Source organism: Burkholderia sp. Bp9012 (assembly GCF_003853825.1).
GTDB lineage: Bacteria > Pseudomonadota > Gammaproteobacteria > Burkholderiales > Burkholderiaceae > Burkholderia > Burkholderia diffusa.
In genome coordinates, this window is the sequence record NZ_QTQA01000009.1 from 114,311 (window position 1) to 170,690 (window position 56,380).

General features: G+C 67.1%; 50 protein-coding genes, 1 other RNA gene and 1 pseudogene (2 of these 52 cut by a window edge). 24 read left to right on the forward strand and 28 right to left on the reverse strand.

The window, feature by feature from the left end:
- Positions 1–320, forward strand: partial view of a glutamate-5-semialdehyde dehydrogenase gene (locus DIE11_RS14375; protein ID WP_124624826.1) — the final stretch only. It extends 952 nt beyond the left edge of the window; the window shows 320 of its 1,272 coding nt (coding positions 953–1,272); the start codon falls outside the window, past its left edge; its stop codon occupies positions 318–320.
- Positions 321–337: 17 nt separating this feature from the next.
- Entirely contained in the window at positions 338–760 is a 423-nt protein-coding gene (locus DIE11_RS14380; RefSeq protein WP_108064730.1) for a CopD family protein, read from the forward strand.
- An 84-nt stretch (positions 761–844) separates the two neighbouring features.
- On the opposite strand, the gene DIE11_RS14385 is transcribed toward DIE11_RS14380, so the two are convergent.
- A complete protein-coding gene (locus tag DIE11_RS14385; RefSeq protein WP_059608236.1) occupies positions 845–1,693 on the reverse strand; it encodes a MurR/RpiR family transcriptional regulator in 849 nt (282 codons plus the stop codon).
- A gap of 293 nt (positions 1,694–1,986) precedes the next feature.
- Between DIE11_RS14385 and edd the strand changes: the two genes are divergently transcribed.
- The 4 genes from edd to DIE11_RS14415 all read left to right on the forward strand — a co-directional run bounded on the left by edd (position 1,987) and on the right by DIE11_RS14415 (position 6,631).
- The gene (edd, locus tag DIE11_RS14395) at positions 1,987–3,843 is read left to right on the forward strand and encodes a phosphogluconate dehydratase (RefSeq protein ID WP_124624829.1); all 1,857 of its coding nucleotides are present in this window, start codon (positions 1,987–1,989) and stop codon (positions 3,841–3,843) included.
- 19 nt (positions 3,844–3,862) lie between these two features.
- Complete coding sequence (eda, locus tag DIE11_RS14400; RefSeq protein ID WP_124624832.1) at positions 3,863–4,489, forward strand: bifunctional 4-hydroxy-2-oxoglutarate aldolase/2-dehydro-3-deoxy-phosphogluconate aldolase; 627 nt, start codon at positions 3,863–3,865, stop codon at positions 4,487–4,489.
- A 263-nt stretch (positions 4,490–4,752) separates the two neighbouring features.
- The gene (locus tag DIE11_RS14410; RefSeq protein WP_059535304.1) at positions 4,753–6,114 is read left to right on the forward strand and encodes a GntP family permease; all 1,362 of its coding nucleotides are present in this window, start codon (positions 4,753–4,755) and stop codon (positions 6,112–6,114) included.
- 13 nt (positions 6,115–6,127) lie between these two features.
- Complete coding sequence (locus tag DIE11_RS14415) at positions 6,128–6,631, forward strand: gluconokinase (protein ID WP_124624835.1); 504 nt, start codon at positions 6,128–6,130, stop codon at positions 6,629–6,631.
- Between the two features lie 83 nt (positions 6,632–6,714).
- Here the strand turns inward: DIE11_RS14415 and DIE11_RS14420 are convergent, their stop codons facing one another.
- Positions 6,715–7,362, reverse strand: a complete 648-nt coding sequence (locus DIE11_RS14420) for a TetR/AcrR family transcriptional regulator (protein WP_059608240.1) — start codon at positions 7,360–7,362, stop codon at positions 6,715–6,717.
- A gap of 264 nt (positions 7,363–7,626) precedes the next feature.
- Between DIE11_RS14420 and DIE11_RS14425 the strand changes: the two genes are divergently transcribed.
- Entirely contained in the window at positions 7,627–9,048 is a 1,422-nt protein-coding gene (locus DIE11_RS14425) for an FAD-binding oxidoreductase (RefSeq protein WP_124624838.1), read from the forward strand.
- A 77-nt stretch (positions 9,049–9,125) separates the two neighbouring features.
- On the opposite strand, the gene purB is transcribed toward DIE11_RS14425, so the two are convergent.
- Positions 9,126–10,514 (reverse strand): adenylosuccinate lyase, encoded by a 1,389-nt coding sequence (purB, locus tag DIE11_RS14430; RefSeq protein WP_124624841.1) that lies wholly within the window; start codon positions 10,512–10,514, stop codon positions 9,126–9,128.
- A gap of 265 nt (positions 10,515–10,779) precedes the next feature.
- On the opposite strand from purB, the gene DIE11_RS14435 reads away from it, so the two are divergent.
- From DIE11_RS14435 to DIE11_RS14460, 6 genes are all read left to right on the forward strand, one after another.
- Positions 10,780–11,733 carry a LysR substrate-binding domain-containing protein gene (locus DIE11_RS14435; RefSeq protein WP_124624844.1) on the forward strand — a complete coding sequence of 318 codons (954 nt, stop codon included), beginning with the start codon at positions 10,780–10,782 and terminating at the stop codon, positions 11,731–11,733.
- A 266-nt stretch (positions 11,734–11,999) separates the two neighbouring features.
- The gene (locus tag DIE11_RS14440) at positions 12,000–13,286 is read left to right on the forward strand and encodes a Glu/Leu/Phe/Val dehydrogenase (RefSeq protein WP_124624846.1); all 1,287 of its coding nucleotides are present in this window, start codon (positions 12,000–12,002) and stop codon (positions 13,284–13,286) included.
- Positions 13,287–13,537: 251 nt separating this feature from the next.
- Positions 13,538–14,431, forward strand: coding sequence for a glutamate/aspartate ABC transporter substrate-binding protein (locus DIE11_RS14445; protein ID WP_174910524.1), 894 nt, complete (start codon positions 13,538–13,540; stop codon positions 14,429–14,431).
- Positions 14,432–14,515: 84 nt separating this feature from the next.
- Positions 14,516–15,256, forward strand: a complete 741-nt coding sequence (locus DIE11_RS14450; protein ID WP_124624852.1) for an amino acid ABC transporter permease — start codon at positions 14,516–14,518, stop codon at positions 15,254–15,256.
- Positions 15,256–15,933, forward strand: a complete 678-nt coding sequence (gene gltK / locus DIE11_RS14455) for a glutamate/aspartate ABC transporter permease GltK (RefSeq protein WP_059684027.1) — start codon at positions 15,256–15,258, stop codon at positions 15,931–15,933. Before DIE11_RS14450 ends, gltK begins: the two co-directional genes overlap by 1 nt.
- Complete coding sequence (locus DIE11_RS14460; RefSeq protein WP_059608246.1) at positions 15,930–16,655, forward strand: amino acid ABC transporter ATP-binding protein; 726 nt, start codon at positions 15,930–15,932, stop codon at positions 16,653–16,655. Before gltK ends, DIE11_RS14460 begins: the two co-directional genes overlap by 4 nt.
- A 110-nt stretch (positions 16,656–16,765) precedes the next feature.
- Here the strand turns inward: DIE11_RS14460 and DIE11_RS14465 are convergent, their stop codons facing one another.
- Together DIE11_RS14465 and DIE11_RS14470 are read right to left on the reverse strand one after the other, a co-directional pair.
- Positions 16,766–22,000: an autotransporter outer membrane beta-barrel domain-containing protein gene (locus DIE11_RS14465; protein ID WP_124624855.1), complete on the reverse strand. Its 5,235-nt coding sequence runs from the start codon at positions 21,998–22,000 to the stop codon at positions 16,766–16,768.
- 594 nt (positions 22,001–22,594) lie between these two features.
- Positions 22,595–23,512, reverse strand: coding sequence for a class II glutamine amidotransferase (locus DIE11_RS14470; protein ID WP_124624858.1), 918 nt, complete (start codon positions 23,510–23,512; stop codon positions 22,595–22,597).
- A 201-nt stretch (positions 23,513–23,713) separates the two neighbouring features.
- Here DIE11_RS14470 and pyrC point away from each other — a divergent pair, with 201 nt between their 5' ends.
- From pyrC to rnpB, 3 genes are all read left to right on the forward strand, one after another.
- Complete coding sequence (gene pyrC, locus DIE11_RS14475) at positions 23,714–24,778, forward strand: dihydroorotase (protein WP_059681214.1); 1,065 nt, start codon at positions 23,714–23,716, stop codon at positions 24,776–24,778.
- Positions 24,775–25,653: a DUF3025 domain-containing protein gene (locus DIE11_RS14480; RefSeq protein ID WP_124624861.1), complete on the forward strand. Its 879-nt coding sequence runs from the start codon at positions 24,775–24,777 to the stop codon at positions 25,651–25,653. The genes pyrC and DIE11_RS14480 overlap by 4 nt, the downstream gene beginning before the upstream one ends.
- 12 nt (positions 25,654–25,665) lie before the next feature.
- Positions 25,666–26,077: RNase P RNA component class A (gene rnpB / locus DIE11_RS14485), an RNA gene on the forward strand.
- Between the two features lie 70 nt (positions 26,078–26,147).
- Here the strand turns inward: rnpB and DIE11_RS14490 are convergent.
- Together DIE11_RS14490 and DIE11_RS36865 are read right to left on the reverse strand one after the other, a co-directional pair.
- The gene (locus DIE11_RS14490) at positions 26,148–26,612 is read right to left on the reverse strand and encodes an OsmC family protein (RefSeq protein ID WP_081060216.1); all 465 of its coding nucleotides are present in this window, start codon (positions 26,610–26,612) and stop codon (positions 26,148–26,150) included.
- Positions 26,613–27,044: 432 nt separating this feature from the next.
- Positions 27,045–27,350 carry a DUF1090 family protein gene (locus DIE11_RS36865; RefSeq protein WP_059608251.1) on the reverse strand — a complete coding sequence of 102 codons (306 nt, stop codon included), beginning with the start codon at positions 27,348–27,350 and terminating at the stop codon, positions 27,045–27,047.
- 312 nt (positions 27,351–27,662) lie between these two features.
- Here DIE11_RS36865 and rplM point away from each other — a divergent pair, with 312 nt between their 5' ends.
- The 3 genes from rplM (at position 27,663) to erpA (ending at position 29,074) form a co-directional block, all read left to right on the forward strand.
- The gene (gene rplM, locus DIE11_RS14500; protein WP_009687896.1) at positions 27,663–28,091 is read left to right on the forward strand and encodes a 50S ribosomal protein L13; all 429 of its coding nucleotides are present in this window, start codon (positions 27,663–27,665) and stop codon (positions 28,089–28,091) included.
- A gap of 11 nt (positions 28,092–28,102) precedes the next feature.
- Positions 28,103–28,495: a 30S ribosomal protein S9 gene (gene rpsI, locus DIE11_RS14505; protein WP_011883283.1), complete on the forward strand. Its 393-nt coding sequence runs from the start codon at positions 28,103–28,105 to the stop codon at positions 28,493–28,495.
- A gap of 207 nt (positions 28,496–28,702) precedes the next feature.
- Complete coding sequence (gene erpA, locus DIE11_RS14510) at positions 28,703–29,074, forward strand: iron-sulfur cluster insertion protein ErpA (RefSeq protein WP_006751888.1); 372 nt, start codon at positions 28,703–28,705, stop codon at positions 29,072–29,074.
- 128 nt (positions 29,075–29,202) lie between these two features.
- On the opposite strand, the gene DIE11_RS14515 is transcribed toward erpA, so the two are convergent.
- Positions 29,203–30,351 carry an anhydro-N-acetylmuramic acid kinase gene (locus DIE11_RS14515; protein WP_059608252.1) on the reverse strand — a complete coding sequence of 383 codons (1,149 nt, stop codon included), beginning with the start codon at positions 30,349–30,351 and terminating at the stop codon, positions 29,203–29,205.
- Between the two features lie 142 nt (positions 30,352–30,493).
- Here DIE11_RS14515 and tyrS point away from each other — a divergent pair, with 142 nt between their 5' ends.
- Genes tyrS through DIE11_RS14530 form a run of 3 tightly spaced genes read left to right on the forward strand, consistent with a single transcriptional unit; the run spans position 30,494 to position 32,876 of the window.
- Positions 30,494–31,735, forward strand: coding sequence for a tyrosine--tRNA ligase (gene tyrS, locus DIE11_RS14520; RefSeq protein WP_059608253.1), 1,242 nt, complete (start codon positions 30,494–30,496; stop codon positions 31,733–31,735).
- On the forward strand, positions 31,732–32,190 hold the full coding sequence (gene dtd / locus DIE11_RS14525) for a D-aminoacyl-tRNA deacylase (RefSeq protein ID WP_006751891.1): 459 nt from the start codon (positions 31,732–31,734) through the stop codon (positions 32,188–32,190). Before tyrS ends, dtd begins: the two co-directional genes overlap by 4 nt.
- 23 nt (positions 32,191–32,213) lie before the next feature.
- Positions 32,214–32,876, forward strand: a complete 663-nt coding sequence (locus DIE11_RS14530) for a histidine phosphatase family protein (protein ID WP_059608254.1) — start codon at positions 32,214–32,216, stop codon at positions 32,874–32,876.
- A 5-nt stretch (positions 32,877–32,881) separates the two neighbouring features.
- On the opposite strand, the pseudogene DIE11_RS37535 reads toward DIE11_RS14530, so the two are convergent.
- The 10 genes and pseudogenes from DIE11_RS37535 to DIE11_RS14580 all read right to left on the reverse strand — a co-directional run.
- Positions 32,882–33,070, reverse strand: a pseudogene (locus DIE11_RS37535) (hypothetical protein); the annotation flags it as partial.
- A 51-nt stretch (positions 33,071–33,121) separates the two neighbouring features.
- The gene (locus tag DIE11_RS14535) at positions 33,122–34,075 is read right to left on the reverse strand and encodes an oxygenase MpaB family protein (RefSeq protein WP_124624863.1); all 954 of its coding nucleotides are present in this window, start codon (positions 34,073–34,075) and stop codon (positions 33,122–33,124) included.
- 24 nt (positions 34,076–34,099) lie between these two features.
- Positions 34,100–35,167: a Holliday junction branch migration DNA helicase RuvB gene (ruvB, locus tag DIE11_RS14540; RefSeq protein WP_059608256.1), complete on the reverse strand. Its 1,068-nt coding sequence runs from the start codon at positions 35,165–35,167 to the stop codon at positions 34,100–34,102.
- A gap of 108 nt (positions 35,168–35,275) precedes the next feature.
- Positions 35,276–35,857 carry a Holliday junction branch migration protein RuvA gene (ruvA, locus tag DIE11_RS14545; protein ID WP_059451998.1) on the reverse strand — a complete coding sequence of 194 codons (582 nt, stop codon included), beginning with the start codon at positions 35,855–35,857 and terminating at the stop codon, positions 35,276–35,278.
- A gap of 159 nt (positions 35,858–36,016) precedes the next feature.
- Positions 36,017–36,559 (reverse strand): crossover junction endodeoxyribonuclease RuvC, encoded by a 543-nt coding sequence (gene ruvC / locus DIE11_RS14550; protein WP_059465409.1) that lies wholly within the window; start codon positions 36,557–36,559, stop codon positions 36,017–36,019.
- 151 nt (positions 36,560–36,710) lie between these two features.
- Positions 36,711–38,276 (reverse strand): bifunctional phosphoribosylaminoimidazolecarboxamide formyltransferase/IMP cyclohydrolase, encoded by a 1,566-nt coding sequence (purH, locus tag DIE11_RS14555; protein ID WP_059608257.1) that lies wholly within the window; start codon positions 38,274–38,276, stop codon positions 36,711–36,713.
- A gap of 45 nt (positions 38,277–38,321) precedes the next feature.
- A complete protein-coding gene (locus tag DIE11_RS14560; RefSeq protein WP_006476892.1) occupies positions 38,322–38,555 on the reverse strand; it encodes a Fis family transcriptional regulator in 234 nt (77 codons plus the stop codon).
- Entirely contained in the window at positions 38,552–39,619 is a 1,068-nt protein-coding gene (gene dusB, locus DIE11_RS14565) for a tRNA dihydrouridine synthase DusB (protein ID WP_006497523.1), read from the reverse strand. Before dusB ends, DIE11_RS14560 begins: the two co-directional genes overlap by 4 nt.
- 147 nt (positions 39,620–39,766) lie before the next feature.
- Positions 39,767–40,954 carry a UbiH/UbiF/VisC/COQ6 family ubiquinone biosynthesis hydroxylase gene (locus tag DIE11_RS14575; RefSeq protein WP_124624865.1) on the reverse strand — a complete coding sequence of 396 codons (1,188 nt, stop codon included), beginning with the start codon at positions 40,952–40,954 and terminating at the stop codon, positions 39,767–39,769.
- A gap of 91 nt (positions 40,955–41,045) precedes the next feature.
- Positions 41,046–42,443, reverse strand: a complete 1,398-nt coding sequence (locus DIE11_RS14580) for an aminopeptidase P N-terminal domain-containing protein (RefSeq protein ID WP_124624868.1) — start codon at positions 42,441–42,443, stop codon at positions 41,046–41,048.
- A 187-nt stretch (positions 42,444–42,630) separates the two neighbouring features.
- Here DIE11_RS14580 and DIE11_RS14585 point away from each other — a divergent pair, with 187 nt between their 5' ends.
- Entirely contained in the window at positions 42,631–43,242 is a 612-nt protein-coding gene (locus DIE11_RS14585) for a glutathione S-transferase family protein (protein ID WP_059608346.1), read from the forward strand.
- Positions 43,243–43,336: 94 nt separating this feature from the next.
- On the opposite strand, the gene DIE11_RS14590 is transcribed toward DIE11_RS14585, so the two are convergent.
- The 4 genes from DIE11_RS14590 to DIE11_RS14605 all read right to left on the reverse strand — a co-directional run bounded on the left by DIE11_RS14590 (position 43,337) and on the right by DIE11_RS14605 (position 47,858).
- Complete coding sequence (locus DIE11_RS14590; protein ID WP_124624871.1) at positions 43,337–44,956, reverse strand: FMN-binding glutamate synthase family protein; 1,620 nt, start codon at positions 44,954–44,956, stop codon at positions 43,337–43,339.
- 120 nt (positions 44,957–45,076) lie between these two features.
- Positions 45,077–46,240 carry a tRNA 2-thiouridine(34) synthase MnmA gene (gene mnmA, locus DIE11_RS14595; RefSeq protein WP_124624875.1) on the reverse strand — a complete coding sequence of 388 codons (1,164 nt, stop codon included), beginning with the start codon at positions 46,238–46,240 and terminating at the stop codon, positions 45,077–45,079.
- A complete protein-coding gene (locus DIE11_RS14600) occupies positions 46,237–46,746 on the reverse strand; it encodes an NUDIX hydrolase (RefSeq protein ID WP_124624878.1) in 510 nt (169 codons plus the stop codon). Before DIE11_RS14600 ends, mnmA begins: the two co-directional genes overlap by 4 nt.
- A 191-nt stretch (positions 46,747–46,937) precedes the next feature.
- Positions 46,938–47,858, reverse strand: coding sequence for a LysR family transcriptional regulator (locus DIE11_RS14605; protein WP_124624880.1), 921 nt, complete (start codon positions 47,856–47,858; stop codon positions 46,938–46,940).
- 79 nt (positions 47,859–47,937) lie between these two features.
- Between DIE11_RS14605 and DIE11_RS14610 the strand changes: the two genes are divergently transcribed.
- Positions 47,938–48,861 carry a carbon-nitrogen hydrolase family protein gene (locus tag DIE11_RS14610; protein ID WP_059608264.1) on the forward strand — a complete coding sequence of 308 codons (924 nt, stop codon included), beginning with the start codon at positions 47,938–47,940 and terminating at the stop codon, positions 48,859–48,861.
- 52 nt (positions 48,862–48,913) lie between these two features.
- Here the strand turns inward: DIE11_RS14610 and DIE11_RS14615 are convergent, their stop codons facing one another.
- The 6 genes from DIE11_RS14615 to DIE11_RS14645 all read right to left on the reverse strand — a co-directional run.
- Complete coding sequence (locus DIE11_RS14615; protein ID WP_059535356.1) at positions 48,914–49,600, reverse strand: YafY family protein; 687 nt, start codon at positions 49,598–49,600, stop codon at positions 48,914–48,916.
- A gap of 73 nt (positions 49,601–49,673) precedes the next feature.
- Positions 49,674–50,090, reverse strand: coding sequence for a VOC family protein (locus DIE11_RS14620; protein ID WP_124624883.1), 417 nt, complete (start codon positions 50,088–50,090; stop codon positions 49,674–49,676).
- Between the two features lie 290 nt (positions 50,091–50,380).
- Complete coding sequence (locus DIE11_RS14625; protein ID WP_059608267.1) at positions 50,381–51,679, reverse strand: class I SAM-dependent RNA methyltransferase; 1,299 nt, start codon at positions 51,677–51,679, stop codon at positions 50,381–50,383.
- A 166-nt stretch (positions 51,680–51,845) separates the two neighbouring features.
- Positions 51,846–53,969 (reverse strand): site-specific recombinase, encoded by a 2,124-nt coding sequence (locus tag DIE11_RS14630; RefSeq protein WP_124624887.1) that lies wholly within the window; start codon positions 53,967–53,969, stop codon positions 51,846–51,848.
- Positions 53,970–54,474: 505 nt separating this feature from the next.
- Entirely contained in the window at positions 54,475–55,212 is a 738-nt protein-coding gene (locus tag DIE11_RS14640; RefSeq protein ID WP_124624893.1) for a membrane integrity-associated transporter subunit PqiC, read from the reverse strand.
- Positions 55,209–56,380: the 3' portion of an intermembrane transport protein PqiB gene (locus DIE11_RS14645; RefSeq protein WP_124624895.1), read on the reverse strand. It continues 448 nt past the right edge of the window; 1,172 of the gene's 1,620 nt are visible here — the last part of the coding sequence; the start codon falls outside the window, past its right edge — the gene reads right to left on this strand; its stop codon occupies positions 55,209–55,211. Before DIE11_RS14645 ends, DIE11_RS14640 begins: the two co-directional genes overlap by 4 nt.

Consider the following 56,380-nt stretch of genomic DNA (forward strand, 5'->3'; position numbering starts at 1 on the left):
AATATCTCGCGCCGGTGCTCGCGATCAAGGTCGTCGACGGCCTCGACGCGGCGATCGAGCACATCAACCATTACGGCTCGCACCACACCGATGCGATCGTCACCGAGGATCACGACCGCGCGATGCGCTTCCTGCGCGAAGTCGACTCGGCCAGCGTGATGGTCAATGCGTCGACGCGCTTCGCGGACGGCTTCGAATTCGGCCTCGGCGCGGAAATCGGCATCTCGAACGACAAGCTGCACGCACGCGGTCCCGTGGGTCTGGAAGGGCTCACGTCGCTGAAGTACGTCGTGCTCGGGCACGGCGAAGGCCGTCAGTAACGCGAGGCGCACAACCGATGGCAATGCTCTGGGTCAAGACGTTCCACATCGTTCTGATCGCCGCGTGGTTCGCGGGGTTGTTCTACCTGCCGCGCATCTATGTGAACCTGGCCATGGAGACCGATCCGGCCGCGGTGCGGCGCCTGCTGCTGATGGCGCGCAAGCTGTTCCGCTTCATGACGATGATCGCCGTGCCGGCGCTCGCGTGCGGGCTGTGGCTCTGGCTCGTGATCGGCATCGGCCAGGGGCAGGGCTGGATCCACGCGAAGGTGACGGTGGTGCTGCTGCTCGTCATCTACCACGCGTATTGCGGACACCTGCTGCGGGTGTTCGAGCGCGGAGAGAACAAGCGCACCGACAAGTGGTATCGCGTGTTCAACGAGCTGCCGGTGCTCGGCATGCTCGTGGCGGTCGCGCTGGTCGTGATCAAGCCGTTCTGAACTTTCCGGCGGCCGCATGCCGGCAGTCGATCGACGCGCAACGGCGCCCCTCGGGGCGCCGTTTTCATTTGCGCGTCGTATGCGTCATTCCTTCGTCGGGTCGTCGATCCGGCGGCGCGTGATCGCTTCCTTCGCGCGGCCGACGCGCTCCATGAGCGCGGGCCCGCGCGACAGCGCAACGCCGACCGCGAGGATGTCGCCGATCGCGAGATGCGACATCCGCGACGTCATCGGCGAGAACACGTCGGTTTCCTCGGCCACGTTCGACGCGAGGCTCACTGTCGCGAGCTTCGCGAGCGGCGAGTGGCTCTGCGTGATCGCGACGACCTTCGCGCCGCACGCGAGCGCTGAGCGCGCGGCATCGACGATATCGCGCGTGCGGCCGGTATTCGAGATCGCGACGACGACGTCGTGCGGCCCGAGCAGCGCCGACGACATCGAGAACGTGTGCGGGTCCGAATACGCGACGCTCGGCACGCCGAGCCGAAAGAACTTGTGCTGGATGTCCTGCGCGGCGATGCCCGAGCCGCCGGCGCCGTAGAACTCGATGCGCGACGCGTTCGACAGCAGGGCGATCGCGTCGGCGACGCTGCCGGCCGACAGGCTGTTGCGCACTTCGATCAGCGCGCCGATCGTGCGGTCGAACACCTTGCCGATGATGCCGGGCGCGGGCTCGTCGGGCTCGACGTCACGATAGACCGACGACACGCCCGGCGCGACGCTCTGCGCGAGCCGGATCTTGAATTCGCGAAAGCCGCTGCAGCCGAGCGCCTGGCAGAAGCGCGCGATGGTCGGCTGGCTGACGCCCGCGCGGGTCGACAGCTCGGTCATTGCGAGGTCGAGCACCTCGCGCGGCGCGGCGAGAATGTAGTCGGCGAGCTTGCGCTCGGACGGGCGCAGGTCGGCGCGGATCGCTTCAATGCGAGGCAGCATGGGACGGCGAATGAAAATCGGGTTCGGATGAGCGAGTGTATCGCAATCGAATTGTAGAAAATCTACATGAAAATGCTAGCTCCATTGTCAGCGATTTCCTGGGCGACAAATGCTCATGATTAGGGTTTTCACTAGGTAAAGCCTTGCTGGTGGCGGGAATGAGGGTTGCGCGCATGTCGATCTGCATTGCATGCTTGTAGTTTTTCTACTAGACTGGCTTCGTTCGTTCGACGCACTCGACCGTCCCCACGATTCCAACCGCCGGTGTCGTCCGGCATACAGGAGCGCCCAGCATGACGTCGCTGCACCCCACCCTGGCGAAAGTCACCGAACGCGTGATCGCCCGCAGCCAATCGACCCGTTCCGCCTATCTGCAGCGCATCGACGGCGCGCAAGGCAAGTTCCCGGCGCGTGGCGCATTGTCGTGCGCGAACCTCGCGCACGGCTTCGCGGGTCTCGAAGGCAGCGACAAGTTCCAGATCAAGGCGATCCGCGAGCCGAACATCGGCATCGTGTCCTCGTACAACGAGATGCTGTCCGCGCACGCGCCGTACAAGGACTTCCCTGACATCATCAAGGTCGCCGCACGCGAGAACGGCGGCGTCGCGCAGTTCGCGGGCGGCGTGCCCGCGATGTGCGACGGCGTTACGCAAGGCAATCCGGGGATGGAGCTGTCGCTGTTCTCGCGCGAGGCGATCGCGATGGGCACGGCGATCGCGCTCACGCACAACATGTTCGACGCGGCGCTCTGCCTCGGCATCTGCGACAAGATCGTGCCGGGCCTGCTGATCGGCGCGCTCCAGTTCGGCCACCTGCCGACCATCTTCGTGCCGGCCGGCCCGATGACGAGCGGCCTGTCGAACGACGACAAGGCGAAGATCCGCCAGCAATTCGCGACCGGCCAGGTCGGCCGCGACGCGCTGCTCGAAGCGGAATCGGCCGCGTATCACGGCCACGGCACCTGCACGTTCTACGGCACCGCGAACAGCAACCAGATGCTGATGGAGCTGATGGGCCTGCACCTGCCGGGTTCGGCGTTCGTTCATCCGCACACGCCGCTGCGTACCGCACTGACCGCCGAAGCCGCGCGCCGCGTGCTCGACCTGACGGTCGAGCGCGGCCAGTACACGCCGATCGGCCATGTGATCGACGAGAAGGCGATCGTCAACGGGATCGTCGCGCTGCTCGCGACGGGCGGCTCGACCAACCACACGCTGCACCTCGTCGCGATCGCGCGCGCGGCCGGCATCCTGATCGACTGGAACGATTTCGACGAGTTGTCGGCGGTCGTGCCGCTGCTCGCGAAGATCTACCCGAACGGCAAGGCCGACGTGAACCATTTCCACGCGGCGGGCGGCGTCGCGTTCCTGGTGCGCAACCTGCTCGAAGGCGGGCTGCTGCACGAAGACGTGACGACCGTCGCAGGCAAGGGCCTGTCGCATTACACGAAGGAGCCGAAGCTGATCGACGGCAAGCTGACGTGGGTCGACGGCACGGCCGAGAGCCACGACACCAAGGTGCTGCGCGGCATTCGCGACCCGTTCCAGCCGGACGGCGGCCTGCGCCTGATGCAGGGCCGGCTCGGCCGCGGCGTGATCAAGATTTCGGCGGTCGCGCCCGAGCACCGCAAGGTGACCGCACCCGCGATCGTATTCGATTCGCAGGAAGCCGTGCAGGAGGCCTTCGATCGCGGCGAGCTGAAGCGCGATTTCGTCGCGGTCGTGCGCTTCCAGGGCGCGCGCGCCAACGGGATGCCCGAGTTGCACCGTTTGACGCCGCTGCTCGGCGTGCTGCAGGATCAGGGCTTCCACGTCGCGCTCGTGACCGACGGCCGCATGTCCGGTGCGTCGGGCAAGGTGCCGGCCGTGATCCACGTGTCGCCGGAAGCGCTGCTGGCCGGCCCGCTCGGCAAGGTCAAGACGGGCGACACGCTCGTGATCGACGCGGAAGCCGGCATCCTCGACATCGAGGTCGACGACGCCGAGTGGCAGGCGCGCCCGGTCGCGCAGCCGCTGCACCAGGCCGAGAACGAGGTCGGTTTCGGGCGCGAACTGTTCGGCGTGTTCCGCGCGGCGGCAGCGCCGGCCGAGCAGGGCGCATCGGTTTTCGGGGCGCTGGTCGGCGAAGCGGCCGTCCGCGTCTCTGCATGAATTTCAAGGAGCGAATTTGATGAAGACGATTGCTGAAATCGTGAAGCTGGGCCCGGTGATTCCGGTGCTCGCATTCGACTCGGTCGAGCAGGGCGAACACGTGTCGCGCGCGTTGCACGCGGGCGGTGTCAAGGTGCTCGAGATCACGCTGCGTACGCCGGCGGGCCTGGAGGCGATCCAGCGCGCGAGCCAGCTCGCGGACGACATCGTCGTCGGCGTCGGCACGATCACGAAGCCCGAGCACTGCGCGCAGGCGAAGAAGGCCGGCGCGAAGTTCGGCGTGTCGCCGGGCCTGACGAAGGACCTGCATCTCGCGTCGCTCGACGCCGGCCTGCCGCTGCTGCCGGGCGTGATGACGCCGAGCGACATCATTCAGGCGCTCGAATTCGGCTACGAGATCGTCAAGTTCTTCCCCGCGCAGCAGGCCGGCGGCGTGCCGATGCTGCAGGCGTTCCACGGCCCGTTCCCGGCGCTGAAGTTCTGCCCGACGGGCGGCATCACGGTCGATACCGCGCCGAATTTCCTGAAGCTGCCGAACGTCGTGTGCGTCGGCGGGTCGTGGCTCACGCCGAAGGCCGCGCTCGCCGCGCAGGACTGGGCCGAGGTCACGCGTCTTGCGCAAGCCGCGAGCCAGCTTCACCGTTAATACTTGTACGAAATGATAAGGGCCTGTTCGCGCCAGTAACGGGGCTTGCGAACGTCACGCCCTTGACCCTCGGCAAACAAGCGCTTAATGCTTGTTTTACCGAGGGTTTTTGCTGATGGAACCGGTTCTATCCGTGGGCCGTAAAGATAAGTAAAATTCAGCGTCCTCACGGGGTGGGTGCCCCCCGTGTTTCGGAGACCTGCATAGCCGGGCATACTCGCAACAGCTCGCCCGGTTTCGAACAATTCAAGGAGGAGTGCCACATGGGGGCTGTCCAAGGCAGCATGCTGCTCGTATTCACGCTGATCGCGATTGCCGCGCTGATCCTGATGATCGCGCGCTACAAGATCTACCCGTTCCTGGTGCTGATCATCGTTTCGCTGGGCCTGGGTCTCGTCGTCGGCATGCCGATGGACAAGATCGTCAAGTCGTTCGAAACGGGCACGGGCGGCACGCTCGGCCACATCGCGATCGTCGTCGGCCTCGGCACGATGCTCGGCAAGATGATGGCCGAATCGGGCGGCGCCGAACGGATCGCGACCACGCTGATCGACTGGTTCGGTGAAAAGAACATCCACTGGGCGATGATGTTCGTCGCGATCATCGTCGGCTTGCCGGTGTTCTTCGAAGTCGGCTTCGTGCTGCTGATCCCGATCGCGTTCAACGTCGCGAAGCGCACCGGCAAATCGCTGCTCGTCGTCGGTCTGCCGATGGTGGCCGGCCTGTCCGTCGTGCACGGGCTGATTCCGCCGCACCCGGCCGCGCTGCTGGCCGTTCAGCAATACGGCGCCGATATCGGCAAGACGATCGCGTTCGGCCTGATCGTCGGCGTGCCGACCGCGATCATCGCCGGTCCGCTGTTCGCGCTGATGATCTCGAAGTTCGTGAAGCTGCCGGAAAACAACCCGCTCGCAGCGCAGTTCGTCGATACGCACACGGACGGTCGCAAGCGCGAGCTGCCGAGTTTCGGCATCACGCTGTTCACGATCCTGCTGCCCGTCGTGCTGATGCTCGTCGGCAGCTGGGCCGACCTGGTGTTCGCACCGAAGTCGCTGCCGAACAACCTGCTGCGCTTTGCCGGCAACTCCGACGTCGCGCTGCTGATCGCCGTGCTGGTGAGCTTCTTCACGTTCGGCAAGCTGCAGGGCTTCAACCGCGACCAGATCCAGAAGTTCTGCGGCGAGTGCCTGGCGCCGATCGCCGGCATCACGCTGATCGTCGGTGCGGGCGGCGGCTTCGGCGGCGTCCTGCGCGACAGCGGGATCTCGCAGCAGATCGTCGAGACCGCGAAGCACGCGCACCTGTCGCCGCTGCTGCTCGGCTGGTTCGTCGCGGCGCTGATGCGTCTGGCAACGGGTTCGGCGACGGTCGCGATGACGACGGCCTGCGGCATCGTCGCGCCGATCGCGGCGGCGTCGGGCGCGGCGGTTCGTCCGGAGCTGCTCGTGCTCGCGACGGGCTCGGGCTCGCTGATCTTCTCGCATGTGAACGACGGCGGCTTCTGGCTGATCAAGGAATATTTCGGGATGACGGTCGGCCAGACGTTCAAGACCTGGTCGCTGCTTGAAACCATCATCTCGGTGCTGGGTCTGAGCTTTACGCTGCTGCTGAGCGTGGTTTTGTAACAAGGGGTAGTCAATGATTCTGATCGCAATGGGCGTGTCGGGCGCGGGCAAATCGCGAATCGGCGAAATGCTGGCAGAACGCCTGTCGTGCAGCTATACCGACGGCGACGCGTTTCACAGCGCGGCGAACAAGGAAAAGATGCACAACGGCATTCCGCTGACCGACGACGACCGCTGGCCGTGGCTGCGCACGATCCGCGAGGCCATCGAGGAGAAGCAGCGCGCCGGCGAGACCGCCGTGTTCACCTGCTCGTCGCTGAAGCGGTCGTACCGCGACGTGCTGCGCGGCTCCGATACCGACGTGCGGTTCGTGTATCTGAAGGGTTCGTTCGAGGTGTTGCACGAGCGCCTGAAGACCCGCACCGGCCATTTCTTCGATCCGTCGCTGCTGAAGAGCCAGCTCGACACGCTCGAGGAACCGGGACCGGACGAAGCGATCGTGGTCAGCATCGAGCTGACGCCCGAACAGATCGTCGATCAGGTCATGCAGAAGATCGGTATCGCGCGGCAACATTGAGCGCGGTTCGCGGCAATCGTCATGCAGCAGTGAAAAAAGGCGCCCCTCGGGGCGCCTTTTTTCGTTGGCGGTGCGTGAGCCGCTCAGGTCGCACGGACGTGCTGCGCGATGCCGTCGAGCAGCACGTCCAGCATCGTGTCGTGCACGGCGGCCGGATCGAGTTGCGCATAGAGCGGGGCGGCCGATTTGACGAGCGGATGCGCGGTATCGGACAGCGCATGCATTTCCGCGAGCTCGACGTCGTTCGCGGGCCGCGTGAGGCCGCCGGCCTCGGCGGCGGCGAGGCCGATCACGCTCGCATACCAGCCGACGCACACGGTCGGCAGTGCGCTGCGCGGGATGCCGGCATCGGCCAGCGCGCGATGCACGGTCTCGATGTGCGCGAGATCGGCCGGCCCGGTGCTCATGTGACGCTGCAGCAGCGCGAACGCGGCGGGGTGGCGCAGCGCGAGCGCGCGGTACTGGCGGGCGAGATCGAGCAGCCGCTCGCGCCACGGCAGTGAAGGGTCGACCGGCGCGAGCGAGCGCGACAGCGCGTTCGCGATCGCACGGCTCAGGCCCTCTTTCGACTTGAAGTGATAGAGCACGCTCATCGGGTCGCAGCCGACTGACTGCGCGAGCTTGCGCACGCTGAACGCGGCTTCGCCGACCTCTTCGAGCAGCGCGAGCGCGGCCGCGACGATCGCATCCTTGTCGAGGCCGCGCGGGCCTTGGGCGGGTTTGTCTTTCATGGAAGCGGGATGGCTGCGGCTGTAATCTTGACGAAAGCATATTCTACGCTGTAGAATTATTTCTGCGGTGTAGAAATTGGGTGTCCCGGCACCTTTCAATGCGTGCTTTCGCACGGTCCGGGATCCTGGCAGGCACGAGCGTGCCTGCCGTCAACACGGGCCATCGCGCCTTCATCTCGTTGACACCCAAGTGGAACCGGCTGCCCCACCCGCGAAGCCTGAACGGCACTTCGACAGGCGGCCCAAGACCATGCAAGTGCAATCATGACTTCCAACCACAAGCCCCTGATCCAGGGCGAATCGCGTTTCGACCAGACGCAACTGAACATCGAAAAGGACAACTGGAACTGGTGCGCGCCGTCCCGTTACGACGGCGAGCGCCCGGCCAACTGGTACGAGGCGTCGTTGTCGCGCCATGAAAACAGCGCGCCGCTCGCGCACGACATGGTGTGCGACGTGCTGGTGATCGGCGCGGGGCTGCTCGGTGCATCGGCCGCGCTGCATCTCGCGGAAGCGGGCGTCGACACGATTCTCGTCGACAAGCATCACGTCGGCTCCGCGGCGTCGGGCCGCAACGGCGGCCAGCTCACGCCGGGCCTCGCGCGCTGGGAAGCAGCCGACATGATCGACCATCTGTCGCACGACGACGCGAAGCGGCTGTGGCGCTTCGCGTCGGCCGAATCGATGGACCTGATCGACGCGATCGGCGCGCGTTACGCACTCGAGCTCGACCGCAAGCGCGGCCACATCACGGCGGCGGTCCACCCGGGCCACATGAGCGCGCTGCTCGACGGCGCTGACGCACGCCGCCATCTCGGTGACGCCGGCGTGACGCTCGTCGGCCGCCATCAGCTGCACGACGAATACGTGCGCTCGGGGCTGTATCACGGCGCGGCGATCGATGCGACCGGTGGCCAGCTTCATCCGCTCGCGCTGGTGCGCGGTCTCGTGCACGGCTTCCGGCTGAACGGCGGTGCGTTGTACGAGGGCACCGAGGTGCTGGAGCTCGACGAAACGCCGGCGGGCGTCGTCGCGACGACGCCGGGCGGCACGATCACCGCGCGCCGTGGCGTCGTGCTCGCGCTGCACAACACGACGTTCCGTCTGCTGGACGACGGCACCGCCACCACCGTGCCGTTCTTCACGTACGTCAGCGTGACGGCGCCGCTCGACGTCGACGTCGCGACACTGATGCCGGCCGGCATGCCGGTGTACGACACGCAGTTCCAGATCGACTACTACCGGCCGGTGCGCGGCAACCGCCTGCTGTTCGGCGGGCAGGGCACCGGCACGTGCTGGGCACAGCCCGACGTCAACGCGTATCTGCTGACGCGGCTGAACACGGTGTTCCCGCAGGCCGATGGCCAGTTCGCACTGGACTACTGCTGGAGCGGCGTCAGCGACTTCACGCTGAACGGCGCGACCGACAGCCGCAAGACCGACGGCCGCGTGCCGATGTACATGGTGCAGGGCTGGAGCGGTCATGGCGTCGCGCAGACGGTGCGGATCGGCAAGGCGATCTGCGACGATTTCGTCGGTCGCAACGACGATTTCTCGATGCTGACCGGCATCGATCACCGCGCGATTCCGCTCGGCCGCCAGTTGTCGCCGATCGCGATTCCCGCTGCGAAGGCCGCGATGAGCGTGATGAGCGCACTCAACCCGGGGCGGATGATCTCGTTCTGATCAGCCGCGGCAGGCAATGAAAAAGCCCGATGCGATTGCTCGCATCGGGCTTTTTTTACGTGCGGAGACGGCGGTGCTTACGCGATCCGCTTCGCGAGTTCGACGGCCTTGCCGATGTACGACGCAGGCGTCATCGCGAGCAGGCGGTCCTTCGCATCTTGCGGGATCGCCAGCGTGCCGACGAATTCCTGCAGCGCTTCGCGCGTGATGCCCTTGCCGCGCGTCAGTTCCTTCAGCTGCTCGTACGGGTTCTCGATGCCGTAGCGGCGCATCACCGTCTGCACCGGCTCTGCGAGCACTTCCCAGCAGTTGTCGAGGTCTTCGTTCAGGCGCTGCGGGTTCACTTCGAGCTTGTCGAGGCCGCGGATCAGCGAGTCGTACGCGAGCAGCGAGTAGCCGAGTGCGACGCCCATGTTGCGCAGCACCGTCGAGTCGGTCAGGTCGCGCTGCCAGCGCGACACCGGCAGCTTGTCGGCGAGGTGGCGCAGCGTCGCGTTCGCGAGGCCGAGGTTGCCTTCCGAGTTCTCGAAGTCGATCGGATTGACCTTGTGCGGCATCGTCGACGAGCCGATTTCGCCGGCCTTCGTCTTCTGCTTGAAGTAGCCGACCGAGATGTAGCCCCACACGTCGCGGTCGAGGTCGAGCAGGATCGTGTTCGCGCGCGCGACCGCATCGAACAGCTCCGCCATGTAGTCGTGCGGCTCGATCTGGATCGTGTACGGGTTGAAGGTGAGCTTCAGGCGGTTCTCGATCACGTCGCGCGAGAACGCTTCCCAGTCGAATTCCGGATACGCGGACAGGTGCGCGTTGAAGTTGCCGACCGCGCCGTTCATCTTGCCGAGGATCTCGACCTTCTCGATGCGCGTGATCGCGCGCGCGAGGCGGGCCGCGACGTTCGCGAGTTCCTTGCCGAGCGTCGTCGGGCTCGCCGGCTGGCCGTGCGTGCGCGACAGCATCGGCTGCTCGGCAAGCGCGTGCGACAGCGCGACGAGGCGCTGGTGGACCGTGCGCAGCGCCGGCACGATCACGTGCTCGCGCGCGCCGGCGAGCATCATCCCGTGCGACGTGTTGTTGATGTCTTCGGACGTACACGCGAAGTGGATGAATTCGCTGGCCTTCTCGAGTTCGGCCTGGCCCTTCACCGATTCCTTCAGCCAGTATTCGACGGCCTTCACGTCGTGGTTCGTCACGCGCTCGATGTCCTTGATGCGGGCGGCGTCGTGCGCGGTGAAGCGCTCGGCGAGTTGCAGCAGGAATTGTTCGGACGCGTCCGAGAAGCGCGGGACTTCCGCGAAGCCGGCGCGCGACAGCGCGATCAGCCAGTGCACCTCGACGGTGACGCGGTGGCGCATGAAGGCGGCTTCGGAGAGCCAGTCGCGCAGCGCTTCGGTCTTGCTGGCGTAGCGGCCGTCGATGGGCGAGAGCGCGGTGAGGGCGAAAAGCGTATCGGGACGAGTGTCGGACATGATCGGGCGTGGCCTTTGGGGCCGGTGCGAACGAGGGGAGGAGAATCCGGCATTTTACCATTGGCGCGCGGCGATCCCGGCCGAACCGGTCAGGTCGCCGCCGCCGTGGGCGATCGGCACGCATGCGGCGCCCGGGCGCCGCGCAAGCAGGCCGCCGGCTGGCGCCCGGGCCGGTTCGCCGAACTGCCCGCCGCGCCGCCGGGCGGGCCCGCCCGCCGGTAGAATGCAGGCTTCTTCCCGACCGCCGCCCGCCGCGCCCGCCTGCATGGAACTGAAATGGCTCGAAGACTTCGTCTCGCTCGCGGAAACGCGCAGCTTTAGCCGGTCCGCCGAACTGCGGCACGTGTCGCAGCCCGCGTTCTCGCGGCGCATCCAGGCGCTCGAGGCATGGCTCGCGACCGAACTGATCGATCGTTCGGTTTATCCGACGCGGCTCACGCAGGCCGGCCAGATCTTCTACGAGCAGGCATTGACGATGCTGTCGCAGGCGCACGAGGCGCGCACGCTGCTGCGCGGCCATGTCGGCGCGCCGGTGCCGACCATCGAGTTCGCGGTGCCGCATACGCTGTCGCTCACGTATTTTCCGCGCTGGTTGCAGCGGATCGAGGCGAAGATGGGGCAGGTCCACACACGGTTGCGCGCGCTGAACGTGCACGACGCCGTGCTGTCGCTGGTCGAGGGCGGCTGCGATCTCGTGATGGGCTACCACCACCCGAGCCACCCCGTCGCGCTCGATCCGGCCCGCTACGACATGCTGGTCCTCGGCAGCGAGCCGATCAGCGCATTTTCGGCGCCGGGCCGCGCGGGCCGGCCGCGCTATACGTTGCCGGGCACGGCCGAGGCGCGCGTGCCGTACCTGTCTTATACGCCGAATGCGTATCTCGGCCGGATGACCGAAGTCATCGTTGCGAACGCACCGACGCCGCTGTTCCTCGATCGCGTGTACGAAACCGACATGGCCGAAGGGCTGAAGGCAATGGCGCTCGCGGGCCACGGCGTCGCGTTTCTGCCGCACAGCGCCGTCGAGGATGCGGTGGCCAGCGGCCGCCTGATCCGGCTCGACCGGTCCGCGCGTGGCGGCACGCATCCGTACACGCTGACGATGGAGATTCGCCTTTACTGCGACAAGCTCGCGCTGCAGGGCGACGATCCGCGCCAGAAGCTCGTGCGCGCGTTGTGGGAAGTCGTGCGCGACGAATTGCGCGACACGGCCGAATGATGGAGTCGAGCACGGCCGCGCGCGGCTGACGACGAGCTTGCCGCGCCTGTCGGACGGCTGCCCGACGGGCGTCCGGCGTAATGTACCCACGATTTTTCGCACAACGCGATGCACGGCCGATCGCGGGCGTTCTTGCGCAAATCGACCATGGATTTGCGAAAAATCCCGATCATGCAAGAAACGCATAATCGAATAAGCAAACGGCATTGGATAAAAAAAACGGGTTTTTCGACAATGTGCGCAATCCGTTGAACGTTGGAGCGTCCATGTCTTCGCAACTGCAGTCCATCCCGTCCTACCTTCACGCCGACGATCTCGGCCCGTGGGGCAACTACCTTCAGCAGGTCGATCGCGTCGCGCCGTACCTCGGTTCGCTGTCGCGCTGGCTCGAAACGCTGAAGCGTCCGAAGCGCATCCTGATCGTCGATGTGCCCATCGAGCTCGACAACGGCACCGTCGCGCACTTCGAAGGCTATCGCGTGCAGCACAACGTGTCGCGTGGCCCGGGCAAGGGCGGCGTGCGCTACCACCAGGACGTGACGCTGTCGGAAGTGATGGCACTGTCGGCATGGATGTCGGTGAAGAACGCGGCCGTGAACGTGCCGTACGGCGGTGCGAAGGGCGGCATCCGCGTCGACCCGCGCAAGCTGTCGCGCGGTGAGCTCGAACGCGTGACGCGTCGCTACACCAGCGAAATCGGCATCATCATCGGCCCGAACACCGATATTCCGGCACCGGACGTCAACACCAACGAACAGGTGATGGCGTGGATGATGGACACGTTCTCGATGAACCAGGGCCAGACGTCGACCGGCGTCGTGACCGGCAAGCCGATCTCGCTCGGCGGTTCGCTCGGCCGCAAGGAAGCGACGGGCCGCGGCGTGTTCGTCGTCGGTTGCGAGGCGGCGAAGAAGAAGGGCCTCGAGATTGAAGGCGCGCGCATCGCGGTGCAGGGCTTCGGCAACGTCGGCGGCATCGCGGCGAAGCTGTTCCAGGAAGCGGGCGCGAAGGTGATCGCGGTGCAGGATCACACCGGCACGATCTACCGGCCGGCCGGCCTCGATTCGAACAAGCTGCTCGACCACGTCGCACGCACGGGCGGCGTCGCGGGCTTCGAAGGCGCCGAACCGATGCCGAACGACGAGTTCTGGACGGTCGAGACCGACATCCTGATCCCGGCGGCACTGGAAAACCAGATCACCGAGAAGAACGCATCGAAGATCCGCACGAAGATCATCGTCGAAGGCGCGAACGGCCCGACGACGACGGCGGCCGACGACATCCTGAGCGCGAACGGCGTGCTCGTGATCCCCGACGTGATCGCGAATGCGGGCGGCGTGACCGTGTCGTACTTCGAGTGGGTGCAGGACTTCTCGAGCTTCTTCTGGACGGAAGACGAGATCAACCACCGTCTCGAGCGCGTGATGCGCGAAGCGTTCGCCGGCGTGTGGGCGGTCGCGGAAGAGCACAAGGTGTCGGTGCGTACGGCGGCGTTCATCGTCGCGTGCAAGCGCATCCTGATGGCGCGCGAAATGCGCGGCCTGTATCCCTGATCGGTCATTGCCGATTCGATCGGACGACGATGACAAAAGCATGACGCAATCCACCCGATTGTGTGCATGAACCCTCGCGGGCGGTGCCGAATCCGGCATCGCCCGCGTTGTGCATTCAGGCGCCGCCAGGGGCGCCGGAAGCCGGGAGGACGGCTTCGTACAGGGCGATTCGTAGTACGGTAAACAACCAGTACTTTCAAAAATATTACTTTGATACACTGGCGCGGGTTTCAGCCAAGGAGATGACCAAAATGAAATACCAGAAGGCAGTCCTGATGGTCGCGGCGCTGTGCGCGTTCGCGAGCGGCGCGCATGCACAGGAGACCGGCACGCTGAAGAAGATCAAGGACACGGGCGTGATCGCGCTGGGCCACCGCGAATCGTCGATTCCGTTCTCCTACTATGACCAGAGCCAGCAGGTCGTCGGTTATTCGCGCGAATTCCAGATGAAAGTCGTGGACGCCGTGAAGAAGAAGCTGAACCTGCCGAACCTGCAGGTCAAGAACATCCCGGTGACGTCGCAGAACCGCATCCCGCTCGTGCAGAACGGCACGGTGGACATCGAGTGCGGCTCGACGACCAACAACACGGAGCGTCAGCAGCAGGCCGCATTCTCCGACACGATCTTCGTGATCGGCACGCGCCTGATGACGAAGAAGGATTCGGGCGTGAAGGACTTCGCGGACCTGAAGGGCAAGACGGTCGTGACCACCGCCGGCACGACGTCCGAGCGCCTGCTGCGCAAGATGAACAACGACAAGCAGCTGGGCATGAACATCATCAGCGCGAAGGACCACGGCGACTCGTTCAACACGCTCGAGTCGGGCCGCGCCGTCGCGTTCATGATGGACGACGCGCTGCTCGCGGGCGAACGCGCGAAGGCGAAGCAGCCGGGCGAGTGGGTGATCGTCGGTACGCCGCAGTCGGAAGAGGCGTACGGCTGCATGATGCGCAAGGGCGATGCGGACTTCAAGAAGGTCGTCGACGACGCGATCTCGCAAGTCGAGAAATCGGGCGAAGCCGCGAAGATCTACGCGAAGTGGTTCGAGAACCCGATTCCGCCGAAGGGGCTGAACCTGAACTTCCCGCTGTCCGATTCGATGAAGAAGCTGTACGCGAACCCGAACGACAAGGCGCTCGACTGACCACGCAGCCGTTGACGCAGAAATGACGCTACTGAAACGGAAGAGGCCTCGCTTCTTCCGTTTCTTTTTGCTGGAGTCTTGCCCATGTCTTACCACTGGAACTGGGGCATCTTCCTGAGCCCCGTCTCGACCGGCGAGCCGACGACTTACTTCGGATGGCTGATGTCCGGATTCTGGGTGACGATCGAGGTGTCGCTCGTCGCCTGGGTCGTCGCGCTGATCGTCGGTTCGCTGTTCGGCGTGCTGCGCACGGTGCCGAACAAATGGCTGTCCGCGATCGGCACCGTGTACGTGTCGATCTTCCGGAACATCCCGCTGATCGTGCAGTTCTTCGTCTGGTACCTCGTCGTGCCCGAATTGCTGCCCGCGTCGATCGGCACCTGGATCAAGCAGTTGCCGCCCGGCACGCAGTTCTTCACCGCGTCGATCGTCTGTCTGGGCCTGTTCACGGGCGCGCGCGTGTGCGAACAGGTGCGCTCGGGGATCAACGCGCTGCCGAAGGGCCAGCGCGCCGCCGGCCTCGCGATGGGCTTCACGCAATGGCAGACGTACCGCTACGTGCTGCTGCCCGTTGCGTACCGGATCATCGTGCCGCCGCTCACGTCCGAGTTCCTGAACATCTTCAAGAACTCCGCGGTCGCGTCGACGATCGGCCTGCTCGACTTGTCCGCGCAGGCCCGCCAGCTCGTCGACTACACCGCGCAGACCTACGAGTCGTTCATCGCGGTGACGCTTGCGTATGTGCTCATCAACCTCGTCGTGATGGCGTTCATGCGCTGGATCGAAGGCCGCACGCGGCTGCCCGGCTACATCGGAGGCAAGTGATGCATCAGTTCGACTGGAGTAGTATTCCCGGCGCGATACCGACGCTGTGGACGGGGGCGATCGTCACGTTCAAGATCACGCTGATCGCGATCGTCATCGGCATCGTCTGGGGCACGCTGCTGGCGCTGATGCGGCTGTCCGGCGTGAAGCCGCTTGAGTGGTTCGCAAAGGCATACGTGACGGTGTTCCGCTCCATCCCGCTCGTGATGGTGCTGCTGTGGTTCTTCCTGATCGTGCCGCAGGTGCTGCAGGGCGTGCTCGGGCTGTCGCCGACGATCGACATCCGGCTCGCGTCGGCGATGGTCGCGTTCTCGCTGTTCGAAGCCGCGTATTATTCCGAGATCATCCGCGCCGGCATCCAGTCGGTGCCGCGCGGGCAGGTGAACGCCGCGTTCGCGCTCGGCATGAACTACGCGCAGGCCATGCGCCTCGTGATCCTGCCGCAGGCGTTCCGCGCGATGGTGCCGCTGCTGCTCACGCAGGCGATCGTCCTGTTCCAGGATACGTCGCTCGTGTACGTGATCAGTCTCGCGGACTTCTTCCGCACGGCCGCCAACATCGGCGACCGCGACGGCACGACCGTCGAGATGGTCCTGTTCGCCGGCGCATGCTATTTCGTGATTTGCTCGTTGGCGTCTGTTCTCGTCAAGGGTCTCCAGAAAAAGGTCACACGATGATTTCCATCAAGAACGTTTCCAAGTGGTACGGCCAGTTTCAGGTTCTCACCGACTGCACGACCGAGGTCAAGAAAGGCGAAGTGGTCGTCGTGTGCGGCCCGTCGGGCTCCGGCAAGTCGACGCTGATCAAGACCGTCAACGGCCTCGAGCCGTTCCAGCAGGGCGAGATCCTCGTGAACGGCCAGTCGGTCGGCGACAAGAAGACGAACCTGTCGAAGCTGCGCTCGAAGGTCGGGATGGTGTTTCAGCATTTCGAGCTGTTCCCGCACCTGTCGATCACCGAGAACCTGACGCTCGCGCAGGTCAAGGTGCTCGGCCGCGGCAAGGACGAAGCGACCGACAAGGGCATGAAGCTGCTCGATCGCGTCGGCCTGAAGGCGCATGCGCACAAGTTTCCGGGCCAGCTGTCGGGTGGCCAGCAGCAGCGGGTCGCGATCGCGCGCGCGCTGTCGATGGACCCGATCGCGATGCTGTTCGACGAGCCGACGTCCGCGCTCGATCCCGAGATGATCAACGAGGTGCTCGACGTGATGGTCGAGCTCGCGCAGGAAGGGATGACGATGATGGTCGTGACGCACGAGATGGGCTTCGCGAAGAAGGTCGCCCATCGCGTGATCTTCATGGACAAGGGCGCGATCGTCGAGGACGACCGCAAGGACGATTTCTTCTCGAATCCGAAGTCGGATCGCGCGAAGGACTTCCTCGCGAAAATCCTGCACTGAGCGCTCGTGCGCGCGGAATGCGCAAACCGCCCGGCCGAACGCCGGGCGGTTTTTTTTTGCCTGCCGTCCGTCGCCGGCCGCTGGCGACGAACGGATTCCGGCGCGTGGCGTTACCAGCTGTAGCGGTAGCCAACCTGCCCGGTGACGCCGCGCCGGTAATCGCCGCCGATGTTGCGCGCATATTTCACGTTCGCGTACAACTCGCCCGACTTGCCGAAGCCCGCGGTCACGCCAAGGCCGAGCTCGTACCACGTGCGGCCCAGGTGCGTCGCGAACGGTGTGCCGCCGACGACGGTCTGGCCCGGCGACAGGAAGTCGTGCAGCACGTCGGCGGTGAAGTACGGCGTCGCGGCGCCGCCACCCGCGTTCGTGTCGAGGTTCGGCCGGAAGATGCGCACGCCGACGCGTCCGCGCAACGCGTTGGTCGTCGTGCCCGACACGGCCGACACATTGTCGTCGAACCCGTTCAGCTTCAGGTACTGGTACATCAGCTGCGCCTGCGGCTCGACCGCGATCGGCGTGCCGCCGATCCCGAACGGCTTGCCGACCTCCTGCGATAGTGCGATGCCGAAGCCGTTCTGCGATGCCTCGTTGCCGTAGCTGTCGCGATAGCGGTTGCCGTAGTGCGTGACCTGGCCGACGCTGTCGAAGTAGGTGCCGTCGGACAGGTAGCGCGTCCAGTAGCCGCCGACGCTCTGCGCGTGCATCTCGACCGAGCCCGTCGACGTCGACAGGCCCGCTGCGTCGGCGCGTGCCATGTCGCTGAAGCTCGCGTTCGCGACGCCGATGCTCGCCGTCACGCCCGCATGCGTGCTGCCGCCGCCGGGCGCCTGGTCGAGCGTCCAGTCCTTGCCGAACTGCGCGAAGAACGTGCGCTCGTCGGCCGCGAAGCGGCCCGCGTTCGCATCGAGGCTCTGTCCGCCGATGCGGCCCCACACACCGTCGCGGTTGCCCGACGCCTGCTTCTCGAGGTTGTAGATGTCGCCGACGCGCTCGTGCAGCTTGCCGAGCGTCGAGAAGCCGTAGTCCGCGTTCAGCAGCGGCGTCATCGCATAGCCTGCGACGCCCGGACGGTACGCGAGATTGCCGCCGCCTTTGATGACGTTCGGGCCGACCGGATCGCCCGGGTCCGTCGGGTCGAGTTGCGAGCGCAGATACCAGCCGTTCGCATCGCTCTGTCCGCCTCGGTAGAGCCGGTATTCGTATGCGCCGGCCTGCACCGGGCCCGCGAGATGGAACGCCGATGCGGAGGTCGTGCCGCCGTTGGCCGTGACGACCACCGGAATCCCTTCGCCCGTCGTCTGCGCGCCGGTGCCGCCCGTGTTCGCGATCTTCAGCCCCGTCGTGCCGGTCGCGGCACCGCCGTTCACGATCAGCCGGTCGGTCGGCGAGGCATCGGCGCCGAGATAGGTGTTCAGCGCGATCGTGCCGCCGTTGCCGACGTAACTGCCGGTCGTCAGCGTCTGGTAGCTGCCTGCCGCCGTCGGCGCGCCGGACGGCGCGGCGAATGCAACCAGACCCGCATTGTTCAGGCTGCTCAGCACGGAGCTGCCGGTCATGTGCCACGTGCTCGTGCCGTCTACGGTGAGCGCGACCGGATCGATCTTGCCGGTGAGGGTCGTGCCGTTCGTCAGGAACACGTTGCCGGTGCTCGACGCGTCCGACACGATGTCGCCTGCGAGATTCACGGCCGATGCGTTGAAGGTCGCGGTGCTCCCGTTCGCGAGGTCCAGCAGTGTGCCGTTGCCGGCCGTCACGACGGTGCCGTTGCGCACCGCGATATCGACCGTGCCGCCGCGCGCCGCGAACGCCGGCCCGGCGACGGACGCGACGCTGCCGCCGTCGACGAGCACTGCGCTCGTCGCGCCGGTCGCGAGCGTGTCGGTGCTCAGCACGCCGGCCGTCGCGCCCTTGAGCGTCGTGCCGGTCAGCGCGAGCACGCCGCCGCCGTCGACCGTCGCGCCGTTGCCGGCCGCGCTCGCGATCGACGAACCCGTGTCGCCGATGCGGCCGCCGTTCCGTACGACGAGGCCGTCGGCTGCCGTGCCCGCCGTGGAGACCTTCGCGCCCGACAGCAGTGCGATCGCGCCGCTGCCCGCGACGATCGCGTGCGCGCCGGCACCCGTCGTCGTGACGGTCGTACCGTCTGCCGCGAGCGTCGAATCCGCGCCCGTCACGAAGAGGCCGCGCGCGTCGTCGCCGGCGGTGCGCACGACGGTCGCCGCATCGGTCGCGATGCGCGCGCCGGCGCCCGTCGACGACAGTCCGTCGGCGCCGGCGCCGGTCGTGCCGATCTGCGTGCCTGACAGCACGATCGTCGTGTTCGAACCGAGGTTGTCGATGCCCTTGCCCACGCCGCCCACCGCGATCGACGTCGCGCCGGCTGCGATCCCGCCGCCCGACACGGTCGAGTCGATCAGCACGCCGTCGGCGCTGCCGTTCGCGACGACGGTGCCCGCGCCCGACAGGGCGAGCGACGCGCCGGTACCCGTCAGGTGAACGCCGGCGATGCCGTCGTCCGCCTCGATCGTGCCCGCGTTGGCGAGCGTTGCCGACGCGCCCTGCACGAGCGCGCCGGTGCCGTTCGATACGCGGATCGCCGACGCGTTGTTCACCGTGCCGAGCGTGCCGACGACCGCCCCCGTCGAGCCGGGGCCGGTCAGCAGCACCGTATTGCGGTTCTCGAGCGTGCCGAGGTTTTGCGCGACGAAGCCGGTCACGCCGGCCGTCGACGACGCGACCGCCGCGTTGTTGGTCAGCGTCGTCGCGACCGGCGTTCCGGCGTTCGCTCCGGTAAGGGCGTGTGCCTGGCCGTCGACGGTGCCCGCGATCGCGCCGGTCGCATTCAGGTCGATGGTCGCGCCCGAGTCGATCGTGCCCGTCGCGCCGCCTTCGACTGCGACCGCGATGCCGTCCGTGCCGTTGACGTTGTAGGTGGCGTGTCCCGTGGACAGCGTCGTGCCGGCACCCGTCGCAAGCACGCCGCGCGCGCGCTGCCCGTTCACGTCGGTCGTCAGCGTGCCGGCCGCCGACGCGCCCGTATAGGCCGCGCCGCCCGCGATGCGGAACAGCGTCGAATCGTCGGTATCGACGCTCAGGTGCTGCGCGGCGACGTTGATCTTCGAGCCGGCGCCGTATGCATAGAAACCGATCTGGTTCGTGCCCGACATGAAGGCGGGCACGGCGTTGGCGTCGACGTTGATCGTCGCGCCCGAGCGCGCGTGGACGCCGATCGCGCCGTTGCCCGTCAGGTTGAGCGCGCCGTCGACCGTGGCCTTCGCGCGCGGCCCTTCGGCCCACACGCCATAGTTGCGCGTGTCCGACGCCGGATCGAGCCCGCCGGCCACGTTGATCGTGCCGGTCGACGTCGCGGCCGTCGCGGTCGAACCGGTGCCGACCACCATGATGCCGATGCCGTTCACGCCGTTCAGCGTGATCGTGCCCGTGTTGGTCACGGTCGCGGCCGTATTGGCCGCGAGCATGCCGACGTTGGCGAACGGCGTGCCGGGCGCCGCACCGTTCACGATGATCGTACCCGCGTTGCGCAGCGTGCCGGACGACGAACCGATGCTCGCCATCCCGGCACCGTTTTGCGTCTGCGAGCCGATCACGATCGAGCCGAGGTTGCTGGCGGTGCCCGATGCGCCGAGCAGGATCCCGTAGGAATGCGCGGACAGCGCGACGTCGTTCGCCGCTGCCCCTGGTCCGTATTGGGCCGCACGGCCGAGATAGATCGTGCCGCCGGCCGCGTTCGTGAAGGCGCCGCCGGCCACGAAGCCGCCGATCACCTGGCTGTCGAGCGTCGTCGCGTTGACGCCGACGTTGATCGTGCCGGCGTTCGACGCGTTCGCACCGTTCGTCACGGCCACCGCGTAGTTCTGCAGGTCGGGGCGGTTGCCGTCGAGCGTCCATGCGCCGACGTTCATCACGCCATTGTTGACGAACGAGGTACCCGTGCCGCTTGCGTACACGCCGTTGCCCTCGGTGTACGCGTGGAAGCCGAAGTTGTCGGGCGGCGCGCTGCTGCTCGTGTCGAAATTGTCGCCGGACGCGTAGCCGGACGAGATCGTGCCGTTGTTGACGCCGCTCGCGCCGCTCAGCAGGCGCACCAGCGTGAAGTCGCCCGACAGGCGGCCGTCGTTGACGAAGTGCGCGCCGTTTTCCGCGAGGACGGCCGAGCTCGAAGCGATCGTGTTGGTGCCGCGGAAGTCGATCTGGCCGTCCTTGCCGATTTGCAGTGTCGCATTCGCGCCCGTGCCGTGCATCGCCGACAGATGATCGATCGGCAGCGTGTTCTTGTCGCCCGACGATACGTTGTTCTGATACTGGAAGGTTTGCTGCGAGAACGTGACGGCCTGGCCGAACGCGCTGTCGTAGGCGGCCTGCGAGCCGAGCGCGCCGCTTTGTACCGAACGCACGAGAAAGTCGTTGTACGCGGCGAGCGACGCGGCGTCGGTGACGGTCCACGTGCTGCCGTCGAATGCGGTGAAGGTGCCCGCATAGGCCGGGACGTCGAGCTGGAGATTGCCAACGGCACCGCCGCTCGCGAGATAGTCGCCGGTGCCGAGCCAGACCTGGTTGCGCGAATTCCAGTTGACGACGCTTTTTGCCGTGCCGGTGCCGTCCGCGAAGGTCAGGTCGGTCTGCTTCGGCGCGATCGAGATCGCGTTGCCGGCCGCGTCTGGCGCGTTCGCGGGATTGCCGATCGACACGTTCAACGTGCCGCCGGTGTTGTCGACGGTGCCGATCCGCAGGTTCACGTACTGGTTCCCGTTCACGTCATGGTAGACGGGCACCTCGGTCGAGCCGGCCGTCGACGCGGCGAATGCGGACGAGTTGTACGTGGCGATCGACGTATGGGTGCCCGTAATCGTGTCGGGCGTGCTGACGCTCTGCGTCTTGCCGCCGAGCGACAGCAGCGGCTGGTTCGGGTTGCCCGACACGATGGACGTATTGCCGATCGGCGTGAGCGTATAGCCGGGGTCGCCGGCGGCACCCGTCCATGCACCCGTCACGCCGACCGTGTCGCCGCCCGACACGGTCGTGGCGCCGGCCAGGTTGTCGTTGACGGTCGGGCTGACGCTGCCGAGCGCGCAACTGCCGCCGCTTGCGACCGCCGAACCGTTACCGCAGGTCGATGCGTACGCGGAGCCGGCCGACAGCGCGGCCAGCGCGGCACCGAGCGCGGCGACGCGTAGCGGCGAGCGGCGGATCGCCGTGCGGCCGTCACGGCGGCTTGCGGCCGATTGGCTGCCCGAACGCTTGCCGCGCGCCCGGGCCGTTTCCGCAACCGCGACCCAGCAGCCGGCGGCTTCGCTCCATATCGATCGAAATGAGTGATTCACGACAAGCCCCTCTTTCTTCTTTTGAAGTGGTATTCGCCGTATGCGGCGAATGCGCATTCCACGGTGATGTGTGTTTCGAATGGACGTGCGGCAGCCGTGGCTGCATCGAGTGCCAATCAGGATTCGTTACACCGAAGATGGAGCGAGTCTACTAATCGACGGGGTGGTCGATTTTCAAAAAATCAAGATATGTGGGGATGGTAACGGTATGGGGTGGTATTTCTGGATTGTGTGGTTAATCGAACTGAAAGCCTTGGTGGGGAAGGGTTTGGTGGACCTTCCTATGGGTCGGGCGGAATCGCCAGGTCGGTGGGATAGCGCACGATCAGTGTTGGGTTCGTGCTTTAAACTGCGGCTTCCGGATTATCTGTTTTAGACCGATTTTATCTTGTTTTTTGTTGGTTAATTATTTTCTCTCGAAAATTAATAAAATAAAAGCGGATGTTGTATGGCGATGATCGCGTGCATCCAATGGCGATCTGAATGAAACGCGAAACGTCGCCGGGTGGAGACTTTCACTGCCAGTGATCGCCGGGTCGTGACGCGCGCACAAGCGGAAGGCGGGAAGGGCGGGCGCCCGGCGGCGCGGCGCGCTCAGTAGTCGATCGGGTCGTCGGCGTCGTCCGCGGTGCCGGCCGCCAGCGCCTCGCGCCGCACACCGCCGCACGGGGCGGACGCCGATGCGTCGAGCGCCGGGTTGCGCAGCTTCTCGAGCACGCGCTCGGGCACCGGAATCTGCATCCGCGCGGTGACGTCGCCGCACTGGAACATGATCAGCTCGCCCGGTTCGAACGAGGTCCAGATTTCGTTGTCGGTCAGCGGCTGCGTGGCGATCACCGCGACGCGATCCTCGGGCGTCGTGTATTTCGCAAAGTCGATTGACAGGTCTTCGTCGACCAGATGCGCGGTCGAGAACGGCCAGCGCCGCACGAGGTAGTGCAGCCGCGTCGAGCAGTGCGCGAAGAGCGCCTGGCCGTTCGACATCAGGAAGTTGAACACGCCGTGATCGGTGATGCCGCGCGTCAGCTCGCCGACGCGCTCGAACAGCTCCGGCAACGGCGGCTGCGCGCCGGGGAACGCTTCGCGCAGCCCCTGCATCAGCACGCAGAACGCCTTCTCGCTGTCGGTCGTGCCGACTGGATGGTAGACGCTGCCGTCGAGATCGGGTTCGTAGTCCTGCAGATCGCCGTTATGCGCGAAGATCCAGTGCCGCCCCCACAGCTCGCGCATGAACGGGTGGCTGTTCTCGAGCAGGATGTGACCCTGTGTGGCCTTGCGGATGTGCGCGATCGTGTTCTTGGACTTGATCGGGTAGCGCTTCACCATTTCGGCGATCGGCGACGTGGCCGACGCCTGCTGGTCGATGAACAGGCGACACGCCTTGTCCTCGAAGAACGCGATCCCCCAGCCGTCGGCATGGTGATCGGTGAGGCCGCCCCGGGCCGCGAAACCTGTGAAGGAGAATGTGACGTCCGTCGGCGCGGCGCAGTTCATTCCTAGGAGTTGGCACATTTTACTTGGGGCGGGGGCGGAAGCTGGGTAACCAACCGGGTGAACCCCGGTACAATGTGGCTTCTAGCATATCACCGAGCCTTGAGCGGTAAAAAGCGGATTCCGCCAGCCGAAGGCCTCGTGTTGCGGTTTGCCGTCAGTCGGCCCGCGCACGCGCGTTCCGGCCCCGCAGATCGCCAGCCCGTTCCTACAACGCCTCCTATGACTGCCTCGAACGCTTCCTCTCCGGCGACGCTCACGCTCGCCCGTCCCGACGACCTGCACCTGCACCTGCGCGACGGCGACATGCTGGCCGCGGTGCTGCCGCACACGGCGCGCCAGTTCGCCCGCGCGATCGTCATGCCGAACCTGAAGCCGCCCGTCACGACCACCGCGCAGGCGCAGGCGTATCGCGAGCGAATCCTGGCCGCGCTGCCGGCGGGCATGGCGTTCGAGCCGCTGATGACGCTGTACCTGACCGACAACACGGCGCCCGACGAAATCATCCGCGCGCGCGACAGCGGCTTCGTGCATGGCGTGAAGCTGTATCCGGCCGGCGCGACGACGAACTCCGACCATGGCGTCAGCGATCTCGCGAAGTGCGCGAAGACGCTCGAGGTCATGCAGGAAACCGGCATGCCGCTGCTCGTGCACGGCGAGGTGACCGATCCGGCGATCGACATGTTCGATCGCGAGAAGGTGTTCATCGACCGCGTGATGACGCCGCTGCGGCGCGATTTCCCCGGCCTGAAGGTCGTGTTCGAGCACATCACGACGAAGGACGCGGCCGACTACGTGCGCGACGCCGACGCTGCGCCGGGCCTGCTCGGTGCGACGATCACGCCGCAGCACATGCTGTACAGCCGCAACGCGCTGTTCGTCGGCGGGATTCGCCCGCATTACTACTGCCTGCCGGTGCTGAAGCGCGAAACGCACCGCGTCGCGCTCGTCGAAGCCGCGACGTCGGGCAACCCGCGCTTCTTCCTCGGCACCGACAGCGCGCCGCACGCGCGCGACGCGAAGGAAACCGCGTGCGGGTGCGCGGGCTGCTACACGGCACTGCACGCGCTCGAGCTGTATGCGGAAGCGTTCGACCAGGCCGGCGCGCTCGACAAGCTGGAGAATTTCGCGAGCCGCTTCGGCGCCGATTTCTACGGGCTGCCGCACAGCACCGAGACGATCACGCTGCGCCGCGAGACCTGGGAACTGCCGCGCGAGGTCTTCGCGGGCGATACGCCGGTCGTGCCGCTGCGCGCCGGCGAAACGATCGGCTGGAAGTTCGCGTGACCGGCACGCCGCCGCGCGGGGCCGGCCTGACGGCCGGCGGCGGGGCGGCGGTATTCGCGCAGATCGACTGGTCAGCGCCGTGGCTCGCGCCTTACGCGGCGCCCGGTCGTGCGCTGCAGGCGGCTGCGCTCACGGGCGAGACCGCGCTGCTCGATGCGTTGAACGGTGCGCTCTGCGGTGGTACGCGGGCGAGCGGCCGCGGCCGGCCGCTGCGCTTCGTGCCGCAGGCGGAGCTGCCGCCAGGCATCGCATACGAAACGCATATCGCCGACACGGGCGGCGTCCCGACCCGTCACAATCTTCATGACTTCTTCAATGCGCTCGTCTGGTTCGCGTATCCGCGCACCAAGGCCGCGCTGAACGCACGCCAGGCCGCGGCGATCGACGCCGCGGGCGGCGTCGGCCCCGTGCGCGGCACGCTGCGCGATGCGCTCACGCTGTTCGACGAGAACGCCGCGCTGTTCGTGACGTCCGACCGCGCGCTCGCCGACGCGCTGCGCGGCTTCAACTGGCAGCTGCTGCTGGTGGCGGCGCGCGACGCGTGGGGCACGCGCTGCGAGGCGCGGCTCGTCGGCCATGCGCTGCTCGAGAAGCTCGTCACGCCGTACAAGTCCTGCACCGCGCACACGTGGATCGTCGAAGTGAGCGACGACTATTTCTCGTGGCCCGACGCGCAGCGTGCCGCGCATGTCGATGAGCGGATCGCCGGTGAATTCGCGACCCGCGACCTGACGAGCCGTGACTTCGCGCCGCTCCCGGTGCTCGGCGTGCCGGGCTGGTGTGACGCGAATGCCGCACCCGCGTTCTACGACGACCCGGCGGTTTTCCGCAGCGGCCGCCGTTCGCGCGCTGCCGGCAGCGGCGCGCAGTGCTAGAATGCGCGTCGCAAAGCAGGCTAGGCAGTCGCGGCCTCGCCGCCTTCGGGCAGGCGAGGGCGAGGAAAGTCCGGACTCCACAGGGCAGGGTGATGGCTAACGGCCATCCGTGGCGACACGCGGAACAGGGCAACAGAAAGCAAACCGCCGATGGCCCGGCGCAAGCCGGGATCAGGTAAGGGTGAAACGGTGCGGTAAGAGCGCACCGCGGCGACGGCGACGTTCGCCGGCACGGTAACCTCCACCCGGAGCAATTCCAAGTAGGCAGGCGCGCATTTTCGGATGCAGGACGGGGCCCCCGTCTCGTCTGCGGGTAGGAAGCTTGAGCGCGTCAGCAATGGCGCGTCTAGAGGAATGGCTGCCACGCGCTGTGCGCTTCGGCGTACAGCGTGCACAGAATCCGGCTTATCGGCCTGCTTTGCCGCTCGAATGCGAAAGGGCCGGCGCTCCGTCAGGAGCGCCGGCCCTTTTTTTCATGCGTGGCTGCCGGGCGTTCAGGCCGCGACGATGTCGAACGAATGCGTGAGTTCGGCCGTCTTCGCGATCATGATCGACGCGGAGCAGTACTTGTCGTGTGACAGGTTGATCGCGCGCTCGACCGTCGCCGGGTTCAGGTTGCGGCCCGTGACGGTGAAGTGGAAGTGGACCTTCGTGAACACCTTCGGATCTTCGCTCGCGCGCTCGGCCTTCAGCGTGACCGAGCAGCCGGTGACTTCCTGGCGGCTCTTCTTCAGGATCAGCACGACGTCGTACGCGGTGCAGCCGCCGGTGCCGACCAGCACCATTTCCATCGGGCGCGGCGCGAGATTATGGCCGCCACCTTCCGGTGCGCCGTCCATCGCGACGAGGTGCCCGCTTCCGGTCTGGGCGGAAAACGCCATGCCGTCCTGACCCATCCAGCTTACTTTGCATTCCATGCTTGCACTCCAGCGTTGCCTGATTCGGATTCGATCACGCATTGTAGCCCGCGGTGCAATAGTCGGCTGATGCGCTGCACGACGCGCAACGTCGCGCCGCCGCACGCGGCGCCTGGCGGGGCGCCGAACGCCGATTTCCCGGCTGGTTTTAGGGGTATTACTCTAGATGTGCCGGATTTCCGGTTGCATGATTTTTCCCAATCTATTGATTTTAAAAGGGAAAATCCGCTAGTCCGTGAAATTCTCCATATTTCGCATCATGGTGTGAGATTTCGCAATGCAAATTTTCTTGTGATGTCGGCGGTGCGTTCGTATAATGAGCCTCATTGGTTGTCGCGCTGCGGCAACCTCCGCATGTCTCCTCCACCCTCCTCCTAAGGTGGATTAAGCCCGAACCAGCCGTTCGGGCTTTTTTTCGTTCCGTGCAAGCATCGGCGCGCAGTTTGCGTGCTCCGATGCCTGTCGTTGACGCCGTTACGCGGGCCGCCGTGCGACTGCCTGCGATGCCGCGCCGGTTGGCGTGTCGGTCGAACCGGCGGCAGGCGGCGGGACCTGCGCGGCCGATGCGTGTCCATGACCGCGCGCGCAGAAGTGGCGTACGCGTTCGCGTACCGCGCGCAGGCGGGCGATGCGATCTTCGGCATGGGCGCCGCGAGCGTCGGCGATACGGGCGTCGAGTGCGTCGAGCTTGGCCTCGCAGCCGGCCCTGGCGGCGACGGCGGGCGCGGCGGCGGCCAGCAGCGCGGCCGCGAGAAGGGGCGTAAGTCGTTGTTTCATCATGCTTGTTTGTTGTTTTTCCGTTGTCGGCCGGTCTGGCGCGGCAAGGTCAGGTACCGCGCGTCGATGGGTGCCTCCCCGGGCGCTCGGTTCGCCTGGTATATCGGGGCACGACCGGATTTTGGCCCATTTCGGGCGCCGCCGGCACGGGACGCGGATTCTTTTTGACCGCGCTGTCGTATTTCCTTTATAATTCAGGGCTTTTCCGCATTCATGCCCACGGAAAAAGAACAGGGAGAGCCTGCACCGCGCCTCGAAGCGCACACAGACAAGCAGGAAGAACACATCGGGCAAAGCATTTTTTTTGGATCGATCATGAAGACGTTTTCCGCAAAAGCCCATGAGGTGACGCGTGAATGGTACGTGATTGACGCGACGGATAAGGTTCTCGGCCGTGTTGCCAGCGAAGTGGCACGCCGTCTGCGCGGCAAGCACAAGCCTGAGTTCACCCCGCACGTCGACACTGGTGATTTCATCATCATCATCAACGCAAGCAAGTTGAAGGTCACGGGCAACAAGACTCTGGACAAGAAGTACTACCGTCACTCGGGCTACCCGGGCGGTATCTATGAAACGACGTTCGGCAAGATGCAAGAACGCTTCCCGGGCCGTGCGCTCGAGAAGGCGGTCAAGGGCATGCTGCCGAAGGGCCCGCTCGGCTACGCGATGATCAAGAAGCTGAAGGTCTACGCTGAAGCGACGCATCCGCACTCGGCTCAACAGCCGAAAGCGCTCGAGATCTAAGGGGAGCCCACATGATCGGTAACTGGAACTACGGTACGGGCCGCCGCAAGAGCGCAGTCGCACGTGTCTTCATCAAGGCTGGCAAGGGCGACATCATCGTCAACGGCAAGCCCATCGCTGACTACTTCTCGCGCGAAACGTCGCTGATGATCGTGCGTCAACCGCTGGAACTCACGAACCACGGCCAGACGTTCGACATCAAGGTGAACGTGAATGGCGGCGGCGAAACGGGTCAGGCAGGCGCAGTGCGCCACGGCATCACCCGCGCGCTGATCGACTACGATGCGACGCTGAAGCCGTCGCTGTCGAACGCAGGCTTCGTCACGCGCGATGCACGTGAAGTCGAGCGTAAGAAGGTTGGTCTGCGCAAGGCACGCCGCGCAAAGCAGTTCTCGAAGCGTTAATTCCGCTTCATGGCCGCGCCGCTTCCGGGCGGCGTCCGCCGGAAAAACCGCCAGTTTTCGCGCTGGCGGTTTTTTTATGCCCGCGCGGCGGTGCCCCGCGGGCGGTTTCCTTTACGGAAATCAACAAGAACCTATTGATTTCATGGACATCAGCACGATCTTCTGATCGGCCCTACAATAGCGGCTAAAGCTTTTTGGAGAGTTCGCATGAACGCTGTTACCGAATCCGCAGCAACGACCGCCGAAATGCCGGTACCGTTCGTCTTCACTGACGCCGCGGCCGACAAGGTCAAGCAACTGATCGACGAAGAGGGCAATCCCGACCTGAAGCTGCGCGTATTCGTGCAGGGCGGCGGCTGCTCGGGCTTCCAGTATGGCTTCACGTTCGACGAGGAAGTCAACGAGGACGACACCGTGATGAACAAGAACGGCGTCCAGCTCCTGATCGACTCAATGAGCTACCAGTACCTGGTCGGCGCCGAGATCGACTACAAGGACGACCTCAACGGCGCGCAGTTCGTGATCAAGAACCCGAACGCCACGACCACCTGCGGGTGCGGCTCGTCGTTCTCGGTCTGAGCGCACGACGGAACCTGTCCGGTTCGCCGGAATGAAAAGCGGGGCTTCATGCCCCGTTTTTTGTGCCCATGCGCGGTGCGAACCGCCAAACTGAGTGGCCTGCGTGTCATCGCATCCCGGGCCTTCCATCAGCGCGGATAAAGCGCGCCTAGTACGCGCGCGTCCGCGGCACCCGTCACGCTCGCGAGGTTGCCGGGCTGGCGCGCGGTGAAGCGATACGCGAGCCAGGCGAACGCGAGCGCTTCGACCTGTTGCGGCGGCACGCCGAGCGCAGCTGTCGTATCCACCGTTGCCGGCACGCCAGCCTCGCGCAGTGCATCCGCGAGCGCGGCGAGCAGCACCGGATTGCGGGCGCCGCCGCCGCAGACGAACACGGCCCTGCAATCCGTCGCATGCTGCGCGACTTCGCGGGCGACCGAGACGGCGGTGAGCGCCGTCAGCGTCGCCTGCACGTGTTCCGGCGCAACCTGCGCGAACGCGGCGAGCTTCGCGTCGAGCCACGCGGGGTTGAACAGGTCGCGGCCGGTGCTTTTCGGCGGCAGCGCGGCGAAGTAAGGCTCGTCGAGCAGCGCGTCGAGCAGCGGCGCGTGCACGGTGCCGCGCGCGGCGAACTTGCCGCCGTCGTCGTACGGCTTGCCGAGGTGGCGCGTCGCCCATGCGTCGAGCAGCGCGTTCGCGGGCCCGCAGTCGAAGCCGCGCACGTCGCCGCCATCACCGGGCAGGATCGTGATGTTGCTGATGCCGCCGAGGTTGCAGACGACCCGCGTCTCGCCCGGCGCGCCGAACATCGTCGCATGGAACGCAGGCGCGAGCGGCGCGCCGTGGCCGCCGGCCGCGACGTCGCGGCTCCGGAAATCGGCGATCACGTCGATATGGGCAAGCTCCGCGAGCAGTGCCGGATTGTTGAGCTGGCGCGTGTAGCCGCGCTCGGGACGGTGCCGGACCGTCTGGCCATGCACGCCGATCGCGCGGATCTCGTCGCGCGACAGGCCGGCGGTGCGCTGCAACTCGTGACAGCACACCGCGTAGCGCGCGACGAGCGCGTTCGCCGCGACCGATTCGCGGTCGATCTCGTTGTCGCCGGGCTGCTGCAGCGCGAACAGCGCGTCGCGCAGCGATTGCGCGAAGCCGACGAACGCTTCCGCGAGCACGACCGGCGCGCGGCCGGTCTCGAAACGCACGGCGACGCCGTCGACACCGTCCATGCTGGTTCCCGACATCAGTCCGAAGTAGATGCCGTCGGCCGGATGGGCGGGTTGCGGATGTCGTTGCGGCACGTTGGATTCTCCTGGATCGAGCGACGCGGGCCTGTGCCACGCGCCTTGCGCCCGATTATCCGCGCAACCTGACGCATCGTTAAGCGATGCACGCGCAAGTTATGGGAAAATCCCTGTCTTTGCGACATTCTTCCTGGCACCGATGAGCACCGAACCCAGTTCCAAGCCTGTTTTCCCGATTACCGACGAAGTCCGCCATGCGCTCGCCGTCACGAAGCGCGGCGTCGACGAACTGCTGATCGAGGAAGAGTTCGCGCAGAAGCTCGCGCGCAGCGCGGCTACCGGCACGCCGCTGCGCATCAAGCTCGGCCTTGATCCGACGGCGCCCGACATCCACATCGGCCATACGGTCGTGCTGAACAAGATGCGTCAGTTGCAGGATCTCGGCCACACCGTGATCTTCCTGATCGGTGATTTCACGTCGCTGATCGGCGACCCGTCGGGCCGCAATGCGACGCGTCCGCCGCTCACGCGCGAACAGATCGAGTCGAACGCGAAGACCTACTTCGAACAGGCCGCGCTCGTGCTCGACCGCGAAAAGACCGAAATTCGCTACAACAGCGAATGGTCGATGCCGCTCGGCGCGGACGGGATGATCAAGCTCGCGTCGCGCTACACGGTCGCGCGGATCCTCGAGCGCGAGGACTTCACGAAGCGCTTCCAGAGCGGCGTGCCGATCTCGATCCACGAATTCCTGTACCCGCTGATGCAGGGTTACGACTCGGTCGCGCTGAACGCCGACCTCGAGCTCGGCGGCACCGACCAGAAGTTCAACCTGCTCGTCGGCCGCGAACTGCAGAAGCAGTACGGCCAGGAACAGCAGTGCATCCTGACGATGCCGCTGCTCGAAGGCCTCGACGGCGTCGAGAAGATGTCGAAGTCGAAGGGCAACTACGTCGGCATCAGCGAGAAGCCGACCGACATGTTCGGCAAGCTGATGAGCATCTCGGACACGCTGATGTGGCGTTACTTCGAACTGCTGTCGTTCCGCAGCCTCGACGAAATCGCCGGTTTCAAGCGCGACGCCGAAGGCGGCCGCAATCCGCGCGACTTCAAGGTGCTGCTCGCGCAGGAAATCGTCGCGCGCTTCCACTCGCAGGCCGACGCCGAGCGTGCGCTCGAAGATTTCAATCACCGCGCGAAGGGCGGCGTGCCGGACGACATCCCGTCGGTCACGCTCGCGGGCGCGCCGCTCGCGATCGGTCAGCTGCTGAAGCAGGCGGGCCTCGTGCCGTCGACGAGCGAAGCGCTGCGCAACATCGAGCAAGGCGGCGTGAAGATCGACGGTGCGACGGTGTCCGACAAGGGCCTGAAGGTCGAGGCCGGCGAGTTCGTCGTCCAGGTCGGCAAGCGCCGCTTCGCGCGCGTCACGCTGACGGCATGATCGCGCTGATCCAGCGCGTGAAGCGCGCCGACGTGCGTGTCGGCGACCGCACGACGGGCGAGATCGGCGCAGGACTGCTCGCGCTCGTCTGCGCGGAGCGCGGCGACACCGAGGCCGCCGCTGACAAGCTGCTCGCGAAGCTGCTCGGCTATCGCGTATTCAGCGATGCGGCCGGCAAGATGAACCTGCCGGTGTCGAACATCGATGGCGCGGGCGGCGCCGGCGGCCTGCTGCTCGTGTCGCAGTTCACGCTCGCTGCCGATACCAATAGCGGGCTGCGGCCGAGCTTCACGCCCGCTGCGCCGCCCGACGAAGGCGCGCGCCTGTTCGACTATTTCGTCGCGGCCGCGCGCGAGCGTCATCCGGTCGTCGAGACGGGCGAATTCGGCGCCGACATGCAGGTGTCGCTCGTCAACGACGGTCCCGTGACGTTCTGGCTGCAAGTGCGGCCCTGATTCCTTCCCCGAGACGCGCCGCGATGACCACCACGCAGATCCTCTTCATTCGCCATGGCGAGACGGCCTGGAACCGCATCAAGCGCATTCAGGGCCATATCGATATCCCGCTCGCCGACACGGGGCTTGCGCAGGCGCAGCGGCTGGCCGTCCGGCTCGCGCGGGAAGCGCATGAAGGGCAGCGGATCGACGCGATCTATTCGAGCGACCTGATGCGCGCGCAGCAGACCGCGCAACCCTTTGCCGATGCGCTTGGGCTGCCGCTCCGGTTGCACGAAGGGTTGCGCGAACGCGCGTACGGCGTGTTCCAGGGGCATGACAGCACCGAGATCGAGACGCTGTTTCCGGATGCCTACGCCGCGTGGCAGACGCGCGACCCGGGTTTCGCGCCCGACGGCGGCGAGTCGCAGCGCGCGTTCTATCATCGCGTGCTGCATGCGCTCGAGCCGATCGTCGCCGCGCATCAGGGCGAGCGCATCGCATGCGTCGCGCACGGCGGCGTGCTTGATTGCGTGTATCGCTTTGCAAACGGTCTCGACCTGTCGGCGCCGCGCAGCTATCAGTTGCTCAACACTAGCATCAACGTCGTCGATTACGTCGATGGCCGTGCGCAAGTCGTGCAATGGGCCGACGTGTCGCATCTGGATACCGCGAGCGACGACGACGGGTATCGCAAGGTACTTTGATGCAGTCACGCCGGCCACGCCGGTGTGACCGGCCGGGCGCCGCCTTCCACGTCAGGCTTGGTGCGGCGGTGCTTGGCGCGTTCTGTAGTCGAGCGTTTAGGCGATCCTACCGGCTTGTCGGCCGTGATCGGCTGGCGCAGCTTGTCAAATTCCCCTTTCGTGTGCTTCTTCCCGCCATGGATCGCATCGGCGCGGCGGTCACGGGAATTTGCCGGCAAATTGAAATGATCCGAAGAAACGGATCGTCAGGCGTGCGGGGTACCGTCGGGCGGTGTCGCGGTTGCGCGGCGGCGTGCGCGTTTCGACGCGCCGTTGACGAGCGCCCAGCGCAGCACGGGGGCGACCGCCCTGACACCGGGCCGGACCACCGCGCGTCGCAGCGGCGCGAACGTCGACACGCCGAGCATGCGCTGCGCCCAGTTCGGTAGCAGGTCTATGCCCGCATGCATGATCAGTGACGCAGCCGGGCGCAGCGCGGGCGTAGAGACCGGCACATTCAGCAGGATGTGCATGACGTCGAAGGTGCGTGGCCCCGCTTCGAGTTCGGGCTGCAGGCGCGCGAAATAGGCCGCGACTTCCGCACGTGAACGGGGAACGTCCCGGGCGCCGAGCAACTCGGCGATCAACGCCGTCTCAGCGTAGTAGCCGTCCTGCTGTTCGCCCGACAGCGACGGATTCACATAGCGTAAATGTGCGGCGAGGAAGCTCGATACTTCCGCGACATGCACCCAGGTCAGCAACGCCGGATCGTCGGCTCGGTACGGCCTGCCGTCGGGCGCGGTACCCGATACGCGCGCGTGGATCGCTTTTACGCGCTCGATCAGCGCGAGTGCGTCCGCGCGGCTGCCGAACGTCGTGCCCGTGATGAACGTGGCGGTGCGCCGCAAGCGGCCGAGGATATCGGTGCGAAACGACGAGTGATCCCAGACGCCCGCCAGCGCGAGCGGATGGAGCGCCTGCAGCAGCAGCGCGGCAATGCCGCCCGTCATCATCGACGTGAAATCGGCATGCACGCGCCAGCAGATGGCGTCGGGGCCGAACAGCCCCGGGTCTCCGGGAGGCGACGACAGATCGATCGACGGACCGCCGCCACCCGTCGTCAGGTGCGTGACGCCGGCCACGAGCCGCTTGCGGATCGGTTCGATCCAACGCGGGCCCGGCGTCGGCGTGGCGGGGTGCGGGCTGGGCGGCGTGGTCATGGCAGGCGCGGCGCGGGCGGCGGGTTACTTCCCGTCGGCGGTATCCCACATCCCGCGTTCGGTCTTGCCGGCATCGGGCGCGGAGAGCCCGAAGTGGCGGTACGTGAGCAGCGTCGCGACGCGCCCGCGCGGCGTGCGCTGCAGGAAGCCCTGCTGGATCAGGTACGGTTCGAGCACGTCCTCGATCGTGTCGCGCTCCTCGCCGATCGCCGCCGCGAGGTTGTCGATACCGACCGGGCCACCGTCGAACTTGTGCAGGATCGCCTCGAGCAGCTTGCGGTCCATCAGGTCGAAGCCGACCGGATCGACGTCGAGCATCGCGAGCGCGGCGTCGGCCACGGCCGCGGTGATCTGGCCGTCGGCCTTCACTTCCGCATAGTCGCGCACGCGGCGCAGCAGCCGGTTCGCGATCCGCGGCGTGCCGCGCGAGCGCTTCGCGATTTCCAGCGCGCCGTTCGGATCGATCTGCGCGTTCAGCAGCGACGCCGAGCGCCGCACGATGCGCGACAGTTGCTCGGCATTGTAGAACTCGAGGCGCGCAACGATCCCGAAGCGATCGCGCAGCGGGTTGGTCAGCATGCCCGCGCGGGTGGTTGCGCCGACCAGCGTGAACGGCTGCAGATCGAGCTTCACGCTGCGTGCGGCCGGTCCTTCGCCGATCATGATGTCGATCTGGTAATCCTCGAGTGCCGGATACAGGATTTCCTCGACGACCGGCGACAGCCGGTGGATTTCGTCGATGAACAGGACGTCGTTCGCTTCGAGGTTGGTCAGCAGCGCGGCGAGATCGCCCGCGCGCTCGAGCACGGGGCCCGACGTCTGGCGCAGGTTCACGCCCATCTCGCGCGCGATGATGTGCGCGAGGGTGGTCTTGCCGAGGCCTGGCGGCCCGAACAGCAGCACGTGATCGAGCGGCTCGGAGCGGCGCTTCGCGGCCTCGATGAAGATCTCGAGCTGGCCGCGCACCTTTTCCTGGCCGACGTAGTCGTCGAGCTGGCGCGGCCGCAGCGCGCGTTCGAACACCTCCTCGTGCGACGAGGCGGGCGTGGCGGCGATGATCCGCTCGGCGGCGAGTTTGTCGGTTTCAATCATGCGGCCATTGTACCGCGCGCGGTCACGCGGTCGAACTGGCCGAACCGCCGACTGGCGCGCGCCGCACGGCGGCGCGACACTGGCTGCGACAGCCGGTTCGGGCGGGTGTTACGCCTTCGACAATGCCTTGAGCGCGAGCTTGATGCCCTCGGACACGCCGGTGCCGGCCGGCACGTTCTTGATCGCGGCGAGGCCTTCCTTTTCCGAGTAGCCGAGCGCGAGCAGCGCGTTGAGGATGTCGGTCGCGTGATCGGACTGGGATGCGGCACCGGCGAGCGCACCGAGATCCGCGCCGAGCTTGCCCTTTAGCTCGAGCAGCAGGCGCTCGGCGGTCTTCTTGCCGATGCCGGGCAGGCGCGTGAGACGTGCGGCGTCCTGCATCGTCACTGCCTGCGCGAGCTCTTGCACGCTCATGCCGGACAGCACGGCCAGCGCCATGCGTGCGCCGATACCGGTGATCTTCAGCAGTTCGCGGAAGGTCGTGCGCTCCTGCGGCGTCAGGAAGCCGTACAGCAGGTGCGCGTCCTCGCGCACGATCTGCTGCGTGAGCAGCACGACGCGCTCGCCCGTTTGCGGCAGGTTGTAGAAGGTGCTCATCGGCACGTCGATCTCGTAGCCGACGCCGTTGCAGTCGACGAGCAGGTGGGGCGGGTTCTTTTCGAGCAGGATGCCGGCGATGCGACCGATCATGGATGGCGTGAAGCGAGGAAGAAAGCGCGAGTGTAGCGCAGGTGCGGCGCGATGCCGATGAGTTGGGCGTCAGGTTGGGGTGGCGATCAGGCCGGCAGGCGGGTAGAGCGGTTGCAGGCGCAACGCGTGCATTGCGCCTTGGATGTGCGTGTCGTTGCGTCAGCCGACGAGCCGTCCGCGCCGCACCCGCAGTCCCTTTTTCGCGAGCGCTGGCGCGAGGCCGCTGATCGTGCCGAGCGTATTACCGCTGTGTGCATGGCAGATCGCCATCCCAAGCGCATCGGCCGCGTCGCTGCCGGGCTGGCCCGTGAGGTTGAGCAGCCGCGTGACCATCTCCTGCATCTGCGACTTGGTCGCGCGGCCGTAACCGACGACGGCCTGCTTCAGTTGCAGCGCGGTGTATTCGGCTACCGGCAAGCCGCCGGCGACGAGCCCGCAGATCGCTGCGCCGCGCGCCTGGCCGAGCAGCAGTGTCGACTGCGGGTTCACGTTGACGAACACCTGTTCGATCGCGGCCTGGTCGGGCGCGTGTTCGCGCACGAGCGTCGATACGCCCTGGAAGATCGTGCCGAGTCGGGTGGCCAGGTCGGCCGTTGGCGTGCGGATCACGCCGCTTGCGACATAGGCGAGCCGGTGGCCGCTGACGTCGATGATGCCGAAGCCGGTCACACGCAGGCCAGGGTCGATGCCGAGAATTCGCATGAGTGAGGAGAAAAACCTGATGCAGCGATACTACAACGAATGGTGTGCGGTGCCGGCCGCACGGTCGTGTACGTCGGCGCCGCGCAATAAAAAACCCGGCGGGTATGATGCCGCCGGGTTTGCATGCAGCGGCCGCGCCGGCCGCATGCGGTCAGTGACGGAAGTGACGCACGCCCGTCAGGATCATCGCAATGCCGTGCTCGTCGGCCGCCGCGATCACTTCGTCGTCGCGCATCGAGCCGCCCGGCTGGATCACGCAGGTCGCGCCTGCCGCCACGACGACATCGAGACCGTCGCGGAACGGGAAGAACGCATCCGACGCGACGGCCGAGCCGGCCAGCGTAAGGCCCGCGTTCTGTGCCTTGATGCTCGCGATGCGCGCGGAATCGACGCGGCTCATCTGGCCGGCGCCGACGCCGAGCGTCATGCCGTTGCCGCAGAACACGATCGCGTTCGACTTCACGTACTTCGCGACGCGCCATGCGAACAGCAGGTCGTCCATTTCCTTCGCGGTCGGTTGACGCTTCGTGACGACGCGCAGCTCGCTCGGCTGCACGTTCTTCGAATCGAGCGACTGCACGAGCAGGCCGCCGCCCACGCGTTTCAGGTCGAACGCGTTATGACCGTCGCCGAGCGCGATTTCGAGCAGGCGCACGTTCTGCTTCGCGGCGAACACCTGCTTCGCGGCGTCGGAGAACGACGGTGCGATCAGCACTTCGACGAACTGCTTCGCAACAGCCTGGGCAGCCGCTTCGTCGACTTCGCGGTTGAACGCGATGATGCCGCCGAAGGCCGAGGTCGGGTCGGTCTGGAATGCCTTCGCGTATGCGTCGGCCGAATCGTTGCCAACTGCGACGCCGCACGGGTTCGCATGCTTGATGATCACGCAGGCCGGTGCGTCGAACGTCTTCACGCATTCCCACGCAGCGTCCGAATCCGCGATGTTGTTGTACGAGAGTTCCTTGCCCTGCAGCTGGCGGTAGTTCGCGAGCGCGCCGGCCGGCGTCGCGAGATCGCGGTAGAACGCCGCGCTCTGGTGCGGGTTCTCGCCGTAGCGCAGGTCCTGGACCTTGTTGAACGCCATGTTCAGTGTTGCCGGGTACGCGCTGCGCGATGCGTGCTTCAGCTCGTCGGTCAGGCTCGTCAGGTAGTTCGTGATCGCGCCGTCGTATTGCGCGGTGTGCGCGAACACCTTCGTCGCGAGGCGGAAGTTGGTCGCGTAGCCGACCGCGTTGCCGTTCGCCTTCATTTCGTCGAGCACGACCGAGTAATCGGCCGGATCGACGACGACCGTCACGTCGCGGTGGTTCTTCGCGGCGGAGCGCAGCATCGTCGGGCCGCCGATGTCGATGTTCTCGATCGCGTCGGCGAGCGTGCAGTCGTCCTTCGCGATGGTCGCGACGAACGGGTACAGGTTCACGACGAGCAGGTCGATCGTCGGGATGCCGTGCTGTTCCAGCGCCTGCATGTGCTCGGGCAGGTCGCGGCGGGCCAGGATGCCGCCGTGCACCTTCGGGTGGAGCGTCTTCACGCGCCCATCGAGCATTTCCGGGAAGCCGGTGTAATCAGCCACTTCGGTAACGGGCAGGCCCGCGTCGGCGAGCAGTTTCGCGGTGCCGCCGGTCGACAGCAGCTTGACGCCGAGGTCGGACAGCGACTTCGCGAAGTCGACGATGCCGGTCTTGTCGGAAACGGAAATGAGCGCTTGCTTGATCATGATGGAACCACCAATAGCCAGGGAAACGGGGACGGGGACGGCCGCCTACAGCAGGCCGTGCTGCTGCAGCTTCTTGCGCAGCGTATTGCGATTGATGCCGAGGTACTCCGCGGCGAGCGACTGGTTGCCGCCTGCCTGTACGAGCACGACCTCGAGCATCGGCTTTTCGACGCAGGACATCACCATTTCATAGACGTCGTGCGGATTGGAGCCGTCTAGATCCCGGAAATACACGTCCAGGCTCTCGCGGACACATTGTTCGATGTTGTGCTTGCTCATGCTGCTAACTGGTTATGGTCGTCCGACTCGCCCTGGCCGTTTTCCTCTTCGTCATCGACGTAGACGAGGTGGTCCGACAGCGCTTTTTGCGCCTCGAAGAATGCATTGACGGCGGCGAGCTGCTCGCGGGTGGAATCGAGCGTGTTCATCCTGTGCCGGAACCCGTTGGCACCGGAAAGGCCGCGAGTGTACCAGCCGATGTGCTTGCGCGCAGTACGGACGCCCGTGAATTCACCATAGAACGCGTAGTGGTCTTCCAGGTGTTCGTTCATCACGTGCTGGATCTCGTCGATCCGCGGCGGGGGCAGCAGCTCGCCGGTTTGCAGGAAATGATCGATTTCACGGAACAGCCATGGCCGGCCTTGCGCGGCACGACCGATCATCAGTGCGTCGGCGCCGGTTGCGTCGAGCACGGCCTTCGCTTTCGCCGGCGACGTGATGTCGCCGTTCGCGACGACCGGGATGCGCACGGCCGCCTTCACGGCCGCGATGGTGTCGTACTCCGCGTCGCCGCGGTAGAGGTCGGCGCGCGTGCGGCCGTGCACGGTCAGCATCGAGATGCCGGCCGCCTCGGCGAGGCGCGCGACCGTGATCGCGTTCTTGTGCTCGCGATCCCAGCCGGTGCGGATCTTCAGCGTGACGGGCACCGCATCCGGCCCCGTGCCGACCGCCGCGACGACGGCCTCGACGATCCGCTGCACGAGCGGTTCGTTCTGCAGCAGCGCGGAGCCGGCCGCGACGTTGCAGACCTTCTTCGCCGGGCAGCCCATGTTGATGTCGATGATCTGCGCGCCGTTGTCGACGTTGTAGCGGGCGGCTTCGGCCATCATCGCCGGATCGGCGCCGGCGATCTGCACCGCGATCGGCTCGACTTCGCCTTCGTGGTTCGCCCGCCGCATCGTCTTCGCGCTCTTCCACAGCTGCGCATTGGACGCGACCATCTCGGACACGGCGTATCCGGCCCCCAGCCGCTTGCACAGCTGGCGGAACGGGCGATCCGTCACCCCGGCCATCGGGGCGACGAACAGGTTGTTACGCAATACGTGAGGGCCGATAACGGGCATCGCAATGGCACCGCCCGCGAGCGCCAGGCGTCGCGGGCAAAAAAGGGCGGAGGGAAAACGCGCATTTTACCGTATTCCCATGCCCGGCCGATTTGACCCGGTTTGCACGGTGCTGATGGCGCGCAACGCGCGCCGCGCCGCCGCGCGTCAGTTGCGCTGGCCGAACATCATCTGGCGCGCGATCGCCTTCTTGAGCGGCGGGACGAATTCGAGCGCGGTGAGCGCCGCGCCGCGCAACAGCGGAATGGGGCCGGTGTCGACCGTGAACAGTCGCGCGAGCGTGTCGGTCGCGCCGATCGTGAAGCGCCGGTCGAGCGCACGCCGCGCGTTGAAGGTTGCGAGCGCGGTCGCTTCGAAGCCTTGCGTGGACAGCGCGTCGACGAGCGTATGCGCGTCGCGCAGCCCGAGGTTGAGCCCCTGGCCGGCGACCGGATGCAGCGTTTGCGCGGCGTTGCCGACGATCGCGATGCGCCCGTTGACGAGCGTTTGTGCCGCGTTCAGCCCGAGCGGGAACGATGCGCGCCCCGCGATCGCGACGAACTGCCCCATCCGCTCGCCGAAGGCAGCGCCGAGTTCGCGCAGGAACGCGTCGTCGGGAAGGGCGGCGCGGCGGGCCGCTTCGTCGGGCGTGCAGCACCACACGAGCGAATACTCGGCCTGGCGCGGGCCGCCGAGCGGCAGCAGCGCGAGCGGGCCTTCGTGCGTGAAGCGTTCCCATGCGACGTTCGGGCGCGGCGCCGAGACCGTGACCGTACCGACGATCGCGGTCTGACCGTAGTCGCGGCGATGCTTGCCCGTATCGGCCTGCTGTTCGTGGAACAGCCCGCCCTCGGCGTTGACGACGATGCGTGCGCGCAGCGTGCGCTCGCCTTGCGGGCCGTCGAGTGTCAGCGTGACGCCGTCGGCGTCCTGTCGCGGCGTGCGTGCGGTGGTCGACGTGAGCCAGTCGACGCGCGTGCCGCGCACGGCCTGCGCGAGCGCCTGCACGATCGAGCCGTAGCGCACGACATAGCCGAGCGCGGCGAGGTCGTGCTCGTCGCGGTCGATCAGCGTGCGGCCGAAATGGCCGCGCTGCGACACGTGGATGTGTTCGATCGGCGTCGCGTCGCCCGGCCATCCGAGCGTGTCGAGCAGCACGCGGCTGCCGTGCGATACGGCGATCGCGCGCGGGTCGTTCGCGCTCGCTGCCGGCTCGCGAGCGTCGATCAGCGCGATCGACGCGTGCTGCGTCGCGCTGCGTCGGCCGAGCCAGCCGGCGAGCGCGAGCCCGACGGGGCCCGCGCCGACGATGGCGAGATCGTAGTCCGGCGTGGCCGGGGAGGAAGCGGTCGTCATCAGTGTTCGTGAAACGGGGTAACGGTCAACAGCGGGTCAACAGCGAGTCAACGGTGGCTCGACAGCGGGGCGATGGCAACCTGCGGCACGCTCACGCGCCGTGCGCCGCGCCCGCGCGCATCAGCGCTTCGATCTCGGCAGCCGCCACCGGCACGTCGCGTGTGATCAGCTCGCAACCGTGCTCGCGCACGATCGCGTCATCCTCGATGCGGATGCCGATGTTCCAGTATTCGGACGGTACGTCGTCGGCTGCCCGCACGTACAGGCCCGGCTCGACGGTAAGCGTCATGCCGGGTTTCAGCGTGCGCCACGGCAACGCGCCGTCGGCGTCGCGCGCGGCGAGCCGCTCGCGGTAGTCGCCGCAATCGTGCACGTCCATGCCGATCCAGTGGCCAGTGCGGTGCATGTAGAAGCGTGCGTATGCGCGCTCGGCGATCACGTCGTCGACGTTCGAGAAGCGCGTCTTCGGGATGATGCCCGTATCGAGCAGCCCTTGCGCGAGCACGCGCACGGCCGCGTCGTGCGGCGCCTCGAACGGTACGCCCGCGCGCGTCGCATCGATCGCAGCCTGCTGCGCGCCGAGCACGATGTCGTACAGCGTGCGCTGCGCGGGCGAGAAGCGCCCGTTGGCCGGAAACGTGCGCGTGATGTCCGACGCGTAGCCGTCGAGTTCGCACGCGGCATCGATCAGGATCAGATCGCCGTCCCGCGCGGTCGCGTTGCCGGCCGGGTAGTGCAGCACGCATGCGTTCGCGCCGGCCGCGACGATCGAGCCGTACGCGGGCGCCTGCGCGCCATGCTTGCGGAACGTGTACAGCAGCTCGGCCTCGAGTTCGTATTCGCGGATCCCCGGGCGGCACACCTGCATCGCGCGACGGTGGGCGAGCGCGGAGATGTGCGCGGCACGCATCATGATCGCGAGTTCGTGTTCGTCCTTCACGAGCCGCATGTCGTCGACGAGCGGCGTGAGGTCGAGCAGCGCGTCCGGCGCGGCGACACCCGTGCGTGCTTGCGCGCGCACCGCATCGATCCAGCCGGCGAGCCGGCGGTCGAACTCGGCCGAGGCGCCGAACCGGTAGTGCACGGTGCCCGCATCGGCGAGCAGGCGCGGCATTTCGGTGTCGATCACGTCGACCGCGTAGGTCGCGTCGAAGCCGAATGCATCGCGCGCGGCCTCGGGCCCGTAATGGAAACCTTCCCAGATCTCGCGATCGGCATTCTTCGCGCGGCAGAACAGGACCGATTCCGGTGCGCCGTGCGACCCGGCCGCGTTCAGCACGAGCACGGCATCCGGCTCGGTGAAGCCCGTCAGGTAGTAAAAGTAGCTGTCATGTCGGTACGGGAAGGCCGTATCGCGGTTGCGCAGCATTTCCGGCGCGGTGGGAACGATGGCGACGCCGCCGCCCGCTGCGCGCAGTGCGGCAAGCACGCGTTCACGGCGCTGGCGGTAGACGTCGACGGCGATGGCGGTATCGAGGGGCGCATTCATCGTGCGATTGTAGCGCCGCCGGACGCGGCGTGTGAGAGGCGCGGCGGCAAGCCGCGCCGGACGGGGCTCGGCGACGGTTGTTGCAAACCATCCACAGGCCGGACGGGCGATTTTCTGCCCGGCCACGCCGGCCGGTTATGATCGGCGACAACGTATACTCTCGGCGGTTCCCTTAAAAAGGCAGATGATGAAATTAATCGGTTCGCTCAGCAGCCCGTACGTCCGAAAGGCGCGAATCGTGCTTGCTGAAAAGAAGATCGACTACAAGCTGGAGCTCGAGAACGTGTGGGCGCCGGAGACGGACATTCATGCATCGAATCCGCTCGGCAAGGTCCCGTGTCTCGTGATGGAGGATGGTGCCGCGGTGTTCGATTCCCGCGTGATCTGCGAATACGTCGATACGCTGTCGCCGGTCGGCAAGCTGATTCCGCCGTCGGGGCGTGAGCGTGTCGAAGTGCGTTGCTGGGAAGCGCTGGGTGACGGCGTGCTCGACGCGGCCGTGGCGATTCGTCTCGAACACACGCTGCGAGACGAAGCGCAGCGCAGCGCGAGCTGGATCGCGCGCCAACAGCGCAAGATCGACGACGCGCTCGTCGCAATGTCGCAGGGTCTCGGCGGCAAGACGTGGTGCGTCGGTAATCATTACACGCTTGCCGACATCGCACTCGGCTGCGCGCTCGGCTACCTCGACTTCCGGATGCCCGAACTCGACTGGCGCGATCGCCATCCGAACCTCGACAAGCATTTCGTGAAGCTGTCGCAGCGGCAGACGTTCGTCGACACGCTGCCGCAAGGCTGACCGGCCGCCGGCGGCGAATCGGACAGACAAAGGAAAGCGCCCCGCGGGGCGCTTTCGTTTTGGCGAGCCGCCTCCGGCGGCGGGCGATCGCGCGCTACTCGATCGACGTGTAAACGGTTTCGCCGAGCACGAACGAATCGCTGCGCGCGATCGGCCACCACTTGTCGTACAGCGTATAGCCGCAGGTCTGGCCGTCGAGTAGCGCGCCGGGCTTCAGGTATTTCAGCAACTGCGACATCAGCCGCACCTCGTGCGGCGCGACGCGCTGCACGATGTGATGCGCGCGCAGCTCGGACGGATGGCCCAGGCCGGCCGCCTGCACGAGTTCCTGCAGTGCATGCAGCGTATTGCGATGGAAGTTGTACACGCGCTCGGCCTTGTCGGGCACGACGATGGCGCGCTGGCGCACCGGGTCCTGCGTGGCGACGCCGGTCGGGCAGCGGTCGGTGTGGCAGTGCTGCGCCTGGATGCAGCCGACCGCGAACATGAAGCCACGCGCCGAATTCACCCAGTCCGCGCCGATCGCGAGCGTGCGCGCGATGTCGAACGCGGTGATGATCTTGCCGCTCGCGCCGATCTTCACGCGGTCGCGCACGCCGATCCCGACGAGCGTGTTGTGTACCAGCAGCAGCCCTTCCTGCAGCGGCACGCCGACATGGTCGGTAAATTCGAGCGGCGCGGCGCCGGTGCCGCCTTCCGCGCCGTCGACGACGATGAAGTCCGGCACGATGCCCGTCTCGATCATCGCCTTCGCGATCCCGAAGAATTCCCACGGATGGCCGATGCACAGCTTGAAGCCGGTCGGCTTGCCGCCCGACAGCGTGCGCAGCCGCTCGACGAATTCGAGCAGACCGCGTGGCGTCGAGAATTCCGAGTGCGTCGCGGGCGAGATGCAGTCCTTGCCCATCGGCACGCCGCGCGTCTCGGCGATCTCGGGCGTGATCTTCGCGGCGGGCAGCACGCCGCCGTGGCCCGGCTTCGCGCCTTGCGACAGCTTGATCTCGATCATCTTCACCTGCGGATCGGCGGCCTGCTTCGCGAACTTGTCCGGGTTGAACGTTCCGTCGTCGTTGCGGCAGCCGAAGTAGCCGGATGCGATTTCCCAGATGATGTCGCCGCCGTGCTCGCGGTGGTACTTCGACAGCGAGCCTTCGCCGGTGTCGTGCGCGAATCCGCCTTTCTTCGCGCCGAGGTTCAGCGAGCGGATCGCGTTCGCGGACAGCGAGCCGAAGCTCATCGCCGAGATGTTGAAGATCGAGATGTCGTACGGCTGCGCGCGGTTCGCGCCGACCCGGATGCGGAAGTCATGGTTCGGCAGCTTCGTCGGCGCGAGCGAGTGGCTGATCCATTCGTGCGCGACGGCCTTCACGTTCAGCTCGGTGCCGTACGGGCGATTGTCGGCGACGTTCTTCGCGCGCTGGTAGACGAGGCTGCGCTGCGCGCGGGAGAACGGCTTCTCGTCGGTGTCGTCCTCGACGAAATACTGGCGGATTTCGGGGCGGATGAACTCGAACAGGAAGCGGAAATGACCCCAGAGCGGGTAATTGCGCAGGATCGCGTGACGGTCCTGGTTCAGGTCATACAGGCCGAGGGCGACGAGGGCGACGGGGATGATGATCCACAGCCAGGAAAGCACGTGAATCGACGCGAGTGCGGCCACGGCAACGAGCAGCAGCACGGCGCACCACATTGCGAGGTAGCGTCTGGAAAGCATGGGGGGGCTCCGCAAGAATCTTGAAATGCCGCCATGCGTACGCTGCGCGGCGGCGCACCGGCCGCGACGGAATCGTGTTCCGCCGGGCGCGGCGTGCCGCAAGTCTAAACCGAATGGATGTCAGCGTGCTTCGGCGAGCGCGCCCGCGTGGGCTGCCGCCGGGACTGCCTGGCCGGGCTGGCCGGTGGCCGCGAACTCGATGATGCCGCCGCCGAGGCAGATCTCGCCGTCGTACAGCACGGCCGACTGGCCGGGTGTCACCGCCCATTGCGCGTCGTCGAACGCGAGCGAGAAGCGCTCGCCGTCGGCCCCGCCGAGCGCGGCCCGGCCGAACCTGCAGGCCGCATCGGCCTGACGATAGCGCGTCTTCGCCCCGCACGAAAAGCCTTCGGCCGGCGGCTCGCCCGCGACCCAGCTCACGTTGCCGGCGACGAGCTCGCGCGACAGCAGCCACGGGTGGTCGTGGCCCTGCACGACGTACAGCGTGTTCGACGCGATGTCCTTCGCCGCGACGAACCACGGTTCGCCGCTGCCGTCCTTGCTGCCGCCCAGGCCGATGCCCTTGCGCTGGCCGAACGTGTAGAACGCGAGGCCGATGTGCTCGCCGACCACCTTGCCGTCGGGCGTCTTCATCGGGCCGGGCTTCGTCGGAAGATAGCGGTTCAGGAAGTCGCGGAACGGCCGTTCGCCGATGAAGCAGATGCCGGTCGAGTCCTTCTTCTTCGCGTTCGGCAGGCCGATCTGCGCGGCGATCTCGCGCACCTTCGTCTTCGGGATCTCGCCGAGCGGGAACATCGTCTTCGACAGCTGCGCCTGGTTCAGCCGGTGCAGGAAGTACGACTGGTCTTTCGTATGATCGAAGGCCTTCAGCAGTTCGAAGCGACCGTCGCGCTCGCGCACGCGCGCGTAATGGCCCGTCGCGATCATTTCCGCGTCGAGCGACATCGCGTGGTCGAGGAACGCCTTGAACTTGATCTCGGCGTTGCACAGCACGTCCGGGTTCGGCGTGCGGCCGGCCGAGTATTCGCGCAGGAATTCGGCGAACACGCGGTCCTTGTATTCGGCCGCGAAGTTCACGGCTTCCACGTCGATGCCGATCAGGTCGGCCACCGACACCACGTCGATCCAGTCCTGGCGCGTCGAGCAGTATTCGCCGTCGTCGTCGTCTTCCCAGTTCTTCATGAACAGGCCGACCACGTCGTACCCCTGTTCCTTCAGCAGCCACGCGGTCACCGACGAATCGACGCCGCCCGACATGCCCACTACTACACGGCGCTTGCTCATTTGTTTACCGCCTGACGGTCGAATGCTTCCGGGCGCGGCGCGACCGAATGCGTGTGCACGAAATCGAGCGGAATGCGCCGCCCGGCGAGATAGTCGTCGACGCAGCGCATCACCGCAGGCGAGCGATGGCGCTCGCTGCACGCGCGCAGTTCGTCGGCGCTCATCCACAGCGTACGGACGATGCCGTCGTCGAGCATGTGGCCCGGCACCGGCTCGCCGGCCGTGCCGCAGAACGTGAAGCGCAGATAGGTCGCGCCGGCGCTGCCGGGGCGGTCGTAGTGCGCGAGATAGACGCCGACGAGCGCGTCGGGTACGAACGGATGCGCGGTTTCCTCGAGCGTTTCGCGGATCACGGCGTCGGCGAGAGTCTCGCCGGCTTCGAGATGGCCGGCCGGCTGGTTGATGCGCAGGCCCGTCGAGGTTTCTTCCTCGATCACGAGAAAGCGACCGGCGCGCTCGACGAGCGCCGCGACGGTCACATGCGGGGTCCAGATTTCGGGTTTCATGGTTCGGCATTTTACCGGTTGCGCCCGGACGCTGCCGGCCGTCTGGTTAGACGAATCCGACCCCGGTCATTCTTTGCGGCGGCAACAGGTCTTCCCGATTGCCGCGATGCGCATGGGCGCCGCCCGCCTCGGTTGGCGGCCCGCCGGGGGCGGAAGGTCCGATCGTCACGAGTCGAATCGCGCCCCGTTTTTCACGGGGCGACGATCGCCGCGACGCAGGCGGCGATCGTATCCCGCACGCGCACGATCGCCGGGTCGCGCTGCGTGCTCGTGCGCCAGCCGATTTCCACCGGGTAGCCCGGCAGCTCGACCGGGCACGCGAGCGCGCGCAGCGACGTCGACTGCGCGATGGCGCGAGCCGCATGCGCCGGTATCGTCGCCACCGCGTCGGAGCCGGCGAGCAGGTACGGCAGCGCCGCGAAATGCGTGGTTGACGCCGCGACGCGCCGTTTGTGGCCGAGCGCGGCCAGGGCTTCGTCGACGATCCCGATCACGCCGCCCGACGACACGAGCAGGTGATCGCGCTGCACGAAATCGGCGAGCACGAGCGTGCGCGGCGCGTGCGCGCGGCCGGCCGGATCGATGAGGCATGCGTAGCCGCCCGTCGCGACCGCGCGCCGGCTCAGCCCGTTCGCCGAGAACCCGCCCGACGCGATCGCGAGATCGACGCCGTGCCGCAGCAGCGCGTCGCCCGCGATACCGCTGTGCGTCTGCCGAAAGATCAGCCGGATGCCCGGGGCTTCGCTTGCGACTGCGTCGATCAGCGCGCGGCCGAGCGCGATCTCGAAGTCGTCCGACAGGCCGATCGAGATCGTACGGCCGACCCGTTCGCCGCCGTCGGCCGCGATCGCGAGGCTTGCGCGGCAGCGGTCGAGCGCATCGGACAGGATCGGCTTCAGTTCGTCCGCGCGCGGCGTCGGCGCGAGCCCGCGGCCGGTGCGCACGAACAGCGGATCGGCGTAGATCACGCGTAGCCGCGCGAGCGCCGCACTTACCGCCGATTGCGTGAGGCCGAGCCGCAGCGCCGCGCGGCTCGCGCCGCCTTCCTCGTACAGCGCCTCGAACACCTTCAGCAGGTTCAGGTCGAGCCCGGCGATATCATCCGTATTCATGTCAGTTATCGTTTTATCGATTTGATCGATGAAATGATATCGATAAAGATGGCGTCACCCACTCACTGGAGACGCTTTCATGTCCACCTCAGTTATCGCCGCGCTGCAGATCGGCGCATCGCCCGCCGGCACGCGCGCCACGCTCGACACGATCCTCGGCTACGAAGCCGCGATCCGCGACAGCGGCGCGTCGCTCGTCGTGCTGCCGGAGGCCGTGCTCGGCGGCTATCCGAAGGGCGAGATCTTCGGCACGCGGCTCGGCTACCGGCTGCCCGAGGGCCGCGACGCGTATGCGCGCTATGCCGCGCAGGCGATCGACGTGCCGGGCCCCGAAACCGACGAACTGGCCGCGCTGTCGCAGCGCACGGGCGCGAGCCTGGTGGTCGGCGTGATCGAGCGCGGCGGCAGCACGTTGTACTGCACGGCGCTGTTCTTCGATCCGCGCGACGGGCTCGTCGCGAAGCACCGCAAGCTGATGCCGACCGGCACCGAGCGGCTGATCTGGGGGCAGGGCGATGGCTCGACATTGCCGGTGGTCGACACGGCCGCGGGCCGTGCGGGCGCCGCGATCTGCTGGGAGAACCACATGCCGCTCCTGCGCTGCGCGATGTATGCGAAAGGCGTGCAGATCTGGTGCGCGCCGACCGTCGACGAGCGCGACCTGTGGCAGAGCTCGATGCGGCACATCGCACACGAAGGGCGCTGCTTCGTCGTGAGCGCCTGCCAGGTGCAGCCGTCGCCGCGTGCGCTCGGCATCGACGTGCCGGGCTGGGATCCCGAGCGGCCGCTGATCCGCGGCGGCAGCGTGATCGTCGGGCCGCTCGGCGACCTGCTGACGGAGCCGCTGATCGGCGAGGCCGGGCTCGTGACCGCGCGCATCGATACGGACGAGCTCGTGCGTGCGCGTTACGACTTCGACGTGGTCGGACACTATGCGCGCCCCGACGTGTTTTCGCTGCACGTCGACGAGCGGCCGAAGCGGTCAGTCGTGTTCGGGGAATGACGGGCGTTGCCGGGGCGCGGCCGCCCCGGCATGCGAATGGCGGCGGCGCGCGTCAGCGCATCGGCGCTTCCGCGATCCGCATGTAGTCGGCGATGCGCCGGCCTTCCATGTCCGGAAACTGCTCGTGCACGGTGATGTCGCCCATCCGCGCGATGTCGAAGGTGCGGAAGTCGTCGCGCAGCTCGCACCACGCGCCGATCGTCCAGCGTCCGCCCCAGTAGACGAGCCCGAGCGGCCACACGCGGCGCTTCGTGTGCGCGCCGAGCCGGTCGCGGTAGTCGAAGCTGACGATGTGATGCGTGTCGACCGCCTGGTGGATCGCGTCGACCTTCGCGCAGAATGTCTCGTCGATGTGGAACGAGGGCGCGAACACCGGCAGGCGATCGAGCGCGGTGCGCTTGTCGGCCGGCATCGCCGACGCGATCTTCGCGAGCGCCGAACGCGCGCCGCCCGCGAAGCGCGCGCCGCCCCAAGTCTCGAGCATCCGCGCGCCGGCCGCGAGTGCCGCGAGCTCCTCGGCGGTGAACGTGAGCGGCGGCAGGCTCGCGTTGCGGTTCAGCCGGTAGCCGATGCCGGCTTCACCTTCGATCGGCACCCCTGACAGTTGCAGGTCGCGCACGTCGCGATAGACCGTGCGCGGCGACACCGACAGCCAGTCGGCGAGCTGCTGCGCGGTCGTGAGACGACGCCCGCGCAGCAGCTCGGCGATCTGGAACAGGCGGTCGGCACGGCGCGTCATGGCTGAACCTCGACTCCAACGGCTACGGGGACTTCGCGATGATAGCGCCGCGCCGGCCGGATCGTAGACGCGCTCAGTGGCATTTCGGTGCGTGCAGGCCGACGCGGTTGCCTTCGGTATCGATCAGGTAGCCGATGTAGCCGTAGTTGTTCGGCAACTCGACGACCGAGCCCTGTACGACGCCGCCTGCGCGCTTCGCGCGCTCGAGCGCCGCGACGACCGATTCGCCGGCGTTCAGGTACACGAGCACGCCGTTGGCGCTCGGCTTCATCTGCTGCGGATCGAACACGATGCTGCCGCCCGTGCTCGACGCTTCGTGATCGAACACGGCCATCGGCACGCCGCCGATGACTTCGCGTTGCAGCGTCGTCTGCAGCACGGTTTCGTAGAAACGGATCGCCCGGTCGAAATCGAGGGACGGGATGTCGAACCACGCGATCGCGCGTTCCAGGGTTGCGGTTTCGGTTGCTGCTGCAGTTGCGGACGTCATGACGAGCTCCTTGTTGTTCGGGTTCTTGATGGAAACCAGCCTTGCATTGCGCCGGGATTGCAGTGTGATCGGGTGCTGCTGACAGCGTGCTGTCAGTAGTCGTGGCGGTGCTGACAAAAGGGGGACCTGACGGCTTTGGCGGGTAAGGGCGGTGCGGGAACCGCATCGGCGCGCGGGGGCGGCGCGGCACGCGGGCACTGCCCGCGTGGGGGCGGTGGAAAGAAAAACGCCCGGCTCAGGCCGGGCGTCGTCTGGGTGCCAGCAGGCGGCCGCGGCGGCCGTCTCGCGTGTCAGGCGTCGCCTTCCGGCGCGGCGGGGCGTGCCTTCACGCTGCCGGCGATCAGGTCGAAGCGGAACAACCGGCATTCGAGCGCGCCGTTGAACAGCGGCGTCTTCGCCGATTCGCGCAGGCGCAGCAGGCCCGGCAGCGAGCGGTCCGACGTCAGCAGGAACGCCTGCCAGCCCGTGAAGCGCTGCTTGAGCGCATCGCCGAGCGCGTTGAAGAATTCGCTGTCCGGTGCGTCGGTGTGCGTGCGGCGGAATGCGTCGTCGTTGCCGCGGTTGCGGCCCGTCTCGCGCACCTCGCCGCGCGCGCTGCGGCCGCGCACCTCGATCCGCTCGCCGTACGGCGGGTTCGCGAGAATGATGCCCGGGCCGTCGCACGGCGGCGTCATCCCGCGCGCGTCGACCTGCTTGAGCCACACCGACGGCACGCCCGCACGCTCGAGGTTTGCGCGCGCCTTCTCGAGCATGTCGCCCGAGATGTCGCTGCCGTACACGCCGAGCGAATCGCGCTTGCCGCGCGCCGCGCGCTTCGCGTCGAGCGCCGCGACCTTCAGGCCCTGCCATGCGGTGATGTCGTACTGCTTGAGCTTTTCGAAGCCGAACCGGCGCTCGACGCCCGGCGCGACGCCGAGCGCGATCTGCGCGGCTTCCGCGAGGAAGGTGCCGCTGCCGCACATCGGGTCATACAGCGGCGTGCCGGGCGTCCAGCCCGTCAGGCGCAAGATGCCGGCCGCGAGGTTCTCGCGCAGCGGCGCCGCGCCCTTGTCGAGGCGCCAGCCGCGCTTGAACAGCGGCTCGCCCGACGTGTCGAGGTACAGCGTGCACTCGTTGGCCGTCAGGAACGCGAACACGCGCACGTCCGGCGCGCCGGTGTCGATGCTCGGGCGTGCGCCGGTCTTGTCGCGCATCCGGTCGCAGATCGCGTCCTTCACGCGCAGCGTCGCGAATTCGAGGCTCTTCAGCGGCGACTTGATCGCGGTGATGTCGACGCGCAGCGTCTGCGTCGATGCGAACCAGCGCTCCCATGGCTGCTCGAGCGCGAGTGCGTAGACGTCCTGTTCGTTGCGGTACGGGCGGTGCGCGATCTTCAGCAGGATCCGGCTCGCGATTCGCGAATGGAGGTTCGCGGCCATGCCGGCGGTCCAGCCGCCGCGGAAATGAACGCCGCCCGGCACCTGCGCGCCCGCGGTGAACGGCGCGCCGTCCAGATGTCGGCCGGCGATTTCGGCCAGCTCGGCGGCAAGCGCCGCTTCGAGGCCGCGCGGGCAGGGAGCGAAGAATTCGTACAGGGTGGGCGAGGACATAAGGCGGGTGAGGACGTGCAAAAGTCCACTATTGTACGCGGCGCGGGCGGCCGGAGCCGGCGTTGCATCCGATTCGGCGCGCCGGCGCCGGTGTGCCGGTCCTGACGGCGAGCCGGCAGGCCCGCGCGGCGACGCCCGCCTCGGGCTGCGCGCCGCCGTCGGACGGTCAGTGAGCGCCTGGCTGGCCGGCCCGCGCGGCCGGCGCGCCGGCCGGCCAGAACAGCGCGGACGGCTTCGACAGCACCGTGCGGACGATCGCGCCGACCAGCGCGCGCACCTTGGTGCGGCGCAGGCTGCGCGAGCGCACGGCCATCGTGAATGCGAGCGCGAAGCTCACGAGCACGTTGAGGATCGCCATGCTCAGGACGCCGGCGCAGGCCCACCACAGCTCGGGCGTGCCGAGCGCGCCCTTGCCGAGCACGCCGAGCGCGATCCCGATCGACCCGGCCGACAGCGTCACGTGGCGCACCTCGAACGGGAACAGGAACACGGTGACGATCGCCGGGATCAGGCCGAGCATCAGGCCGAGACCCACGTTGGCGACGACGCCCGCGACGTTCGAGCGACAGAAGTGCGCGAGTTTCGCGGCACCCGACGCGCCGAGGGTGAGCCGCAGCCGCCGGTTGTACGTGAGCGCGTCGCCGACCCGATGCAGCACGAACCAGTTGTCGGCCCAGCCCGCGAGCAGGCTCGACGCCCACAGCAGCACGCCCGTGAGCGCCGCATAGAATGGCGTCGGACCCAGCAGCGAGAACGAGTGCAGCGTCGCGTGCGCCTTCTCCGGCGAGATCAGGTTTGCGTGCAGCAGGTTGCCGGCGAACAGCTGCACGAGCAGGCACACGGGCAGCACGACGAGCACGTTGCCGGAAATCGCCGCGGCCTGCGTGCGGATCAGCGCGATCACCGACGCGACGAACGCCTTCACGCCTTCCTCGTGGCCGGTGTCGTCGAGCTCGCGCGCGAGCGTCGGCGCGGTCATCGCGGGCTGCTTGGTCGCGAGCGTGAAATGCAGGAAGTGCATCAGCATGAAGCTCGCCGCGTAGTTGACGCCCGCGAGCAACCCTTCGAGCATCGACTGCAGGTGCGCGCCGGTGATCGCGAACTTCACGCACACGGTCACGACGGTGACGAGCCCGCCGCCCGCGGCCATCCGCAGCATCTTCAGGTACTCGGCGCGGCCGCGCGAGATGTAGTGCTCGCCGGTGTCCGCGTTGGTCTCGACGAGCTTGCGCGCGAACAGCGAGAAGTTGCTGCGCATGAGGTGCGACACGCTCTGGCTGTTCTGGTTCGCGTCGACGAGTTCGGCCGTCAGGCGCGCCATCCCGCGCAGGTCGTCGCGTGCCATCCACGCGTTGAGCAGCATTTCCGCGCGCAGGATGCGCATGCGCATCCGTTCGACCTGGAACACGATGTCGACCGACACGCCGTTGCGGTACAGGTGCGCGAACACATCGTCGACGGCGATCCGGCATTCGTCGAGCAGCACGCGCAGGTAGTTCACCTCATGAAGCAGCTTGCTCGGGTCACCGCCGTCCTCCACGGCCGCGTGCGCGGTCTCGACCGCGAGCATCGCGCGCGTGAGCCGATAGAACGGCTGCGTTTCGAGCGGCTTGCGCGCGTCGTCGTCGGACAGGCGGCTGCGCACCGTCTGCGACAGGCCGGTCGAGCTGATCTGGCAGGTCAGGTTGTGCAGCGCGGCCAGCAGGTCGCGCGAGAACGAGCCGGGCTCGTGGCGCTCTTCGTCGGTGACGTCGAACGAGAACAGCTCGGCGAGGCGCGCGAGCAGGTCATCGGGCAGCGCGTCGATCCATTGGGCGTCCCCGGGTGCCGGGAACATCAGCGTGAACAGCGCCGTCAGTTCGCGGCGGTTCGGCGCGGGCGGGATCAGCGACGCGTCGATGCGCTCGAACAGCGCGCCGAAGAAACCGGAATGCACGGGCATCCCCGCGTCGCACAGCAGCGAGATGCCGTCGCATTCGCGCAGAATCCCGCGCAGGATGCGCGCGGCGTGCGATTTCCATGCGGGATTGCGGTCGAGCACGTGGAACAGGTAGCGCAGCCGCGCGTGCGCCGGATACGCGCGCGCGTCGGCGTCGCGTTCGGCCGGCGTGTCGTGCGCGACCTGCATCGCGCCGTTGCGGCGCAGCCAGTGCGCGAGCTCGATCAGCCATTCGCTGCGTTCGGCGTACGACGCCTCCGCGTCGGCATGCGCAAGCAGCGCATCGAGCTGGTGGCCCGCATTGCGCGACGCGCGCCACTTCTTGATCAGGGTCGTCAGGGAACGAAACATAAACGGAATAGCGAAAGCCCTGGACGGGCGGGTTCGGGATGCCGGCCGGAACACGGCGCGGCGCCGGGGAGAACGGTGAGGCTGGTCGGGGGGCGCGGACGATGCGCGGCGACCCGCGATGCGGCTGCCCCGGTGCGGACCACGCGGATCGCATGCGCGCCCCGGCAGACGCGGCGATCGGACCGGATACGACTGGCGGATCGCCGCCGGCGTGCGCGCGCGACGAGCGGCGCGAGCCGGAAAGTGCGTAGGATCGTCAATCGGGCGCGAAAACGCAAGCCGACCGCGTTGCATGGTGCCGGTTCCGGCGGATTTTGACAAACAATGCAAAGCCGCCGTTCGGCCGATGGATGCCGAGCAACGCAGGCAGTGGCGGCGAGGGCGGCAGGTTCGCGTGCGCGGTTGCATGCGCACGCGGATCGATGCCGACGATGACTATCGGGCGGCGTGTGCCGAGCGCAGCCGTGCCGCGCGCATGCATCGGCCGCCGGCCCGCGCGTCGCGCTTACGCGCCGGACTTGCCCGTCGCGCCCGCATCGTTGCCGGGCATCGGACTGGCCGGGCAAGGCACGGCGGGCGCGGCGGCCGTTGCCTTGCCGGACGCGGTCGTCGAGGTGACCGACGCAGCCGCGGCTCCGCGCCGCGCGGCCATCGCGCGCACGCCGGACGCGGCCTGCGATGCGATCACGTCGAGCGCGCGCCGGTGGCCCGCGACGAGCGCGTCGTAGCCGTCGGCGACCGGTTCCGCGACGCTCGTGCGACACGTCATCACGGCCTGCGTGCCGAGCGCGCGCACGCTCCACACCGCATCGATCGCCGCGCGTTTGCCGGGCCACGACTCGAAGCGCTGCACGTTCACGCTGATCCGATAGACGGGCACGCCGGCCGGATACGCGGAATTCGCGACGTCGATCGTGCCGAGCTGTGCGGCGAGGTCGTCGGACAACGCGCGGCGGATTTCGTCGGCGGGCGGCGCGGCCCAGCGCTCCTGTTCGAGCACGTCGACCTGCGCGGCGTTCTTCTGTACGACGAGCTGGTTCTTCGCGACCTGCTCGGGCACGCCGACGGACGGCACCTCGATCAGGAACGACGGGTTGGCGGGCGCGGTACGCACGGGCGCGGCCGCGTCGGCCGGGCTCAGCGTATAGAACCGCGCGGGCGGCGAGCTGCACGCGGCGAGCGCAAGCGCGGCGAAGACTGCCGCCGCGCCGCTCGCGACGATGTTCGCGCGTGTCGTCGTCATTGTTGATCTCCTGGCTTGCCCTTGAGCAGCGATTCGGGATGGCGCTCCAGATAGTCGGCGAGCGCGTTCAGCGATTGCAGCGTGCGCGTGAGTTCCTTCAGTGCGCCGCGCACGTCGGACTGCAGCGGCGAATCCTGCTGCAGCGTCGCCTCGGCGGTCGAGAAGGTCTGCTTCGCGGCCGACAGCGTGTCGCGCGCTTCCGGCGCGACCTGCGTGTCGAGCTGCTTGAAGAGCTTGTCGGCGTTCGACAGCGCGCTGTTCAGGTTCGCGCCGATCTGGTCGAACGGCACCTTGTCGAGCTTCTTCGCGATGTCGGCGACCTGCAGCTGCAGTTCGTCGAGCGTGTTCGGCACGGTCGGCAGCTCGAGCGGCTGGCGTGCCGCGTCGATCTCCACGACCGGTGCCTTCGGGAAGAAGTCGAGCGCGACATAAAGCTGGCTCGTCAGCAGGTTGCCGGTGCGCAGCTGGCCGCGCAGCCCGTGCCTGACGAGGCGCGTGACGATCTCGCGGCGGGCCGGTTCGCCCTTGCTCTCGATCGTTTCGCGGAAGCGCGGGCCGAGCCGCTCCGGATACACGTTCATCGTCACCGGCATCAGGAAGTTCTTGGTCTTCGGATCGAAGTCGATGCCGATGTTCGTCACTTCGCCGAGCACGATGCCGCGGAAGTCGACCGGCGCGCCTACCGCGAGCCCGCGCAGCGACTGGTTGAAGTTCATCACGACCTGCAGCGGCTGGCCGTCCGGATCGCGCATCGCGTCCGTCTCGTCGGAGCCGAGGCGGAAGGTCGTGTTGTTCGGCGCCGTCGCGCCGCTGTCCTGGTTCGGCGGCGTCTGGAACGCGATGCCGCCGAGGATCACGGTCGCGAGCGACTGCGTGTTCAGCTTCAGGCCGCTCGAATCGAGCCGCAGGTCGACGCCGCTCGCCTGCCACCAGCGCGAGTTCACGCCGACGTACTGGTCGTACGGCGCGTTGACGAACACGTTGAACGTGACGCCCGTGCCGTCCTTGTCGAGCGAGAAGCCGACCACCTGGCCGACCTGCACGCGGCGGTAGTAGACGGGCGAGCCGATGTCGACCGAGCCGAGGGAATCGCCGCGCAGCACGTATTGCGTGCCCTTCTGGTCGCCGGTCACGGCCGGCGGCGTCTCGAGGCCGGTGAAGTCGGTCT

Coding starts and splice junctions, on each gene's coding strand:
- DIE11_RS14380 (WP_108064730.1), top strand. CDS start 338: ATGGCAATGCTCTGGGTCAAGACGTTCCACATCGTTCTGATCGCCGCG.
- DIE11_RS14385 (WP_059608236.1), bottom strand. CDS start 1,693: ATGCTGCCTCGCATTGAAGCGATCCGCGCCGACCTGCGCCCGTCCGAG.
- edd (WP_124624829.1), top strand. CDS start 1,987: ATGACGTCGCTGCACCCCACCCTGGCGAAAGTCACCGAACGCGTGATC.
- eda (WP_124624832.1), top strand. CDS start 3,863: ATGAAGACGATTGCTGAAATCGTGAAGCTGGGCCCGGTGATTCCGGTG.
- DIE11_RS14410 (WP_059535304.1), top strand. CDS start 4,753: ATGGGGGCTGTCCAAGGCAGCATGCTGCTCGTATTCACGCTGATCGCG.
- DIE11_RS14415 (WP_124624835.1), top strand. CDS start 6,128: ATGATTCTGATCGCAATGGGCGTGTCGGGCGCGGGCAAATCGCGAATC.
- DIE11_RS14420 (WP_059608240.1), bottom strand. CDS start 7,362: ATGAAAGACAAACCCGCCCAAGGCCCGCGCGGCCTCGACAAGGATGCG.
- DIE11_RS14425 (WP_124624838.1), top strand. CDS start 7,627: ATGACTTCCAACCACAAGCCCCTGATCCAGGGCGAATCGCGTTTCGAC.
- purB (WP_124624841.1), bottom strand. CDS start 10,514: ATGTCCGACACTCGTCCCGATACGCTTTTCGCCCTCACCGCGCTCTCG.
- DIE11_RS14435 (WP_124624844.1), top strand. CDS start 10,780: ATGGAACTGAAATGGCTCGAAGACTTCGTCTCGCTCGCGGAAACGCGC.
- DIE11_RS14440 (WP_124624846.1), top strand. CDS start 12,000: ATGTCTTCGCAACTGCAGTCCATCCCGTCCTACCTTCACGCCGACGAT.
- DIE11_RS14445 (WP_174910524.1), top strand. CDS start 13,538: ATGAAATACCAGAAGGCAGTCCTGATGGTCGCGGCGCTGTGCGCGTTC.
- DIE11_RS14450 (WP_124624852.1), top strand. CDS start 14,516: ATGTCTTACCACTGGAACTGGGGCATCTTCCTGAGCCCCGTCTCGACC.
- gltK (WP_059684027.1), top strand. CDS start 15,256: ATGCATCAGTTCGACTGGAGTAGTATTCCCGGCGCGATACCGACGCTG.
- DIE11_RS14460 (WP_059608246.1), top strand. CDS start 15,930: ATGATTTCCATCAAGAACGTTTCCAAGTGGTACGGCCAGTTTCAGGTT.
- DIE11_RS14470 (WP_124624858.1), bottom strand. CDS start 23,512: ATGTGCCAACTCCTAGGAATGAACTGCGCCGCGCCGACGGACGTCACA.
- pyrC (WP_059681214.1), top strand. CDS start 23,714: ATGACTGCCTCGAACGCTTCCTCTCCGGCGACGCTCACGCTCGCCCGT.
- DIE11_RS14490 (WP_081060216.1), bottom strand. CDS start 26,612: ATGCGTGATCGAATCCGAATCAGGCAACGCTGGAGTGCAAGCATGGAA.
- DIE11_RS36865 (WP_059608251.1), bottom strand. CDS start 27,350: ATGATGAAACAACGACTTACGCCCCTTCTCGCGGCCGCGCTGCTGGCC.
- rplM (WP_009687896.1), top strand. CDS start 27,663: ATGAAGACGTTTTCCGCAAAAGCCCATGAGGTGACGCGTGAATGGTAC.
- rpsI (WP_011883283.1), top strand. CDS start 28,103: ATGATCGGTAACTGGAACTACGGTACGGGCCGCCGCAAGAGCGCAGTC.
- erpA (WP_006751888.1), top strand. CDS start 28,703: ATGAACGCTGTTACCGAATCCGCAGCAACGACCGCCGAAATGCCGGTA.
- tyrS (WP_059608253.1), top strand. CDS start 30,494: ATGAGCACCGAACCCAGTTCCAAGCCTGTTTTCCCGATTACCGACGAA.
- dtd (WP_006751891.1), top strand. CDS start 31,732: ATGATCGCGCTGATCCAGCGCGTGAAGCGCGCCGACGTGCGTGTCGGC.
- DIE11_RS14530 (WP_059608254.1), top strand. CDS start 32,214: ATGACCACCACGCAGATCCTCTTCATTCGCCATGGCGAGACGGCCTGG.
- DIE11_RS14535 (WP_124624863.1), bottom strand. CDS start 34,075: ATGACCACGCCGCCCAGCCCGCACCCCGCCACGCCGACGCCGGGCCCG.
- ruvB (WP_059608256.1), bottom strand. CDS start 35,167: ATGATTGAAACCGACAAACTCGCCGCCGAGCGGATCATCGCCGCCACG.
- ruvA (WP_059451998.1), bottom strand. CDS start 35,857: ATGATCGGTCGCATCGCCGGCATCCTGCTCGAAAAGAACCCGCCCCAC.
- ruvC (WP_059465409.1), bottom strand. CDS start 36,559: ATGCGAATTCTCGGCATCGACCCTGGCCTGCGTGTGACCGGCTTCGGC.
- purH (WP_059608257.1), bottom strand. CDS start 38,276: ATGATCAAGCAAGCGCTCATTTCCGTTTCCGACAAGACCGGCATCGTC.
- DIE11_RS14560 (WP_006476892.1), bottom strand. CDS start 38,555: ATGAGCAAGCACAACATCGAACAATGTGTCCGCGAGAGCCTGGACGTG.
- dusB (WP_006497523.1), bottom strand. CDS start 39,619: ATGCCCGTTATCGGCCCTCACGTATTGCGTAACAACCTGTTCGTCGCC.
- DIE11_RS14575 (WP_124624865.1), bottom strand. CDS start 40,954: ATGACGACCGCTTCCTCCCCGGCCACGCCGGACTACGATCTCGCCATC.
- DIE11_RS14580 (WP_124624868.1), bottom strand. CDS start 42,443: ATGAATGCGCCCCTCGATACCGCCATCGCCGTCGACGTCTACCGCCAG.
- DIE11_RS14585 (WP_059608346.1), top strand. CDS start 42,631: ATGAAATTAATCGGTTCGCTCAGCAGCCCGTACGTCCGAAAGGCGCGA.
- DIE11_RS14590 (WP_124624871.1), bottom strand. CDS start 44,956: ATGCTTTCCAGACGCTACCTCGCAATGTGGTGCGCCGTGCTGCTGCTC.
- mnmA (WP_124624875.1), bottom strand. CDS start 46,240: ATGAGCAAGCGCCGTGTAGTAGTGGGCATGTCGGGCGGCGTCGATTCG.
- DIE11_RS14600 (WP_124624878.1), bottom strand. CDS start 46,746: ATGAAACCCGAAATCTGGACCCCGCATGTGACCGTCGCGGCGCTCGTC.
- DIE11_RS14605 (WP_124624880.1), bottom strand. CDS start 47,858: ATGAATACGGATGATATCGCCGGGCTCGACCTGAACCTGCTGAAGGTG.
- DIE11_RS14610 (WP_059608264.1), top strand. CDS start 47,938: ATGTCCACCTCAGTTATCGCCGCGCTGCAGATCGGCGCATCGCCCGCC.
- DIE11_RS14615 (WP_059535356.1), bottom strand. CDS start 49,600: ATGACGCGCCGTGCCGACCGCCTGTTCCAGATCGCCGAGCTGCTGCGC.
- DIE11_RS14620 (WP_124624883.1), bottom strand. CDS start 50,090: ATGACGTCCGCAACTGCAGCAGCAACCGAAACCGCAACCCTGGAACGC.
- DIE11_RS14625 (WP_059608267.1), bottom strand. CDS start 51,679: ATGTCCTCGCCCACCCTGTACGAATTCTTCGCTCCCTGCCCGCGCGGC.
- DIE11_RS14630 (WP_124624887.1), bottom strand. CDS start 53,969: ATGTTTCGTTCCCTGACGACCCTGATCAAGAAGTGGCGCGCGTCGCGC.
- DIE11_RS14640 (WP_124624893.1), bottom strand. CDS start 55,212: ATGACGACGACACGCGCGAACATCGTCGCGAGCGGCGCGGCGGCAGTC.